The organism is Bradyrhizobium ferriligni, from assembly GCF_056837965.1.
In genome coordinates this window covers 1-55,035 of sequence record NZ_JBXEJO010000036.1, presented here as the reverse complement: position 1 = coordinate 55,035, position 55,035 = coordinate 1, and the positions used below count along the sequence as shown (strand labels likewise).

General features: G+C 64.4%; 54 protein-coding genes, 1 tRNA gene, 2 pseudogenes and 2 riboswitches (1 of these 59 only partly in view). Of the genes and pseudogenes, 24 read left to right on the top strand and 33 right to left on the bottom strand.

Going from position 1 to position 55,035, the window contains the following annotated elements:
* The 4 genes from AC1VNY_RS21960 to AC1VNY_RS21945 form a co-directional block, all read right to left on the bottom strand.
* Window positions 1-440: the start of an ABC transporter permease gene (locus AC1VNY_RS21960; RefSeq protein WP_229190462.1), read on the bottom strand. 448 nt of this gene lie to the left of the window's left edge; 440 of the gene's 888 nt are visible here — the first part of the coding sequence; it begins with the start codon at window positions 438-440; its stop codon lies beyond the left edge, outside the window.
* 3 nt (window positions 441-443) lie between these two features.
* The gene (locus AC1VNY_RS21955) at window positions 444-1,385 is read right to left on the bottom strand and encodes an ABC transporter permease (RefSeq protein WP_482406732.1); all 942 of its coding nucleotides are present in this window, start codon (window positions 1,383-1,385) and stop codon (window positions 444-446) included.
* A gap of 160 nt (window positions 1,386-1,545) precedes the next feature.
* On the bottom strand, window positions 1,546-2,904 hold the full coding sequence (locus AC1VNY_RS21950) for a D-amino acid dehydrogenase (protein WP_482406731.1): 1,359 nt from the start codon (window positions 2,902-2,904) through the stop codon (window positions 1,546-1,548).
* A 66-nt stretch (window positions 2,905-2,970) separates the two neighbouring features.
* Window positions 2,971-3,085: riboswitch (glycine riboswitch) on the bottom strand.
* Between the two features lie 3 nt (window positions 3,086-3,088).
* A riboswitch (glycine riboswitch) is annotated at window positions 3,089-3,195 on the bottom strand.
* 91 nt (window positions 3,196-3,286) lie between these two features.
* The gene (locus tag AC1VNY_RS21945) at window positions 3,287-4,417 is read right to left on the bottom strand and encodes a M20/M25/M40 family metallo-hydrolase (protein ID WP_026192961.1); all 1,131 of its coding nucleotides are present in this window, start codon (window positions 4,415-4,417) and stop codon (window positions 3,287-3,289) included.
* 265 nt (window positions 4,418-4,682) lie between these two features.
* Here AC1VNY_RS21945 and AC1VNY_RS21940 point away from each other — a divergent pair, with 265 nt between their 5' ends.
* Window positions 4,683-6,302 (top strand): ABC transporter substrate-binding protein, encoded by a 1,620-nt coding sequence (locus tag AC1VNY_RS21940; protein WP_482406730.1) that lies wholly within the window; start codon window positions 4,683-4,685, stop codon window positions 6,300-6,302.
* A gap of 277 nt (window positions 6,303-6,579) precedes the next feature.
* Here the strand turns inward: AC1VNY_RS21940 and AC1VNY_RS21935 are convergent, their stop codons facing one another.
* Window positions 6,580-6,900: a hypothetical protein gene (locus AC1VNY_RS21935; RefSeq protein WP_482406729.1), complete on the bottom strand. Its 321-nt coding sequence runs from the start codon at window positions 6,898-6,900 to the stop codon at window positions 6,580-6,582.
* A gap of 167 nt (window positions 6,901-7,067) precedes the next feature.
* Window positions 7,068-7,154: transfer RNA gene (locus AC1VNY_RS21930), tRNA-Leu, on the bottom strand.
* A gap of 224 nt (window positions 7,155-7,378) precedes the next feature.
* Here AC1VNY_RS21930 and AC1VNY_RS21925 point away from each other — a divergent pair.
* On the top strand, window positions 7,379-7,813 hold the full coding sequence (locus AC1VNY_RS21925; protein WP_438072455.1) for a twin-arginine translocation pathway signal: 435 nt from the start codon (window positions 7,379-7,381) through the stop codon (window positions 7,811-7,813).
* A 39-nt stretch (window positions 7,814-7,852) separates the two neighbouring features.
* On the opposite strand, the gene AC1VNY_RS21920 is transcribed toward AC1VNY_RS21925, so the two are convergent.
* Both AC1VNY_RS21920 and AC1VNY_RS21915 read right to left on the bottom strand, forming a co-directional pair.
* Entirely contained in the window at window positions 7,853-9,055 is a 1,203-nt protein-coding gene (locus AC1VNY_RS21920) for an FAD-dependent monooxygenase (protein ID WP_482406728.1), read from the bottom strand.
* A 7-nt stretch (window positions 9,056-9,062) separates the two neighbouring features.
* A complete protein-coding gene (locus AC1VNY_RS21915; RefSeq protein WP_018272338.1) occupies window positions 9,063-9,308 on the bottom strand; it encodes a zinc-finger domain-containing protein in 246 nt (81 codons plus the stop codon).
* 235 nt (window positions 9,309-9,543) lie between these two features.
* Here AC1VNY_RS21915 and AC1VNY_RS21910 point away from each other — a divergent pair, with 235 nt between their 5' ends.
* On the top strand, window positions 9,544-10,677 hold the full coding sequence (locus AC1VNY_RS21910) for a hypothetical protein (RefSeq protein ID WP_482406727.1): 1,134 nt from the start codon (window positions 9,544-9,546) through the stop codon (window positions 10,675-10,677).
* A 57-nt stretch (window positions 10,678-10,734) separates the two neighbouring features.
* The gene (locus AC1VNY_RS21905; protein WP_482406759.1) at window positions 10,735-11,487 is read left to right on the top strand and encodes an alpha/beta fold hydrolase; all 753 of its coding nucleotides are present in this window, start codon (window positions 10,735-10,737) and stop codon (window positions 11,485-11,487) included.
* A gap of 3 nt (window positions 11,488-11,490) precedes the next feature.
* Here the strand turns inward: AC1VNY_RS21905 and AC1VNY_RS21900 are convergent.
* Window positions 11,491-12,882, bottom strand: a pseudogene (locus tag AC1VNY_RS21900) (hypothetical protein); the annotation flags it as partial.
* A 182-nt stretch (window positions 12,883-13,064) separates the two neighbouring features.
* Here AC1VNY_RS21900 and cysE point away from each other — a divergent pair.
* Window positions 13,065-13,892, top strand: coding sequence for a serine O-acetyltransferase (cysE, locus tag AC1VNY_RS21895; protein WP_028342930.1), 828 nt, complete (start codon window positions 13,065-13,067; stop codon window positions 13,890-13,892).
* 150 nt (window positions 13,893-14,042) lie between these two features.
* Entirely contained in the window at window positions 14,043-14,255 is a 213-nt protein-coding gene (locus AC1VNY_RS21890; RefSeq protein ID WP_021077729.1) for a DUF3126 family protein, read from the top strand.
* A gap of 127 nt (window positions 14,256-14,382) precedes the next feature.
* Here the strand turns inward: AC1VNY_RS21890 and AC1VNY_RS21885 are convergent, their stop codons facing one another.
* From AC1VNY_RS21885 to AC1VNY_RS21875, 3 genes are all read right to left on the bottom strand, one after another.
* Window positions 14,383-15,117 (bottom strand): TSUP family transporter, encoded by a 735-nt coding sequence (locus AC1VNY_RS21885; RefSeq protein WP_482406726.1) that lies wholly within the window; start codon window positions 15,115-15,117, stop codon window positions 14,383-14,385.
* 116 nt (window positions 15,118-15,233) lie between these two features.
* On the bottom strand, window positions 15,234-15,896 hold the full coding sequence (locus AC1VNY_RS21880; RefSeq protein WP_482406725.1) for a 3-keto-alpha-glucoside-1,2-lyase-like domain-containing protein: 663 nt from the start codon (window positions 15,894-15,896) through the stop codon (window positions 15,234-15,236).
* A 559-nt stretch (window positions 15,897-16,455) separates the two neighbouring features.
* The gene (locus AC1VNY_RS21875) at window positions 16,456-17,166 is read right to left on the bottom strand and encodes a hypothetical protein (protein WP_482406758.1); all 711 of its coding nucleotides are present in this window, start codon (window positions 17,164-17,166) and stop codon (window positions 16,456-16,458) included.
* Between the two features lie 219 nt (window positions 17,167-17,385).
* Between AC1VNY_RS21875 and AC1VNY_RS21870 the strand changes: the two genes are divergently transcribed.
* Both AC1VNY_RS21870 and AC1VNY_RS21865 read left to right on the top strand, forming a co-directional pair.
* On the top strand, window positions 17,386-17,715 hold the full coding sequence (locus tag AC1VNY_RS21870) for a DUF6949 family protein (protein ID WP_482406724.1): 330 nt from the start codon (window positions 17,386-17,388) through the stop codon (window positions 17,713-17,715).
* Window positions 17,716-17,907: 192 nt separating this feature from the next.
* Entirely contained in the window at window positions 17,908-18,438 is a 531-nt protein-coding gene (locus AC1VNY_RS21865; RefSeq protein ID WP_028336118.1) for a gamma carbonic anhydrase family protein, read from the top strand.
* Window positions 18,439-18,442: 4 nt separating this feature from the next.
* On the opposite strand, the gene AC1VNY_RS21860 is transcribed toward AC1VNY_RS21865, so the two are convergent.
* Window positions 18,443-18,697: a hypothetical protein gene (locus tag AC1VNY_RS21860; protein WP_482406723.1), complete on the bottom strand. Its 255-nt coding sequence runs from the start codon at window positions 18,695-18,697 to the stop codon at window positions 18,443-18,445.
* 87 nt (window positions 18,698-18,784) lie between these two features.
* Between AC1VNY_RS21860 and AC1VNY_RS21855 the strand changes: the two genes are divergently transcribed.
* The 3 genes from AC1VNY_RS21855 to AC1VNY_RS21845 all read left to right on the top strand — a co-directional run bounded on the left by AC1VNY_RS21855 (window position 18,785) and on the right by AC1VNY_RS21845 (window position 20,150).
* Complete coding sequence (locus AC1VNY_RS21855; RefSeq protein ID WP_482406722.1) at window positions 18,785-19,099, top strand: hypothetical protein; 315 nt, start codon at window positions 18,785-18,787, stop codon at window positions 19,097-19,099.
* A 156-nt stretch (window positions 19,100-19,255) separates the two neighbouring features.
* Window positions 19,256-19,792 carry a hypothetical protein gene (locus tag AC1VNY_RS21850; RefSeq protein WP_482406721.1) on the top strand — a complete coding sequence of 179 codons (537 nt, stop codon included), beginning with the start codon at window positions 19,256-19,258 and terminating at the stop codon, window positions 19,790-19,792.
* Window positions 19,793-20,000: 208 nt separating this feature from the next.
* Complete coding sequence (locus AC1VNY_RS21845) at window positions 20,001-20,150, top strand: hypothetical protein (protein WP_167350419.1); 150 nt, start codon at window positions 20,001-20,003, stop codon at window positions 20,148-20,150.
* Between the two features lie 457 nt (window positions 20,151-20,607).
* On the opposite strand, the gene AC1VNY_RS21840 is transcribed toward AC1VNY_RS21845, so the two are convergent.
* The 3 genes from AC1VNY_RS21840 to AC1VNY_RS21830 all read right to left on the bottom strand — a co-directional run bounded on the left by AC1VNY_RS21840 (window position 20,608) and on the right by AC1VNY_RS21830 (window position 22,459).
* The gene (locus tag AC1VNY_RS21840) at window positions 20,608-21,099 is read right to left on the bottom strand and encodes a hypothetical protein (RefSeq protein WP_028342937.1); all 492 of its coding nucleotides are present in this window, start codon (window positions 21,097-21,099) and stop codon (window positions 20,608-20,610) included.
* A 166-nt stretch (window positions 21,100-21,265) separates the two neighbouring features.
* Window positions 21,266-21,796 carry a bifunctional 3-hydroxydecanoyl-ACP dehydratase/trans-2-decenoyl-ACP isomerase gene (gene fabA / locus AC1VNY_RS21835; RefSeq protein WP_482406757.1) on the bottom strand — a complete coding sequence of 177 codons (531 nt, stop codon included), beginning with the start codon at window positions 21,794-21,796 and terminating at the stop codon, window positions 21,266-21,268.
* Window positions 21,797-21,829: 33 nt separating this feature from the next.
* Window positions 21,830-22,459: a TetR/AcrR family transcriptional regulator gene (locus AC1VNY_RS21830; RefSeq protein ID WP_482406720.1), complete on the bottom strand. Its 630-nt coding sequence runs from the start codon at window positions 22,457-22,459 to the stop codon at window positions 21,830-21,832.
* A gap of 99 nt (window positions 22,460-22,558) precedes the next feature.
* Here AC1VNY_RS21830 and AC1VNY_RS21825 point away from each other — a divergent pair, with 99 nt between their 5' ends.
* Complete coding sequence (locus tag AC1VNY_RS21825; RefSeq protein WP_482406719.1) at window positions 22,559-22,969, top strand: hypothetical protein; 411 nt, start codon at window positions 22,559-22,561, stop codon at window positions 22,967-22,969.
* A 130-nt stretch (window positions 22,970-23,099) separates the two neighbouring features.
* Here the strand turns inward: AC1VNY_RS21825 and AC1VNY_RS21820 are convergent, their stop codons facing one another.
* From AC1VNY_RS21820 to AC1VNY_RS21800, 5 genes are all read right to left on the bottom strand, one after another.
* Complete coding sequence (locus AC1VNY_RS21820) at window positions 23,100-23,714, bottom strand: transglutaminase-like cysteine peptidase (protein ID WP_482406718.1); 615 nt, start codon at window positions 23,712-23,714, stop codon at window positions 23,100-23,102.
* A gap of 333 nt (window positions 23,715-24,047) precedes the next feature.
* Window positions 24,048-24,665: a PilZ domain-containing protein gene (locus AC1VNY_RS21815; RefSeq protein ID WP_028342942.1), complete on the bottom strand. Its 618-nt coding sequence runs from the start codon at window positions 24,663-24,665 to the stop codon at window positions 24,048-24,050.
* Between the two features lie 140 nt (window positions 24,666-24,805).
* Window positions 24,806-26,356, bottom strand: coding sequence for an FAD-dependent monooxygenase (locus tag AC1VNY_RS21810; protein ID WP_482406756.1), 1,551 nt, complete (start codon window positions 26,354-26,356; stop codon window positions 24,806-24,808).
* 273 nt (window positions 26,357-26,629) lie between these two features.
* Window positions 26,630-27,589: an acyl-CoA desaturase gene (locus AC1VNY_RS21805; RefSeq protein ID WP_482406717.1), complete on the bottom strand. Its 960-nt coding sequence runs from the start codon at window positions 27,587-27,589 to the stop codon at window positions 26,630-26,632.
* 161 nt (window positions 27,590-27,750) lie between these two features.
* Window positions 27,751-28,347 (bottom strand): hypothetical protein, encoded by a 597-nt coding sequence (locus tag AC1VNY_RS21800; RefSeq protein ID WP_482406716.1) that lies wholly within the window; start codon window positions 28,345-28,347, stop codon window positions 27,751-27,753.
* A gap of 169 nt (window positions 28,348-28,516) precedes the next feature.
* Between AC1VNY_RS21800 and AC1VNY_RS21795 the strand changes: the two genes are divergently transcribed.
* The 4 genes from AC1VNY_RS21795 to plsY all read left to right on the top strand — a co-directional run bounded on the left by AC1VNY_RS21795 (window position 28,517) and on the right by plsY (window position 33,635).
* Window positions 28,517-29,668: a zinc-binding dehydrogenase gene (locus AC1VNY_RS21795; RefSeq protein WP_482406715.1), complete on the top strand. Its 1,152-nt coding sequence runs from the start codon at window positions 28,517-28,519 to the stop codon at window positions 29,666-29,668.
* 119 nt (window positions 29,669-29,787) lie between these two features.
* Window positions 29,788-31,743 (top strand): patatin-like phospholipase family protein, encoded by a 1,956-nt coding sequence (locus AC1VNY_RS21790; protein WP_482406714.1) that lies wholly within the window; start codon window positions 29,788-29,790, stop codon window positions 31,741-31,743.
* A gap of 58 nt (window positions 31,744-31,801) precedes the next feature.
* A complete protein-coding gene (locus tag AC1VNY_RS21785) occupies window positions 31,802-32,947 on the top strand; it encodes an amidohydrolase/deacetylase family metallohydrolase (protein ID WP_482406713.1) in 1,146 nt (381 codons plus the stop codon).
* A gap of 34 nt (window positions 32,948-32,981) precedes the next feature.
* Window positions 32,982-33,635, top strand: a complete 654-nt coding sequence (gene plsY / locus AC1VNY_RS21780; protein ID WP_482406712.1) for a glycerol-3-phosphate 1-O-acyltransferase PlsY — start codon at window positions 32,982-32,984, stop codon at window positions 33,633-33,635.
* Here the strand turns inward: plsY and AC1VNY_RS21775 are convergent.
* The 6 genes and pseudogenes from AC1VNY_RS21775 to AC1VNY_RS21750 all read right to left on the bottom strand — a co-directional run.
* A pseudogene (locus tag AC1VNY_RS21775) lies at window positions 33,616-33,864 on the bottom strand (ABC transporter substrate-binding protein); the annotation flags it as partial. The gene plsY and the pseudogene AC1VNY_RS21775 sit on opposite strands and share 20 nt — an antisense overlap.
* 39 nt (window positions 33,865-33,903) lie before the next feature.
* Window positions 33,904-35,097, bottom strand: coding sequence for an aspartate kinase (locus tag AC1VNY_RS21770; protein ID WP_482406711.1), 1,194 nt, complete (start codon window positions 35,095-35,097; stop codon window positions 33,904-33,906).
* A gap of 39 nt (window positions 35,098-35,136) precedes the next feature.
* Window positions 35,137-36,564, bottom strand: coding sequence for a peptidase M15 (locus AC1VNY_RS21765; protein ID WP_482406710.1), 1,428 nt, complete (start codon window positions 36,562-36,564; stop codon window positions 35,137-35,139).
* A gap of 152 nt (window positions 36,565-36,716) precedes the next feature.
* Window positions 36,717-37,478, bottom strand: a complete 762-nt coding sequence (locus AC1VNY_RS21760; protein WP_028342957.1) for a bestrophin-like domain — start codon at window positions 37,476-37,478, stop codon at window positions 36,717-36,719.
* 225 nt (window positions 37,479-37,703) lie between these two features.
* Window positions 37,704-38,084 carry a hypothetical protein gene (locus tag AC1VNY_RS21755; protein ID WP_482406709.1) on the bottom strand — a complete coding sequence of 127 codons (381 nt, stop codon included), beginning with the start codon at window positions 38,082-38,084 and terminating at the stop codon, window positions 37,704-37,706.
* A gap of 601 nt (window positions 38,085-38,685) precedes the next feature.
* Entirely contained in the window at window positions 38,686-40,296 is a 1,611-nt protein-coding gene (locus AC1VNY_RS21750) for an ABC transporter substrate-binding protein (RefSeq protein ID WP_482406708.1), read from the bottom strand.
* Window positions 40,297-40,611: 315 nt separating this feature from the next.
* Here AC1VNY_RS21750 and AC1VNY_RS21745 point away from each other — a divergent pair, with 315 nt between their 5' ends.
* From AC1VNY_RS21745 to coaA, 5 genes are all read left to right on the top strand, one after another.
* Entirely contained in the window at window positions 40,612-41,070 is a 459-nt protein-coding gene (locus tag AC1VNY_RS21745; RefSeq protein ID WP_482406707.1) for a hypothetical protein, read from the top strand.
* A 254-nt stretch (window positions 41,071-41,324) separates the two neighbouring features.
* The gene (locus AC1VNY_RS21740; RefSeq protein WP_482406755.1) at window positions 41,325-42,185 is read left to right on the top strand and encodes an FAD binding domain-containing protein; all 861 of its coding nucleotides are present in this window, start codon (window positions 41,325-41,327) and stop codon (window positions 42,183-42,185) included.
* 4 nt (window positions 42,186-42,189) lie between these two features.
* Complete coding sequence (locus AC1VNY_RS21735; protein ID WP_018272305.1) at window positions 42,190-42,672, top strand: (2Fe-2S)-binding protein; 483 nt, start codon at window positions 42,190-42,192, stop codon at window positions 42,670-42,672.
* Window positions 42,669-44,927 carry a xanthine dehydrogenase family protein molybdopterin-binding subunit gene (locus AC1VNY_RS21730; protein WP_482406706.1) on the top strand — a complete coding sequence of 753 codons (2,259 nt, stop codon included), beginning with the start codon at window positions 42,669-42,671 and terminating at the stop codon, window positions 44,925-44,927. Before AC1VNY_RS21735 ends, AC1VNY_RS21730 begins: the two co-directional genes overlap by 4 nt.
* Before the next feature lie 190 nt (window positions 44,928-45,117).
* Complete coding sequence (coaA, locus tag AC1VNY_RS21725) at window positions 45,118-46,056, top strand: type I pantothenate kinase (protein ID WP_482406705.1); 939 nt, start codon at window positions 45,118-45,120, stop codon at window positions 46,054-46,056.
* A gap of 102 nt (window positions 46,057-46,158) precedes the next feature.
* On the opposite strand, the gene AC1VNY_RS21720 is transcribed toward coaA, so the two are convergent.
* Complete coding sequence (locus tag AC1VNY_RS21720; RefSeq protein ID WP_482406704.1) at window positions 46,159-47,103, bottom strand: ornithine cyclodeaminase family protein; 945 nt, start codon at window positions 47,101-47,103, stop codon at window positions 46,159-46,161.
* 160 nt (window positions 47,104-47,263) lie between these two features.
* Here AC1VNY_RS21720 and AC1VNY_RS21715 point away from each other — a divergent pair, with 160 nt between their 5' ends.
* Together AC1VNY_RS21715 and AC1VNY_RS21710 are read left to right on the top strand one after the other, a co-directional pair.
* Window positions 47,264-48,004 carry a bestrophin-like domain gene (locus AC1VNY_RS21715; RefSeq protein WP_482406703.1) on the top strand — a complete coding sequence of 247 codons (741 nt, stop codon included), beginning with the start codon at window positions 47,264-47,266 and terminating at the stop codon, window positions 48,002-48,004.
* Between the two features lie 259 nt (window positions 48,005-48,263).
* Entirely contained in the window at window positions 48,264-48,650 is a 387-nt protein-coding gene (locus AC1VNY_RS21710) for a COG4315 family predicted lipoprotein (protein ID WP_411784813.1), read from the top strand.
* A 165-nt stretch (window positions 48,651-48,815) separates the two neighbouring features.
* Here AC1VNY_RS21710 and AC1VNY_RS21705 read toward each other — a convergent pair whose 3' ends face one another.
* A complete protein-coding gene (locus AC1VNY_RS21705) occupies window positions 48,816-49,397 on the bottom strand; it encodes an HdeD family acid-resistance protein (protein ID WP_057017581.1) in 582 nt (193 codons plus the stop codon).
* A 245-nt stretch (window positions 49,398-49,642) separates the two neighbouring features.
* On the opposite strand from AC1VNY_RS21705, the gene AC1VNY_RS21700 reads away from it, so the two are divergent.
* Window positions 49,643-49,864 (top strand): dodecin, encoded by a 222-nt coding sequence (locus AC1VNY_RS21700; protein WP_026192947.1) that lies wholly within the window; start codon window positions 49,643-49,645, stop codon window positions 49,862-49,864.
* Between the two features lie 265 nt (window positions 49,865-50,129).
* On the opposite strand, the gene AC1VNY_RS21695 is transcribed toward AC1VNY_RS21700, so the two are convergent.
* The 4 genes from AC1VNY_RS21695 to AC1VNY_RS21680 all read right to left on the bottom strand — a co-directional run.
* A complete protein-coding gene (locus AC1VNY_RS21695; protein ID WP_028342702.1) occupies window positions 50,130-50,690 on the bottom strand; it encodes a GNAT family N-acetyltransferase in 561 nt (186 codons plus the stop codon).
* 18 nt (window positions 50,691-50,708) lie between these two features.
* Entirely contained in the window at window positions 50,709-53,066 is a 2,358-nt protein-coding gene (locus tag AC1VNY_RS21690; RefSeq protein ID WP_482406702.1) for an Orn/Lys/Arg family decarboxylase, read from the bottom strand.
* Between the two features lie 106 nt (window positions 53,067-53,172).
* Window positions 53,173-54,324, bottom strand: a complete 1,152-nt coding sequence (locus AC1VNY_RS21685; RefSeq protein ID WP_482406701.1) for a DJ-1/PfpI family protein — start codon at window positions 54,322-54,324, stop codon at window positions 53,173-53,175.
* A 201-nt stretch (window positions 54,325-54,525) separates the two neighbouring features.
* The coding region (locus AC1VNY_RS21680; protein WP_482406700.1) for a tetratricopeptide repeat protein at window positions 54,526-55,035 on the bottom strand (510 nt) is incomplete at its 5' end.

Below are 55,035 nucleotides of genomic sequence, written 5' to 3'. Positions count from 1 at the left end.
AGCGACACCACGGCGATCGCGAGCAGGATGGCGGGGATCGCCATCAAGCCGTCCATCACGCGCATCAGCACCGCATCGACCCAGCGGAAGAAGCCGGCGACGAGGCCGATCAGAAGGCCGATGGCGATCGAGCAGACGGCGGCGCCGAGCCCGATCACCAGCGAGATCCGTGCGCCGTAGATGATGCGCGACAACAGGTCGCGGCCATAGGCGTCGGTGCCGAGCAGATATTGCGCGCTCGACGGCTTCAGCCGCTGCGACGGCGTCAGCAGCAGAGGATCATGCGGCGCAAGCAGCGGCGCGAAGATCGCCATCAGGATGATGAGGGCGAGGCTGATCGTCGCAATCGCGATGATCGGCGTCGACGTCAGGAAGCCGAACTTGACGCGGAACGGCCGGGTGACGGGAAGCGAGGATTCGGGAAGGGTTTCGATCGCCATTGCTCAGTACCGGATACGAGGATCGAGCAGGGTGTAGGCGAGGTCGATCAACAGATTGACCGCGACGTAGATACCCGACGTCAACAGGATCATCGCCTGGATCACCGGATAGTCGCGCGCCAGCACAGCATCGACGGTGAGGCGGCCGATGCCGGGCAGGTTGAACACGCTTTCGGTGACGACGACCCCGGAGATCAACAGCGCGAAGCCGGAACCGATCACCGTGATGACCGGCACGGCCGCGTTGCGCAGCGCATGGCGCAGCAGCACGCCGGTCTCGCCGATGCCCTTGGCGCGCGCGGTGCGCACGTAATCCTCACCGAGCACGTCGAGCATCGAGGCCCGCGTCATGCGCGCGATGAGGGCGACGTAGATGAAGGAGAGGGTGCAGGTCGGCAGGATGATGCGCTGGAAGAACGGACCGAAGCCGGCCGAGATGCTCTTGAAGCCCTGCACCGGCACCCAGCGCAGATCGATCGCAAAGATCTGGATCAGCACATAGCCGATCACGAACACCGGCACCGAGAAGCCGAGCACCGACAGTCCCATCACGAAGCGGTCGATCCAGGTGCCGTGTTTCCACGCCGCGATCACGCCGAGCGGCACCGCGACCAGGATCGAGAGGATGATGGTGGCCAGCGCGACCGAGATCGACGGCTCGAGGCGCGGGCCGATCATTTCGAGGATCGGCTTGTTCGAGATCAGGGAAACACCGAGGTCGCCGTGCAACAGCTTGGCGACCCAGGTGTAGAACTGGATGTAGATCGGCTCGTTCAGACCAAGCGAAGTCCGGATGCGTTCGAGCTGTTCGGGCGTCGCGTTGTCGCCGGCGAGGATGGCGGCCGGGTCGCCCGGCGTCAGCCGCAGCAACAGGAACACGAACAGAGCCACCACGCCCATCACGGGAATGGCGGCGAGGATGCGGCGAAGCAGATATCCGAGCAAATTTGATCCGTTGGGTTGTGGTCGATGAAGTCCCCAGCGGGACCGTTGCACACCAGACCGTAGCACAGATGGTAGCAGACTCACGGTAGAACTTGAGCAAGTCCCATGCCATCGGTGCTGCGGATTTTGCGGTGCAGCTAATCAGTCCTGTTGGCCGCGATTATTCCTCCGGTGAAGTTCGAAGCAGTCCACTGGAAGGTGGATTGATTTCAGCTTTGCGCGCGTTGGCAGGCACATCGAGCCCGGCACCGAACGTCGGCGCCATCGGCGGCGTGTCGAGGTCGCGCCAATCGTCGATCGCCTGGGCCACCATCTGCGCCGTCGCCGCCGAGAGCGTCCAGCCGAGATGACCGTGGCCCGTGTTGTAGAACACGCCCGGAATCCGTCCGGCGCGAACCACCGGCATCATGTTCGGCATCATCGGACGCAGGCCCGCCCAGGGCACGACTTTCGACGTATCGATGTTTGGGAAATGATGCCGCACCCAATCCACCAGCGGTTGAATGCGGTCGGCGCGAATGTCGCGGTTGAAACCGTTGAACTCGGCGGTACCGGCGACGCGGAAGCGGTCGGCGCCGAGCCGGCTGGTGACGATCTTCGCAGCTTCATCGAGCAGGCTGACGGTCGGGGCCGCATTCCGGCTTTGCGGCGCATCGAGCTGCACCGTGATCGAATAACCCTTCACCGGATAGACGTTGACGCGGTCGTTGAGCAGGCTGGCGAAGTGGCGGCTCGCCACGCCGGCGCAAATCACGATCCCGTCCGCTTGCAATTGATGGCGCGTCGCGACCGCAGCATCATCTGAAGCAACTTCGTTCCAGCCGATGCGGAAGCCGTCTCCGCCGCGTGCGATCGTGTCGACGTCGGCTTCATGGACAAAGCTCGCGCCACGACGGATGCAGGCGTCGGCAAGCCCACGCGTGAATTTGTGGATATCGCCGGTCGCGTCCGACGGCGTGAAGAAGCCGCCATAGCAGCTTGTCTGCAGCGCGGGTTCGATGACGCGGATTTCGTCTGATGTCACCGGCCGGCGGTCGAGCCCGCCCTGCTGCAGCAGCGTGTTGACCTTGAGGCCGGCTTCGAAGCCGGCCCTGTCGTGATAGACGTGCAGGATGCCGCGGCGTTCGAGATCGAAGGCGATGTTCTCGCGCTGTGCGATCGAGAACAGGTGCTTGCGCGCTTCGATTGCGAGCCGCGTGGTCTCGATGGTGTTGCTGCGATAGCGGCCGATGCTGCCGACGAACTCGCCGATCCAGGAATATTTGTGCCAGCTCGGCTTTGGGTTCATCAGCAGCGGCGCGTCGCTTCTGAGCATCCAGCGCAGACCCTTGAGGATGGTCGCAGCACTGTTCCAGACTTCGGCGTTGCTGGCGGAAAGCTGTCCGCCATTGGCGAACGAGGTTTCCATCGCGGCGTAGCGATGTCTGTCGAGGACACTCACCTTGTAGCCGCGTTCAAGCAGGGCATAGGCCGTCGTTACGCCAGTGATGCCGGCGCCGATAATCGCGATATGTGGCATGATGGTCTTCAGGCTCCCGTGGGTTAGAGTCGCCGAACCACCGGTGAAACCGGCATTCGGCGCCCCATCTGTCACGGTACCTGAGAGCTTGATCCGCATCGGGCCGGGGCCAGAAGCGAACTATCCCCTTCGGTGGACGTCATGGCCCTTGATGTGCGGCCATGTTCGTCTCTCTCCAGATCGTCCTGACGATACAGTCCTTTTGCCTGAGAGTTTCCGGGGCGGTTGCTCCGTCGGCGCCGAAGGCAACAACACGAATGTTGTCGCTTCGATCTCTCCCGCATCGTCGCGTTGGACGGCCGGACCGTAGGCGAAGCCTTAAAAATGGACAAGGCTAAATTTCGGTCCGGCAGTGCCAACGTGTTGTGCAGTGCAATCGATGTCAGTCCAGCGTCGCCAGCAGTGCTGCCATCAGGCGGCCGCGCTCGGCGAGGCTGTCGACCTCGATATGTTCGTTGAGCGTATGCGCATCGGCGCCGCGAACGCCGAGGCCGTCGAGCGTGGGGATGCCCATCGCGCCGGTGAAGTTGCCGTCCGAGCCGCCGCCGGCGCTGCCGTGCGGCAGATCGAGACCCATCGCCGCCGCAAGGCCTTTTGCCTTTTCATAGAGCGCCATGGTGCCAGCATCGGGCTCCCACACCGGGCGAGTGACGCCGCGCGTCACCTTGAAGGTGACGTCGTTGGCGGTGCCCGACAGTGCCAGCATGCGCTCGACCCCACGGTCGAGATCGGCCTGGCGCTTGGCCATGCTGAGCGCTTCGCCGGTACAGGTCGTTGCGACGCAATTGACCCACTGGCCGCCATGCACGATGCCGACCGAGAATGTGCAGTCCTCGGTGGTCATGCCGTCGATGGCGATGATCTGCCGCGCCATCTCGCGGATCGCGGAACGCCCGGAAGACAGCGTCGCGCCGGCATGGCTGGGCTTGCCGGTGGCTTCCAGATTGAAGCGCGCGATCGCATAGCGGCCGGTGACGACGCCGTTGTTCGGCCGACCGGGCTCCGGCACCAGCACGTATTTGTTGCGCGCGGCTTCCGCCTCGATGATGTCGCGCGTCGACGGCGTGCCGACCTCTTCATCGGGGGTGAACAGCACGGTGATCGGCAGCGGTGTCGTGAAGGAGGCGCGCGCCAACTGCCTGATCGCCTCGATCGACAGATAGTTGCCGCCCTTCATGTCGAAGATGCCCGGCCCGAAGCACTTGTTGCCTTCGCGCCGCCACTTCAGCTTCTCGATGGTGCCGACCGGGTGCACGGTGTCCAGATGGCCGGCGATCAGGATGCCGGGCTGGCCTTGTTTCGGATGGGGGAAACGGGCGCGGACGCAGCCCGCAAAGCCCTGGCGTCCGGCGATGCGCTCGATCGTCGCACCCATGATCGCCATCTCGCGGGCGGCGAGATCGAGCATGCGCTCGACCGCGGCCGCGTCCCAGGTCGGGCTTTCGCATTCCACCCAGCTGCGCAGGCCCTGCAGCATCGTTTCGGAATCAAAGGGGAGATTGGCTGGGTTCATCGTTTTTCTCTCTTGTTGTTCTGACGGCGCCGGCATCGCGCGCGCGTTACGAAAATCTCAGCCGACGATTTTGTAAAGCCAAAATCTGGCGTGCGGCCTCATTCGTTTGTGTACGTCCGATGCGGCCTGAAACCGATTGACGCGCTTGGCGCTTGGTGCAAGTCTCGATTTCACAAGCCATACAGCATGTTAGTTCGCCTAAATAACGAACCGCATGCATAACGAATAAGCCGGCTTTGACCAGTTACACGTCAGGAGAGATTGCATGTTCCCTATCTCGCGTTGGAAACACCGCACGCTAGCGGCCGCGTTGACGGCGCTCGCGCTGTCGTTCGCGCCGCAGGAATTGTCATTCGCACCGCAGGCGATGGCCGCGGGCAAGACCATCACCGCGGTGATGCATTCGGATCTGCGCGTCATCGACCCGATCATGACCACGGCCTACATCACCCGCGATCATGGCTACATGATCTATGACACGCTGCTGGCGACGGATTCCAATTTCAAGATCCAGCCGCAGATGGCGGACTGGAAGGTTTCCGACGACAAGCTGACCTACACGTTCACGCTGCGCGACGGCCTGAAGTGGCACGACGGCGCGCCGGTCACCGCGGAAGACTGCGTCGCCTCGCTGCAGCGTTGGGGCAAGGTCGACGGCATGGGCCAGAAGCTGATGGACTTCGTCGCGAGCCTGGAGGCGACCGACGCCAAGACCATCACGCTGAAGCTGAAGGAACCCTACGGCCTCGTGCTGGAATCAATCGGCAAGCCGTCGTCGCGCGTGCCGTTCATGATGCCGAAGCGTCTTGCCGAGACGCCGCCGGACAAGCCGATCCCGGAACAGATCGGCTCCGGACCGTTCAAATTCGTGCAGGCGGAATTCCAGCCGGGCGTGAAGGCGGTCTATGAGAAGAACAAGGACTACGTGCCGCGCAAGGAGCCGGCGAGCTGGACCGCCGGCGGCAAGGTGGTCAAGGTCGACCGCGTCGAGTGGGTCACGATGGCCGATGCGCAGACCGCGGTGAATGCGTTGCAATCCGGCGACATCGATTTCATGGAGAACCTTCCGTTCGACATGCTGCCGGTGCTCGAAGCCAATCCGGATCTCAAGATCGACGTCCTGAACAAGTTCGGCTTCCAGACCCTCGGACGCATGAACTTCCTCTATCCGCCGTTCGACAATCCGAAGGTGCGCCGGGCTGCGTTCCTGGCGATGAACCAGAAGGACGTGCTCGACGCGCTGGTCGGCAACGCCAAGTACCAGAAGATCTGCGGCGCCTTCTTCGTCTGCGGCACGCCGCTCGAGACCGACGTCGGGGCCGAAACGCTGGTGAAGGGCAACGGCCTGGCGGAAGCCAAGAAGGCGCTCGCCGCGTCCGGCTATGACGGCACCCCCGTGGTGATCATGGCGCCGGGCGACGTCACGACGTTGAAGGCCCAGCCTGTCGTGGCCGCGCAGCAGCTGCGCGAGGCCGGCTTCAAGGTCGACCTGCAGGCCACCGACTGGCAGACCGTGGTGACCCGCCGCGCCAGCCAGAAGCCGCCGAAGGAAGGCGGCTGGAACATGTTCTTCACCAACTGGGTCGCGGCCGACGTCTCCGATCCGATCGTCAACGCGTCGATCACCGGTCGCGGCAAGAATGGCGGCTGGTTCGGCTGGGCCGAAGACCCGAAGATCGAGGAGCTGCGTGACAAGTTCGCACGCGCCGGCTCGGCTGAGGAAAAGAAGAAGATCGCCGCGGAAATCCAGACCGAGGCCTACGATCAGGTGATCTACATTCCGCTCGGCCAGTACACCATTCCGAGCGCGTGGCGGAAGTCGCTCACCGGTGTGCTCGACGGTCCGGCGACGCCGATCTTCTGGAATATCGACAAGTCCGAGTAAGCTTGCGGCTTGACGCAAAACGAATGGCCGGGACTTGTCCCGGCCATTTTTCTTTTCGCGCTGTCGCTTGTCAGGTGTGGCTGTCGCGAAGCTGCTCCAGTCCGTCGCTAAGCGGTGGCCCGCCTGGTGGCGCGCTGTGCGGTGGGGAGGGGCGCTCCTTGCGCTGATCGCATTGGTCGGTTGCGCGCTTTGCGGATGGATCGTCGTTCGGCATCGTCATGCTCCAATTGCGGCACGACAACGTAGATGCAGTGCACGGGTTCCGAGCCGGCGGCCGCTAATCGCCGTGGTCTGGTCTCATGCTGCTCGGGCTCGACAGGCTCGTGAGCTGCGTCGGTCCAATACCGGTTCCGTTCATCCAGACCGCCGCTCCACCGGCCAACGCGAGCAGTCCGCATACCATGATCGCGCCGCGGATCCATCGCCGGTAGATTGCGCGGTCGTCGGGCGCAGCGCCGCGGAAATTCCGTGCATTGAGCCCGTTGCTGCAATGAGCCACATCGTCGCCGTGCTGGAGCGTAGAGGCACCGTGATCGCGCGCCTTGCCGCCAGCAATCCGATTGCTCTTCGCAATCCGATTGCGGTTTGCAATCTCCATCGCCGCCTCCGACCAAAATTGATCTCGAAATGCAACAGCCGCGAAAATGCGCGGCCGGAATTTCCAATGCGGGAAGACTACGACAGTCAGCGATCGCGGCGTGTGAACTGCGCCACAGCCGGAAAACACGACGCTGACCCGCTCGGGTGCGCGTGGCATGCGAAGGCTGGTGCGGGCGGTGGGACTCGAACCCACACGACGTTGCCATCGAGGGATTTTAAGTCCCTTGCGTCTACCAGTTCCGCCACGTCCGCGTTGCGCCAGGCGCGCCGATTTCTAGCGCGTTTGGGCGCGGAGTGGAATTGTCATTATCCGGTGCTAACAGGTGAGCTTTCAAAGGCTTAAACCGCGGCCCGCAATTCCATTTGCCTCGGCGGCCGAGCATTGGGATAAGCAGCGCGCCGCCGCGATTGAGCCTCAATCCGGACACCGGTGGCTGCTTTAGGCAATCTCAACACTGTCCGGTTAAGAAAGCTGAATGTCTGTTCGTTTCCCACGCCGCCTGATGCTGTCGCGCGCGGCGGCCGTCATTGCGCTGCTCGCTTCGGCCGCGGGCGTGTCCGGCTGCGCGCAGATCGGCGACACCGTGCCGTCGGCATTCGCCGATCCCGCCAAGTACGAGCTTTATGATTGCAAGCAGCTCGAGAACGAGCGCAGCAATCTCAAGACCCGCGCGGCGGATCAGGAAAAGTTGATGGCCAAGGCGGAGACCGGCGTCGGCGGTACTGTCGTCTCCGAGATGGTCTATCGTAACGAGCTGATCTCGATCCACTCCCAGCAGAAGCTGGCGGATGAGGCCTGGCGCAAAGGCAGGTGCCATGAAAGCACGCCGGACACGCCTGCGGCCGCTGCCCCCGCTGCTCCCACGCCGGCGGCGAAGGGCCCGCGCGCGCCACGGGGCCTCGTCCACTAAGCCTGCGTTTCCAGACGAGCCGGTCGTGATTGGCCGAGCTCAGGCGCGCCAATCGTAGATCCAGTCCTGCCGCGCCAACATGCGCTCCGGACCGATGGCGCGGATCGCTAGATCGCGCGCGATCGCCGCCGGCCCGCCCAAATGATAGATGCGGCCCTGCTGTCGCGCCAGGCGCTGCACTTTCAGCACGCGCCCGCGCCGCATCCGTGCGTAGCGCTTCAGCGCGGCGGGAATGCCTGCGGTGTTTTCCCCGGTGCTGTCGCTCAAGGCCTTGGCGAGCACGGCCGCGTCCTCGATCGCCATGCCGGCGCCTTGTGCGGCAAACGGCAACATCGCATGCGCGGCATCGCCGAGCAGCGTCACCGCGCCTTCGCTCCAGCGGCCGATGTCGGGCAGGGTGAACAGCGCCCATTTGCGCCAGCCGTCGACCGCGCCGATCAGCATCCGCGCCGTCGCCGGCCAGCGCGCGGTGGCGAATGCAGCCTTGATCTCGTTGATGTCGCCGGGCTCGCTCCAGCCCGGCCGGTTCCAGGTGCCCGATACGATCGCGACCACGTTGATCTGACGTCCGGCCGAGATGGGATAGGCGACGAGATGCGCGTCCCGTCCCATCCAGAGCTGCACGCGCGGTGCGGCGTATTCACGCGGCAGGGCGGTGGCGTCCAGCGTGCCGCGCCAGGCGATCAGGCCGGAGAATTGCGGCTGTACATCCGGAAACAAATGCCCGCGCACCGACGACCAGATGCCGTCGGCGCCGATCAGCGCGACGGCCAATTCCTCCTGCCGTGAATTGCCGCGGCGTTGGACGACGGTGAGGCCTCTCGCATGCTTGGTCACATCCTCGAACTGGCAGCCGAGCCGCAGATCGATATCGGGATGGTCGTTGACGGCCGCCTGCAGCGCGGCCTGCAGGTCGGCGCGGTGGATCACCCAATAGGGTGCGCCGGCGCGGAACTCGGCGGCCTGGCCAAGAGGCATCCGTGCGATCTCGCCACCGGCCCGCGCGCTCAGGATGTTGACGGATTCAGGCGTGACCGCGCGCCGCGCAAGCGGTTCCTTGAGCCCGAGCTCGACCAGGATGCGGCTGGCATTGGGAGAGAGCTGGATGCCGGCGCCGGCTTCCTCGAGCCGTTCGGCCTTCTCCAGCACGACGACGCGAAAGCCCTGTGCCGCCAGTGTCAGCGACGCCGTCAGTCCTCCGATCCCGGCGCCTGCAACGATGACGGTTCGCGTCAGCGCCACGGAGCGGTCAGGCGACCTTGTCTTTCAGCACGCATTCCGGCGGCCGCGCTTCGCCGGCCGCGAGGTCGGACGCGAAGCGATAGAGCGTCGAGCAGTACGGACAGATGATCTCGTTGTCGTTGCCGAGGTCGAGGAACACGTGCGGATGGTCGAACGGCGGGTTGGCGCCGACGCACATGAACTCCTGCGATCCGATTTCGATCACCGAGACACCGGCATCGTTATGGAAGTGCGGGACGACGTGGTCGGACATATTCTCACCTTGATGGCAACGATGGGCAGACGCAATCAACAGCATGCGGCATCGCGAAATGCCGCGCACCATACTGGCGGGAACAGTTGATTCCTAGAGCCCCCGATGGCTCATTTGCTCATGCAAATTCGACACAATCTTGTCGTCCCAGAGAAGCCCTCCTTTGGTCGGAGCCGTTGTGTCGCAAAAACGGCACACTATCTCCAAGGCGAATAAAACTAGAGGTTTTAGCGGGATGAATCGGGTGCGCGTCAGCTTGGCGGTGGTCGGCGTGGCGGCAAGTGCTGCCGTGGGCGCGGCTATTTGGCCGCACGCCCGTGACGCCGGCACCGTGCTGGCGGCGCGGGACGATCCCGCTGCGCTCGCCGACATCAGGCTCAATTCCGTGCTGCGCAACAACCCGGCGTTGATCTCGGACAATATCGAGGCGGCGCTGGCCTCCGGCGATGCCGACCTTGCGATGAGCTTTGTCGAACTCGCCGGCGAGCAGAACATCGCACTTGGTGATGATCTCACCAAGCGCGTCGATGACGCGCGCGCCGAGCAATCATCCACCATTCATTTCGCCAAAGGCTTCGCCACCGGCCTGGTCACCGGCAATGCCGACGATGTCGCAAGCCTGTCCGGCACGGTCGCCGGCGACCTGTTCGTGTTCGGCGATGTCAGGGACGTCGTGCGCGAGGGCAAGCACCTCGTGATGGGCGAAGACACCGACCAGCTGGTGCTCGGCCTTGCGGCCGCCGGGCTTGCGGTGACCGCGGCCACCTATGTGTCGGTCGGCGGCGCCGGGCCGCTGCGCGCCGGGCTGACGCTGGTCAAGGATACGCGCAAGGCCGGGCGGCTGAGCGAGGGGATGATCGAATGGGCCGGGCGTTCGACCCGCGAGGTCGTCGACCAGCCGGCGCTGCGCGAGGCGGTCGTCTCCGGCTCGGTGCTGCGGCCGGTGCAAACCGCAACCGCGATCCGCGCGGCATTCCGCGCCGAGAAGGCCGGCGCGCTGGTGCGCGTCGCCAAGGACGTCGGGCGCATCGGCGAGGCGGCCGGGGTTCGCGCTGCGCGGGATACGCTGAAGGTCGCCGAGAACCCGAAGGAGATCGCGCGGGCGGCGCGGATCGCCGAGGCGAAGGGCGGCCAGACCCGCGCGATCCTGAAGCTGCTCGGCCGCGGCGCGCTGCTGCTGGCGGCCGGCGCATTCAATCTCACCATGTGGCTGTTCGGCGCGCTGCTGGCGCTGTTCGGCTTCCTGTCGTCGATCAAGGCCACCACCGAACGGGCCACCGCCTGGTGGCTCAGACGAAGCAAGGCGCTGCGCCTGAAGCGGCAGATGGCCGCGCAGGCTACCTTGGCGAGTATGCCCGCCCAGGGTTAGGCTTGCGGTCGCCTGTCGATCGCCAATCGCAAATCCCAAGAAGAAACGGAATGGATGATGCCGAGTTTCCATCACGGCGATGTTGAAATTGCCTATATCGACGAAGGCGCGGGCGAACCGATCGTGCTGGTGCACGGCTTTGCCTCGAGCAAGAACGTCAACTGGATCTACCCGACCTGGGTGTCGGATCTGGTCAAGGCCGGCCGTCGCGTGATCGCGCTCGACAATCGCGGCCACGGCGAATCCGCCAAGCTCTACGATGCCGCGCAGTACGAGATCGCGACCATGGCCGGCGACGTGATCGCGCTGATGGACCATCTCGGAATCACGCGCGCCGACATCATGGGCTATTCGCTGGGCTCGCGGATGACGGCGATCCTGGCGCGAGAGAATCCCGATCGGGTGCGCTCGGCGATTCTTGGCGGGATCGGCATCGGACTGATCGAGGGCGGCGGTCCCGGCGAGACGGTCGCGCTGGCGCTGGAGGCGCCGTCGCTCGACGACGTCACCGACCCGGTCGGCCGTACCTTCCGCGCCTTTGCCGATCAGACCCGCTCCGACCGCCGCGCGCTCGCCGCCTGCCTGCGCGGTTCGCGCCGCCTGATGACGCGCGAGGAGGCGGCCGGCATCCGCGTGCCGGTCTTGATCGCGGTCGGCAGCAAGGACGAGATCGCGGGCTCGGCGTCAGCGCTCGGCCGGATCATTCCGGGCTCGGAGGTGCTCGACATTCCGAACCGCGATCACATGCGGGCGGTCGGCGACAAGGTCTACAAGACCGGGGTCATCGACTTCCTGTCGCGGCGAAAATAGATCGTCGGCTTCATCCCTGGCGAAGGCGCGCGCGGCCGCGATCAGCACCACGAAGGTCGCGACCCACACCATGCGCGCGCCGTAGCGGTCGTGCGGTCCCGAGATCACGCCGCAGACAAACGCATTGCCGAGCAAGGCGAGCGTGACCGTGCCCGCCAGCAGCGTCAGATCGTCGAGCCGCCGCTGCCACAGGCCGCGGCCGAACAGGATCACGAGCAGGAGCATCGAGCCCAGCGCGACCGGCACGTGGATGCGGTTGATCGCGGTGAAGTCGAGGTGCCAGCGTTGCTGCCGCGCCGCGCGCATCGGCGCGACCTGTTTGGGAATGTAGCGCTCGATGATGCCGTAGGTATGCGGGATCCAGCCATTGGTGCCTTCTCCGGTCGCGACATGCATGAGCTGGTCTGCGGTTGCCGTCAGCGCTGCCTTGGCCTGCCATTCCGGATATTCGGCGAGCGAGCGCAGCACGATGTAGCCCATCTCGTCATTCAGTCCCTTGAAGCGGCCGAGCGTGTTGAACATGCTGTGGCCCCACAGGAAGTCGTCGGCGGTCGGCGGCAAGTCGTCGCGATAGGGGCAGAGCTTCAGCTTCTCCGTCGCGCAATGATCGCGCAGATATTGCGCGACGATGCCATCCTGCAGCATGCGGCCGAAGGCGACGCCATAGCCGCCGGGCGTCCAGGCCAGCTGTCCGGACAGCGCAAAGTTCGCCGCCAGCAGCATCGCCGCGCCGGCGACGGTGGTCAGGCTGCCTTGTACGAGGCCCGCGACCGGGATGCGCCGCCCGAGCCACGGACGCAGCATCCAGCCGACGCAGCACAGGCCGAGCAGCACCGCCAGCGTCGCGCTGTGCGTGCCGGCCGAAAACGCGATGAAGGCGAACAGCACCGCCTTCTCCAGCGTCGAGATCCGTTCGCCGTGCAAGATGAGGATGAAGAGCGCGAGCACCGAAAGGCCGGCGAAGATGTCGGTCAGCAGCATGCTGTCCAGCCAGGGCAAAGCGGTGGTTGCGATCAGCGCGAGGCTGATCGCAATCAACCGGACCGGCCGGGCGAGGCCGAGCACGCGCAGCGTCAGCTGCAGGATCCATAGCGTCGCCAGGGTCTGGATGCCGAGGTTGAGCCAGAAATCCGATGTCTCGCCGACATGGAGGTAGATGCCGAACACCGTGGACCGGCTCGGCACCAGGTAGCCCTCATACCAGCGCGCCAGATAGCCGCCGGTATCCCATTGGAGCAGCGGATAGCCGTTCCAGAAGGCAGGGGCGAGCAGGAGGAGGGGGATGGCAATGGTCGCGATCCAGACCGACCGTGCATCGGTCAGGCGGGCACCTAAACTCCGGGTATTGATGATGTTTCCCCCTTTTATTGGGGCCGACCATGCCCAAAACCACACTGGGGACGAAATCCGCCAATAGTTGCAGAAGCACGGCTTGATTTCGGCAAAATCCCGACCAATTCCCCTAGACGCCGGCCCGGGGGTGTTCGGCTGGGGTTTACCGTACTGAGCCATCCCGGGACGCGCTGGGTCCATCGTGCTATAACGCACATCAGAACAACCGAATTGCGAGAGCAGCTATGGCAGTTCATCAGGTCAATCCGCAGGGGAGCAAGCTGGCGGCGCTCGATCCGATCTGGGATCGAATCCGCGGCGAGGCGGAGGACATCCTGCGGCGCGAGCCGGAGCTCGCATCCTTCATCTATGCGACCGTGCTGCATCACGAGCGGCTGGAAGATTCGGTGGTCCATCGCATTGCCGAGCGGCTCGATCACGCCGCGCTGTCGGGCGATTTGATCCGCCAGACCTATGGCGAGGCATTGCGCGACGAGCCCGATATCGGCAACGCGTTCCGCGCCGATCTCGTCGCCGTCTATGACCGCGATCCCGCGACCTCGCGCTTCATCGATCCCTTGCTCTACTTCAAGGGCTTTCACGCGCTGCAGACCCATCGTCTCGCGCACTGGCTCTATCAGAAGGGCCGCAAGGATTTTGCCTTCTACCTGCAGAGCCGCTCGTCGGCGGTGTTCCAGACCGACATCAACCCGGCCGCCAGGATCGGCCGCGGGATCTTCCTCGATCATGCCACCGGTTTCGTCTGCGGCGAGACCGCGGTCATCGAGGACGATGTCTCGATCCTGCATGGCGTCACGCTCGGCGGCACCGGCAAGGAGAACGAGGATCGCCATCCGAAGATCCGCCACGGCGTGCTGATCGGCGCCGGCGCCAAGATCCTCGGCAATATCGAGATCGGTCATTGCGCGCGCATCGCGGCCGGCTCGGTCGTGGTCAAGCCCGTGCCGCACAACGTCACGGTCGCGGGCGTGCCGGCGAAAATCGTCGGCGAGGCCGGCTGTGCCGAGCCGTCTCGCACCATGGACCAGATGCTCGGCGCGATCGGGCTTTGATTTCACTCGCTTTCTGATCGCGGCGAAAACGCGCCTAAACAAGAGTCGTGTGCGCAACATCACGTCGCCAAAGCCTGAAAAGGCTCTGGCGATCTTTGCCGTCTCGTCCTAAAACTCCCCCGAAAATCATCGACCCGATTGGAGACGGCCGTGGACGTTCAGGAAGTCAGGAAGCTCGACGCGTATCTCAAACGCGTGTTCAGCAATCCCAAGATCCGCGTGGTGCCGCGGCCCAAGAAGGACGACTCGGCCGAGGTCTATATCGGCGAGGAGTTCATCGGCGTGCTGTTCGTCGACGACGAGGACGATGATCGCTCGTTCCAGTTCCAGATGGCGATCCTGGAAGAGGATCTGGCCGAGTAGGGCTGAACAGCAGCGTTGCCGGCCGGCTCCGTCGCATGAGCGCCGGAGCCCGTTGGCGTGCGCGGCGCGGATCGACGGATCTGGCCGCACCGGTCGCCAGCTTCAAGAGCGTGAGTGAGGTACCGCGTCAAGCCAATGCGGGCACGATCAGCGACAGGCCGGCGAGCAGCAATAGTATCAACACCACGGTGCGGAACATCTCGTCGTCGATCTTTCCGTACAGCGTGAAGCCACTCCAGAGGCCGGCGAGAAGGAATGGCAGACCCAGCCCGTACAGTTTGACGGTTTCCGTCGTGAAGGCGCCGGTAACGCCCATCGAAATCGAGATCACCACAAAGGCGGCGAACAGGACCGGCTGGAACACCGCGCGCTGCGCGTCCTTCGTCCAGCCGCGCCATTGGCACGAGATGGTCGAGACAACGCCACCCAGCCCGGTAAGTCCGCCGACCAATCCGTTGACGAGACCGATCGCGATGTCCGGTGCGACCCCGATCTTCACCGGCCTGAACGCCGGCCGTGTCAGGCTGTAGATCGCGTAAAGTGCCAGCAATGCGCCGACACCGAATTGCAGATGGACCGCGCTGAGATAGGTGAGCAGCACCACACCGGCCGGGATGCCGATCGTCGTGCCAACTGACAACGGCCAGACCGCGTGCCAGTTGAACGCCTGACGCAATTTCAGGATGCCGTAGCCCTGCGTCAGCAGGCCGTAACCCGCGATCAGCGCCGCGGTTTGCACCGGCGTGACGATGTGCAGCCACACACCCGACACGACGAGCCCCATCGCAAATCCCGAAAGGCCGCTGACGAACCCGCCGGCAAAAGCGGCAATAACAAAAAGAACAAGACTCGTTCCATCCACCGGTCGCTCCCCAAAAATGAGGTGACGCACACTTGGATGGATGGTCCCATCTGATGGGGAGGGTGCGAATCCCCGAGCTTGCTGATTGGGCGGTTACCCACTGAACGCCAGCTTACCTATTTGGCTTCCCCGTAGGTGATTTGATCAAATAGCGTCACACTGTCGGCCTTGGTCCAAAGCCCCACCTTGCCTGCATCGCCAAATGTGGAATCCTCCACCTCGAACAATTGTTTGCCGTTGAAAGATACAATGAAGTGCGAAGCTTTGAAGTCGACACGCAGAGTGTGCCAGTCGTTGGACGGCACCTTGGTGTTGATTCCGTAGCCTCCCTTTCGGCCAACGATGTCGAGCGGGCTTCGGACGCCGTTCACTGTCTTGTACAAAACGACATTATCCTCGAGTGCATTGGCGCGGGTCACGTAGTAGTTGTTCGCGTCCTTCGCTCGCCAAACAATGCCGGCGGCGCGGTCCTGCGAGCCCGCGACAGCCTTGAACTTGACCTCGACAAAGCCGTCCTTGATGTTGGTGTCGTCCTTCAACAGCAGCGGGTCGGTCGCTCGGCCGGATTGTTTGAGCACCTTCGACTTCGACGGCGCCGTCGCATCGGTTTCGACCGTCCATCTTGCATCGCCAGACCCTGTGACGGTGGCGGTCCAGCCCTCTGGCGCAACGCCGATCTGGGTATTCTCAAATCCGATTGCGTGGCTCGGCATGTCATTCACTCCCAGGAGAAGCAGCGTAACCGCGGCGATGGCCCTGCGTTGTTGGGGATGAGGCATTTCTAGGCTCCCGTCGGATCGAAAATTCCACTGTGCGGATGTCGTGAAATGCGACCTTGCCAGGCGTCGATCATTCGAAAAGCCCGGCCGCTTGAACGGGAGGCTCGACCGGACGGGGAAACTTGGTCGAATCCCGCGATCCTCCTTGCGCGTAGCGCGATGAGGACTCCATCCCGGATTTTCGTTCCGTTCCGGTAGCAGACGGCGATCAGAGATTGATCGGCGCGGTCGTCGCGGCCAAGCCGAGTTGACCCGGACCAATGTTGCGGGGTTGGCCGGCGACGAGTTCGTCTGAGCATGCGGAGGTAGGGATCGACGTCTTCCGAAGCCCGCGCAAATGCAGACCGCAAGGCAAATTGGCTGGAAGGAACTGGAGGCTTGCTTTCGCCCATGTGCACATGCCCTCGACAAGTCGAGCGTTGCACAGTCTTGGACCGAAGCCTCAAGGGGAGACCGTATTTCCCCTAGACAACTCTTAGTCCAGCGAGCCGACAAAGGCAATACGGATCGACCGGCGCCGCCATCGAATGCTCCGGGGCGCGCGGTGACGGGGAGGTGGTCATCCCCTCGCGCTGTGCATCTGCGCGGAGAGACGGATCATCGCAGTGGCGATGTCGCGCCACTGCGCAAGCCAGCTGCGCGGAAAGCGGAAGGTCAGGTCGGCGCCGTCGATGCGCCGCTCACTGAGGCACATGCCGGGCGTCGAGGTATCGCGCGTGCAGCGCGCGGTCAGCTGCGGCTCGCTCGCCGTGAACAGCTCCTCGCCGCCATAGGGCGTGCCGTCGCGGAACGCGCGCGCGGTCAGGCCGTCGTCGGTGTTTGCGCGCTCGTCGAGATAGCGCGGATAGATCGTGCGCAGGCGCATGTCCGGCGCGAGTGAATCGTGGTGCGCCGCGATCGACACGAAGATCCTGTCGATCGGCTGCACCTTGTCCTCGACCGTATCGGCGCTGTAGTGCTTCGGCGCGGCAGGCGCCTCAAGCGACGGATAGAGGAAGCTCAAATCGACGCGCTCCTGCGGTCCGGAGTGGCGCTGGATTTTCATGCGCACGGCCATGGTCGGCACGTTGAACAGCGTGCCGCCGACGCTCACCGGCAGCCGCGACGGATCGCTCGGCGGAATGGTCGTGTAGGTCGGCCACAGCAGATAGGCGACGAGCGCGACAGCGCCGGCCGCGATCACCGCCGAGGCGATGATCGGAACGAGATGCGCGCGCGGGTTACGGCGGGTGTCGCGGGCGAGATGCTGGGCGGTCGAGAGAAGCGTCATGAGCAGGGCATAGATCAGGTCGGGAGGGGCCGAATCATCTGCCGAATATGCCACGTGGCGGGGAATTTCCGTACGATTCCAATGGAATCCGGGACCAAATGGCCATGCGCAAACGCTACGCCTGAGGTGTCCGGTTAACCTTTCCTTAAGGATGATGTGGCGGCCGGTTGCCAATTCTGCGAAGCAGGGCGGGTGGCCTGTTGCGTAGCGGAAGTTCCGATGTCGCCCGATACCTTGAATTCCCTGTTCTCGCTCCTGATCGGTTTCGCGCTCGCGGGCGCATTGGCCAGCGGTTACCAGGCGATGGCGGCGCGCCCGGCCGGTTTCGGCCTGCTGCAGGAGGGCGTGGCGCCGAAGACCTTCGCCGCGGTCCCGTTCCTCGTCTTCGCCGCACCGTTCATCATCATGCGCAACACGCTGCGCGGGGCACGCATCGAACGCCGTCGCTTCGAATTCGTGATGATGGCAACCGTCATCTCCGGCTTCTGGAGCCTGATGTCGGGCACCTTCTTCATGATGACGCTGCGCGCTGCGGGCGTGCTGGCCTGATCCCATCATGATCGGCGGCCGATCACGGTCGCGCTTGCTTGAAACCATGTCGGCCGTCGTGCCAAGGTCTCCTGCGATCAGAGCTTCGGTTCTGATTGAATCAGAAACCGAAGCTCTGGATTTTCGTTTCGACGCGTTTTCTTCACGCGAACCGGTGTCCACTTCGCTCGAAAACGCTCCAGGGAGACCTCAATGGCGATCTACGAACTCGATGGGCAGGCGCCCGATCTTCCCGCCGACGGCAGCTACTTCATCGCCGACAATGCCGTTGTGATTGGCAAGGTCCGCCTCAAGTCCGCCGCGAGCGTCTGGTTCGGCGCCGTGCTGCGCGGCGACAATGAGTGGATCGAGATCGGCGAGGGCTCCAACGTCCAGGACAATTCCACCCTGCACGTCGATCCCGGCTTTCCCCTCAGCATCGGCAACAACGTCACCATCGGCCACAATGCGATCGTGCATGGCTGCACGCTGGAAGACGGCGTGCTGATCGGGATGGGATCGATCGTGATGAACGGCGCGCGGATCCGGCGCGGCAGCGTGGTCGGTGCCGGCTCCGTCATCACCGAGGGCAAGGAGTTTCCGGAAAATTCCCTGATCATCGGTGCGCCCGCGCGTGTGGTGCGTACGCTTGACGCGGCGCAGGCCGAAGCGCTGTCGCGGCCGGCGAAGTCCTACGCCATCAGGGGTCCGCAATACAAAGCGGGACTGAAAAAGATCGGCTGAAGCCTCAGCGCTTGCGGCCGCGCTTGCGCGCGGCGTTCGCTGCCGTGGTGCGAGGCTTCGCTGCGTCCTGCGGTCTTGTTGTTTCCTGAAGTCTTGCGCTCTTGCGCAGCGCATCCTTCAGGTCGATCGGAATGCCGTGCTTCTTGAGCAGGTCGGCGAAAGCTTCGTCGGCGAGCTCCTGCAAGGTCGCCATCCGGTCGCGCCCGAGCTGCTTCAGCTTGTCGAAAGTGTCGTCGTCAAACTCGATCAGCTTGCGCAAATTGCATTGCTCCCAAACTGTATTGCTCCAACGCCTGCGGGAACCGGCGCTTTGCGGACCCGTTGACGTCCGCAAGGGAGAATTGCCATGCGCAAATTATCTGTCACCGCCGCGCTCGCGACAATCGCGATTGCGCTGGCGCCCGCGGTTACCGTCGCCCAAGGTACCGGGAGCGGCGCCGGGACCGGCAGCCCCTCGTCAGCCAGCCCGACATCGCCGCAAGCCACGTCACCGCCGGCCGGGACCAATAGCGCCGGGACCGCGCAATCCTCCGGCGGCCCCAACACCGGCAGGGGCGTTACCACCGGCTCGGCAACGACGACCGAGAGCGTCGACAAGGCCATCGCCGACGAGAACGAAAAAGTCGACCGCCGTACGCGAGGCATCTGCCGCGGCTGTTAACCTCTGACGGCCGCGCTTCGATGAACGGGGGTCGCGCAGATGTGAGCGCGACATAGCCGCGCGGTGGAAGCCGCGGTCCTAGATTGGGTTAGCATGCGCAGGACGCGGCGGAGGAGGCTTGAAGAAGAAAGCCTTTCAAAGAAGGAGTAACGGGTGATGTTGCGTAAAACGATGATTGCCTTGCTGGCGACGGCCTCGGTCGGTCTGTTCACCGTCGATGCTGCGTCGGCACGCGGTGGCTTCGGTGGCGGCGGCTTTCATGGTGGTGGCGGCTTCCGCGGCGGCGGCGGTTTTGGCGGCTTCCACGGCGGCGGCGCCGCATTCCGGGCCATGGGCGGGGGCGGTGGCTTCCGCTCGGCTGCGATCGGCGGTGGCTTCCGGTCGGCTGCGATCGGCGGCGGTTGGGCCGGCCGCGGCTGGCACGGCGGAGGCTGGCGTGGTGGCGGCTGGAACGGCGGCTTCTATCGGCGCGGCTGGGGCGGCTGGGGCTATCCGCTCGCGGCTGCTGCGGTCGGCGTCGGGCTGGGCTACGGCGCTTACGATTACTATGACGGCTATTACGGCAATCCATACTACGCCGGCTACGGCTATGACGATGGCTACGGCTACGGTTACGGCGGCTGTTACGTCGTGCGCCGCGGCGTGATGACACCGTATGGCTGGCGCGTTCGGCCGGTGCAGGTTTGCAATTGAGCCATTCGCTCACGCATGGCCGGTCCATTCGGTCGCCATGCTGATGGTCTTGCAATGATCGGCGCGGCCGGCGTTTCGACGCCCGGCCGCCGCGTTGGGTCGCGCACTGGTATGCAGCTTGCACCGCCTTGCAGCAGTCCGTGCGTGACCGCGTCGCAAAAACAAATGGCCCGGCTGCGATTGAAGCCGGGCCCAGAGGACATCAGAGATGCTGACCATTCCTGACCTGACATTGCTGCTCATGGTGGTTGTTGCGAGCCTTGCCGTTGCGCTGATCTACATGCTCCGCGAGCTCGAGCCGAAGCTTGCGCGGCTGCGATTGCGAGGCGGTCGCGCCTTGCGCGATCGCACCGAATAGGCGGCAATGCCGTTCGCCGCGGCTTTGGCCGCGGTGATGCTGCGCATCCGGAGTCGTTAGCCGAGCACGCCGTGTTTCTTCAGCCGGTCTGCATGTTTCGCGCGGCGAGGGCCGCCTTCGGGATCTCGAGCCGGAGCTTTCCTGATGAGCGGTCCCGAATGGGATTCAAGGGCCCAAAAAACAAGGCCGTCGACGTAGTATACCGTCAACGACCTTGCCAGCCCCGGATATTGAAATCGGCTCACGCCATCCGGTCATTCGAAGATGACTCGGATTCGAAGGCCGATATGTGAACCAGTTCACAAAGTCCGGATTAATTCACGGTAACGGGCACTCATGATCGGCCGCTGCCGGCGGTCCGCGAGCCCGAACGTTCCCCGTTAGATGATGATCTTGCTCGGGATTTGGCGCATTTTTGTGGCTGGCCACCTCGCCGGGCGCCGGCCTTTCGGAGGCGTCAACCGCGCGACCTGTGGCGCTTCCGGTTGGCGCTACGGGTAGCCTTTGAGCGCTTGCGCGGCGCGGGCTCGGCGGCCGGTTCGTTGGCCTGTGCGCTCGCCAGCGACTGGCGCAAACCCTCGACCTGTTCAGTCAGCGCGGCGACCTGGTCGGAGAGCCTCTTCGCATCGGCCGCCTGCAACGCGAACTGCTTGCGCATGGTCTGCAGCTGGTCCTGCACCTCCTGCAGCTGGTCGATGGATTCCTGCTGGGTCACCTCCATCCCCTTGGTCTTTTCCACCAGGGCCTCGGAGACCTGCGCGGTCCGCGCCTGCAACTGACGCGCGGCGACCATCCGGTCGGTCTCCGGCACGTTGCCGGTGAAGGCGCGCCACAGCGCAATCGAGCCGATCCCGAACAGCACAAGCACCAGCACCACGGCGCCGATCGCGATCGGCTGCACGCCAATCAGGCTGCTGGCTTGTGAATTCCGGGGGGCAAGTTCGACCATGCGACCAACAACCGGACGTCAATTGAAAGGTTCGAAATAGCACAAACCTCGGCGCGGGCAAAACCGGGGGGTGTGTAGACCACTGCGGCAGCAGCGAAATTTGTATCACATGTTAATCTTCGGCCGCGCTCCACGGCCTGCTCGGCGCGAATTCAAGCTCCCGAATTCAGCCTCCGGGCGCGATCAGGCCGACCCTCATGTCCTTTGCCAGATAGACGCAAGCGCCGTCGGCGAGCACCCGGCCGTCGGCGATGCCCAGCACCAGCCGGCCGCGCCTGGCCTGGCGTATGTCGACCTCATAGCGCACCAGCCTGACATCCGGCGTGATGTGCCCCCTGAACTTGACCTCGCCGACCCCGAGCGCGCGGCCCTTGCCGGGCGAGCCCGACCAGCCGAGCCAGAAGCCGATGATCTGCCACATGGCGTCGAGGCCAAGGCATCCGGGCATCACGGGGTCGGCGGCAAAGTGACAGGCGAAGAACCAGTGATCCGGCGCAATCTCGAGTTCGCCGGCGACATGGCCCTTGCCGAATGCGCCGCCGTCCAGGCTGATCTCGGTGATGCGGTCCATCATCAGCATCGGCGGTGCCGGCAGCTGCGCATTGCCCGGGCCGAAATAGCCGCCTTCGCTTGAGCGCAGCAAATCCGGCTTGCTGTAGGACGATTGCGGAGCGTGAAAATCGTGCGGATTGAACAAGATGGCCATCGATGTTCGGGTTCTGGCTGAGGCTTAGCTGCGGCTGCGCCGCGTGGCTCTTGGCCGCGCGGACAGGGGTTTGGCAGGCAAGCCCAACGCGGCGGCCATGAAGGCCCAGATGTCGCCGGTCAGCCTTGCCGGATCAGGCCGTCTTTCGCTCATGAGCGCGCCGATCAGCGCCTGGCGGATGCCGCCGATCATCAGCGCGATGGTGAGGTGAGGGTCGATGCCAGCGGACACGATCCCGTCGCGCTGGGCCGCTTCGAGCATGCGGGCGCCGGCTGCAAGCTGCCGGCCGGTGAAGGCGGTCTCGACATCGAGCACCTCGGGCGCTCGGCTGAGCGGTCCGATCACGAGGGGCGCAAACGGGTGGTCATAGTGAAAAGCGACATAGGCGCCGATCCGCTCCTTCTCGTGGTCCGCCCAGTCCGTGGCGGACAGCTTGGCACCGCCGAATGCCGCCGCATCAAGTTGTTCATAGAAGCCTTCGACCACGGCGGCGATCAGGCCGGCCTTCGATCCGAAGTGGTGGTAGGCGAGCCCGACCGAGACCTGCGCCCGCCTTGCGACGGCCTGCATCTCGAGGTGCCCGTGGCCCTCGATGAGCTCGGCCTGCGCTGCCGAGAGCAGCCGTTCCCGTGTCCCCAGGCTCGTCGCGTCCATCGTGGGTCCATTCGCTGAATTGAATTCAATTCAATATCGCCGATGCTAGGATGTCAAGCCGCCGACGCGGATGGCAAAGCGAGCCGGTGAAGGAATGCGATGGCGTTTGCGATCAAGACCGAGATCCGAAATCCACGGGCGAAGGCGTTCACCTTCACCGCGCAGAAGACCATGTATGGCGGCAAGCACATCGCGGCCGCCGACGTCGTGTTCGTGTTCGCGAGCGAGAACGAGGGCGGCAGCGGCCTGATCGCCCGCGCGATCGTCGCGTCGGCCGAAGCGACACCGCGCAAGATCGGCATCATCAGGCAAACGCCGCGCGTCAGCATCACGGCCAGACGCACCGCATCCGCAGCGCGGCCGCTCGGGCGCGATCAACTCAAGCGCTTCAAGGATTGGGACGACGGCCGGCCCGAGACCGAGCTGAATTTCAAATTCTATCGCCAGGCCACCAACAAGATCGTCGGCATCTCGGACGAGACCGCGGCGTTTCTCGAGCGGTTCTTCTAGGCGTCGATCGACGCCGCTCAAAAAGGTTGCGGCCAGCCTTTGGGGGAAGGCTGGCCGCGCGCGAACCGGTCTGGGACGGGGAGGGGTGGGGATGTGACCGGGTCGCGAACTCGAAAATCCTCAGGTCTGCTCAGCGCGAGCTTGCCGTTGCAACTGCGGGGCGGTTGTCACCGAGCGACACCCACACATTGGGATCGCCCTGCGACTGCCGCTTGACGAAGCGGTAGCCAGTGTCGGTCCAGGCGACGATGCTCTCGTTCTGGTTATCGAGCACGAACTCGCCCTTGTCGGTCTTCACCGTCAGCACCGCGTGGCCTTCGCCCTTCTTGTCGCGGACCACCGTGATCAACAGCGCCTCGCGGGGCCAGCCGGCGTCCATCAGCATCTTGCGCTTCAGGAGCACGTAGTCCTCGCAGTCGCCGTAACCGTCTGATGGCAACGACCATTTCTCGATCACGCCCCAATGATCCATGTCGGTCATCGGCTTGATGGATTCGTTGACCCACTTGTTGACCCGTACGAGGTCCCGCCAAGCGGTCTGCGACAACACGATGTCGCGTGGTTGCGTCGCGCCGCCGCGGCATTCGCCCGGATTGTCGGCACAGAATTCGACCCAGCCGATCGGCGAACGCGCAACGTCACCCAGGCTGGCGTAGACCACGTCGCCGGCCTTGGCCGACACGCACGTCGCAAACAGAATGGCGGTAACCGCCAAACCTTTCCCCTGTCCCCTGAACCCAAACATCGTGGCCCCCGTTCTTCTTGTTGGGACCACGTTTCGCACAAAGCTTTTGCGCCGCCGCTAAGTACGCAAAGTAGATTTGACGCGAATACTGGTAAAAGCTGCGGCGAATTCGAACTGTACTTGAATCGAATTCGCGTAAAATTTGAAACAACTGCAATTGATTCAAATTTTATGCATTAACGCGGCAAGCGCTGCGCCAGCGCGGTTTGTTGCGCCAAACGCTGCGGCCGTTAACCGCCGATTTTCACCGGGCCAAACGCACCGAAGGCGGCCACCGGTGCACCGGTGGCCGCCTTCGCGGGCCAAAAACAGGGTCTTGAGCGCTTTTTCGCTTTACCTCGCGGTAACGCTCTCTTCGAGGGTTTCCGCCGATTGCTCGTGAACGAACTCGAGCGCGAAGCCTTCCTCGAGATTTCGCACCACACGGGACTGCACTCGCCCGAGCATTACGAGCGATTTCAGCGGCGGGCGGTTCTCGGCAGCAATCGCAGCACCAGACAAGGAAAGATCGATGATGCGGCAGGTCATCCGCGTGCCGTCTTCCTGGGTCAGCAGGGCGATCGGGTTGCGCGGCACGATACGGTCGTGGCGCCGATCCTCCGGCAGATTGAGGATGTCGCGGTTGGCGAGCCAGGTCAGCTGCGCGGCGAGCTTGTCGCGCTTGCGCGCGGTGGCGCCGATCGTCATCGCAAAGCCGTTGTCGATGATGCGGGTGATGCGTCCTTCGACCCGGCCGATATGGTCGAGATAGGCGATCACGCGGTCGCCGACATTGCCGATGCCCGGCGCCAGCAAGGCGAGGCCGCCCGGCGACATGTTGATAATCTGGCAGGGAAACTCGCGCCGGTCGGGCAGCATGTAGCGGCCGAGCAGGTGCACCTTGACGCGCTGGAAGCGCCGCCGCTCCTCGGCTACGGGGACGACGGTAGTTTTCTTCTGTGCAAACGACATCACGACAAACCCGGCCACCGTCCATTCGGAGCCCCGACGACCCTACGGCTGATAGGGTTAACGGGGCGTTACGGTTGAGGCGGGGAACCCGCACACGGTGCAAGAGAAACGTGAGTGGAGCCCGCGTGGCCCCCAAGGGGTCAGGGCTGCGCATCGGGTTCGCCGAACCACCGCGACATGGCCTGAGCGGCTTCATCGAGGTGAGGGGCGGTGTCAGCGGCCCATGCGACGAAGCCGTCGGGGCGCACGAGTACGGCACTCAAGCCCAGCCGATCCCGCGCGTCGCTTGCGACATAGCCGATCCGGCCACGCCAGCGATCGGCAAGCGCTTGCAGGGGAGAGCGCGGATCGAAGTCCAGCAGCAGGCCGCGCCCGCTCCTCAGCAGTTCGCCGAGTTTCGTGCCACAGGCGAGCTCGAAGTCGGGAGCGCTGCGGCCCACCAGTGGATGGTTGCCGCCAAGTTCGTAGCGCAGCGAAACGCCCCACACGCGCTCGGCGAAGTAGCTCGCGCCGTCTGACGTCGCGATCAGGTCGCGGATGATGGCTTCGAGCGCGCGCGAACTTCGGCTTGGCCGCATCAGCGCGACCTGGGCGCGCGACCAGTCCAGCACCTGCGCGCCCACCGGATGCCGCTCACGCGAATAGCTGTCGAGCAGATCCGCCGGTGTGTCGCCGCGGATCGTGGCCGCGAGCTTCCAGCCGAGGTTCATTGCGTCGCCAAGCCCGAGATTGAGCCCTTGGCCGCCGAGCGGAGAATGAATGTGCGCGGCATCGCCCGCGAGCAGCACGCGCCCCTTGCGGTAATCCGTCGCCTGACACGCGCGATCCGTCCATGTCGTGGCGAGCCGGAGCGCCGTCAACGTGATGTCCGTGCCGGAGACGCGGCGCAGCACCGCCTGCACATGCTCGCGCGTGATCGGCCGGGTCCGGTGGAAGGCACCGCCGTCGAACTCCACCATCGCGATCGTGCCGGGCCGCGCGTAGGTATACATGCCCGTCGGCGTGTAGTGACGGCCCGTGCGGAGCTGGTCCGGATCCGATATCTCGACCTCGACCGAATAGCCGGTGAACTCGGGATCGGTGCCGACAAATTCAAAGCCGCCGGCCTTGCGCACCGTGCTGCGGCCGCCGTCACAGCCGACCAGCCAGCGTCCGTGGAAAGTCGCGCCCCCGGCGCGAACGGTGACGTCGTCGTCCGACTGATCCAGCGCCTCGACGCCGAGGCCGCGCCTGATCTCGATCCCCATCGCGGTTGCGCGCGCGGCGAGGGCGGTTTCGAGCGCCTCCATATCGACCGCCATGCTGGTGCCTGCCGGGCTCGGCAGGCGAAACGGCCACTTCGACGTGTCGATATCGTCGTGAAAGAACTGGATGCCGGCAAAATGGCCGGCCGGGCGGCGCGGTTGCGTCCAATGCGCGCCATTCGATGCGCTGCTGCCCGAACCATCTCTTGCGTGCTGCCGTGCCGCGATGTCATCCAGCATCCCGCGACGATAGAACGCCTCGATGCTGGGCGCCGAAAGGCCGCGCATGCCGAAGGGCAACCGCTTCAATGGCGAGCATGGCTCCGCGGCCTGCTCCAGCACCAGGACCGAGAGGTTTGCGCGCCGCAGCTCGCAGGCAAGCAGCAGGCCGACCGGGCCGGCACCGGCAATCACGGCATCATGGGGAAGGGGGCGGCTGGTGTGCATGAACTGCTCCTTTGTCGGTGTTCGACCGGAGCGGTTCGTCGGGTTGAGAACCACACGGACGAACATTGGGCGCCTGGATGGCGTCCGGTGTTCGTCGTGGGGATCTCATGCGCGAGGCAGGAGACCAGAGCTTTCGTTTTCGAAAGGAGTTCGTTTCCGAAAGGACTTTCTTTTCGAAAGGACTTGGGCTTACCAAACCAAGTCTGCCTTTTCCGACGCGGCGTATATAGCTGCGTGGCGTTCGATCCGCAACGGAAGATGCGCGGCTGCGGATTACTGGAACAATGCGCTGCCGCGGTGTCGTGGCGCGACCGCGTCGGCGTTGCCCGGTTCGTCGACGCGACGCGAGCCCGGGCGCGGCGCAAGATTGTCCGGCGTCTTGATGTCGCTCGCGAGCCCCGCGGCTTCGAATGCCTTGATCAACCACCAGCCGAGGTCGATCTGACCCGGCAGCAGCCCGAGCTTCGCGGAGCCGGGATAGGCGTGGTGATTGTTGTGCCAGCTCTCGCCCATGCTGATCAGGCCCGCGATGCCGACATTGTAGCCCTGGGCCGCGACGCCTTCGATGATCCAGGTCTGTCCGCCCTTGCGATGCGAGTAATGACCGATCAGCCAGTGACCGGTGACGCAGACGGCGACGCGGACGCAGATGCCCCAGACCAGCCAGCTCCACGAGCCGATCGCGAGGAACAGGATCGCCCAGGGCAATTGCTGCCACATCCAGGTTCGCTCGACGAAGGCGTAGAAGCGGTCATCGGCGAGCCGCCGCTCGAGCCGGAATTCGGGCGGGTGTTTCAGCACCAGCGTGCAGTGCAGCCGCCACCACGCATCGCTCCAGAAGCCGGCGCGGTGGCAGGAGTAGTCGTGGCATGCGGTCTGGCGCTGCGCCCAGTCGCGGAAATCGTGCAGCCGCACCATGCCGTAAGGGCCGGCCATCCCGACCAGCGTGCCGAGATAGACGCAGAGCCGTTCCAGCCACAGCGGACAGTCGAAGCTCGCATGAATCAGGCGGCGGTGCATGCCGACCGAATGCCCGAAGCACAGCGTGATCGCGCTGGTGACGATGAATAACGCGAACGCGCTCCTCGTGAACAGCAACGGCCCAAGGATGATCGCGACCGCGGTCATGCCGCCAAGCCACAGCGACTTCGCCGGCGCCCATCGTACGCGTCCGTCCAGCGGATCGGTGCTGGCGTCCACGAAGATTCGCTCCGAGCCGGGCTGCGGCTTCATTCCGTCACCTGAGGTTGCATCGCAGGTTGCGGTGAAGCCATGGTCGCTGTCAATCGGCCGCCCACGTCCGTCATGTCGCAGCCCGTATCGGCGTCTGCGGCGGCTTCAGCCAGGCGGCGGCGCCGGGCGGATCCAGGGCGTGTGAAAGCGACGCGGTGAGGTTATTCGGCCTCGGCGTCCATTTCCGGTTCGACAGCCGTTTCCGGTTCGACAGCCGCCGCTGGTGGCTCAACAGTCACGGCTTTCAGCACCTTTCGCTTCGCCGCGCGAACCTCGATCTGCAGCGGCGGCTGATAGGACCCGCTTGGCGGCACGAAGACGAAGGCATGATGTCCATCGCCCTTGTTTAGCTTGAGAAGATCGTTGCGGAACTCATCGGCGACGACATCGCCAACGAGATTGCCGTTGAAGTAGATATCGATCGCAACCCTCTTGTCGGGGTGCTGGTTGTACAGGGCCCAGCCGGCAATCCTTTTCTCGTTGACCACGTCGACATGACCGGTGATCTCGCCATACAGACTCTCGATGCCCGCCTCGATCACCTCGAGGTCGCTCTTGTAGATCGATCTCGTCACATCGAAGCTGAAATTCGCCGTATCGACGCATTGGTCGAGCAGGCTCTGCCGATGCTCCTTCATTCGTTGCAGCGTGTCCAGTTCGCCCAACTTGACGTACATGCCGACGATACCTTCGATACCAGGATTCATGGTGTCGTTCCCCGCAATGCTACCAGCCAATTCGCCCTCGGCTGCTTTCACAATCGATGCCTCCTTGCGGAAAATACTCCGCCAGGACTAGAAGCGCCTCGTTCCGCCAAGGTCTGTCATGAAGACCTTCATGACAGGCCTTCATGACATCCCAATCGTCCTGACCTAAAGTCGGCTCGGCCGAACCCGGCCCAACGACAAGGACAGGGAGAGCGAACCGATGGAGCAGATCCGCGTCTGCACGCATGATGGACCTGGAGCCAAGCCGGTAATCCGGACAGTGCCATGGCCGGAAATCGGCAAAAAGGCGGCCTTGATCAAGGTGGGCGCTTGTGGCGTTTGCGGAACCGATCTGCATATCCTGAAGGGACATTGGCCGAAGCCGTTGCCGTGGCCGTTCACGCTCGGCCATGAGCTCGGCGGCGTGATCGTGGAATGCGGCGCGGAGTTCACCGAGGATTTCATGAGCAAGCCGCTGCAGGTGGGATCGAAGGTGATGATCCCGCCCTTGATGCCCTGCGGCCGCTGCTATTACTGCATCCATTATCCCGAGAGCGCCAACAAATGCCTGACGCCGGTCTATTACGGCCGCTATCTCGGCTTCGACAAGGCGCCGCACATGTGGGGCGGCTGGGCTGAATATGTCTATGTCGATCTCGACATGCTGCCCGGCACCAAGATCTACAAATTGCCCGACGACATGTCGCTGCGGCTCGGCGCGCTCTCCGAGCCTCTGACCTCCTGCATCCGCGCCTTCAACCGCGCCACCCGCGCCGGCGGCTTCAGCTGGGGCGACACGGTGGTGATCCAGGGCTCGGGGCCGATCGGTATCCTCGCGGTCGCCGCCGCGCAGGAAATGGGCGCAGGGCGCGTGATCTGCGTCGGCGCGCCGGAGACGCCGCGCCTTGCGCTGGCGCGCAAGTTCGGCGCCGAGGCGACCGTCGATATCGAGCAGCTCAAGACGCCGGAGCAGCGCATCAAGGCGGTGCGCGACATCGTCGGCGGTTTCGGCGCCGACCTCGTCATGGACTGCTCGGGCCATCCGACCGCCGGCCCCGAGGGCATCGAGATGCTGCGCGACGGCGGCACCTATGTCGAGATGGGGCAGTTCACCGATGCCGGCTCGATCAACACCTCGTGGCACCGCATCTGCACCAAGGATCTCAACGTGCTCGGGTCCTGGGGCTTTACCGGCAACGACCTGCCGCTCGGCGTCGACATGCTCTACCGCACGTGGAACAAATATCCCTGGCTCGACATGCAGACGATCTATCCGTTCACCGAAGACGGCGTCGCCCGCGCGGTTGCCGACGCAATGGCGATGAAGACGGTGAAGTCGACTATCGTGCCGTGGCCGGAACTGGTCGGGTGAAGCTGATGGCGGATGCTGCAAATCCTGCTGCAGTGCTCCCAAGGATTTGTAGCCAGGGTGCGGCCGATTGAGCCGTTATATCGCTCGCCGGGACGACGGCCCGGCGCTAACATCGGATCATGCATTCGAACCGTGTGCCGCCGAGCGCGACGTTTGCGTGGGGAAACGTGTCCGAGGACTTCGCGCTGTTCAGAACCCTCAGCGCGGAGCAGCGGCTGATTGCCTTTGGCGCAATGACCCGGCGCGACCTCGTGCGCGGCGAACTGCTGGTCGAGCAGGGCGGTGCCTCAGACGCGCTGTTTCTGGTGCTGCACGGCGCGCTCGCGGTGTACCGGACCAGTCATCCCGAACCGATCGCGGAGCTTCGCGCCGGCGAACTGGTCGGCGAGATCGGCTTCTTTGCCAATATCCCGCGCACGGCCAATGTGATTGCGATCCGCGATACCAGCGTGCTGGTGTTGACGCGCGCCGCCTATACCACGCTGGCGCGAGAAACGCCCGAGATCGTCGAGGCGCTGCTGGCTGCGCTCGCGCGGCGGTTTGCCACCGAGACCGCGCGTCTGTTGCCGCTCCGGGCGTCACCGAAGGCGCGCACCGTCGCGCTGATCTCAGGCGGACGCGAACCGGTGCCTGCCGCCTTTGAGCACAGGTTGCGCGAAGGCCTTGCCGCTGCGGGTGCCGAGATCGTCGACCTCGCGCGGGTCCAGGCGATGTTTCCCGGCCGCGCGCTGGACGCATCCGAAGTCGCCGACTGGCTCAACAGGATCGAGTACGACGCGCCGCTGGTGGCCTATTTCGGTGGTCCTGACGCATCGGATTGGGCGCGGAAAACCATCCGCCAGGCCGACCTTGTCGTGTTCGCCTGCCGTGGCCATGCGCCCACGCCCGATCTGACGGAGATCGAACGCTTCGCCTGCGGAGTGCATCCGGCGTCGACACGGCGCCTCGTCCGGGTTCATGACGTCAGGCGCCACGAGGTCAGCGGCACCGCGGCGTGGCTGGCGCGGCTGCCCTGCTTCATGCATCATCACGTCGCGCTCGAGGACCAGCTCGACATCGACAGCCTGGTTCGCTTCCTGTGCGGTCGCGCCGTCGGATTCGTCGCCGGCGGCGGCGGCAGCCTCGGCACCGCGCATGTCGGCGTCTACAAGGCGTTTCGCGAGCGCGGCGCGACGTTCGACATCTTTGTCGGAACCAGCGTCGGCTCGGCGATGGCGGCGGGCTTTGCCAAGAACTACGACGCCGAGCATCTCGAGCGCGGCACGCATGAGATCTTCGTCTCCAGCCGCAGCTTCCGCCGCCCGACCTGGCCGCGCTACGCCTTGCTGGACCACAAGGCGTTCGATGCCGCGCTCGCCGATCAGTACGGCCACAATTGCCGGATCGAGGACTGCTGGCGGCCGTTCGCGGCGATCGCGACCAATCTGTCGACGCACAGCCTCGAATTGATCCGCACCGGTCTGCTTTGGCAGGCGGTGCGGGCGTCGAGCGCCATCCCCGGTCTGCTGCCGCCGTTCTACACAAGGGACGGCTCGATGCTGGTCGACGGATGCCTCGTCGACAACGTTCCGCTGGCGCAGATGCACCAGATGAAGAGTGGACCGAATCTGGTGGTCCATTTCGGCGACCCGGCCACCGAGATGTTCGACGTCGACTATGCCGCGCTGCCGGGGCGGCTTGAGCTGCTTGCATCGCTGCTGACGCCGTTCCGCAAGAAATTGCTTCCGGCCGCGCCGAGCGCCGTCAACGTGCTGTGGCGAAGCCTCGTTGCGCATCAGCGCTACGATACGCTGCCGACCACGCCGCTCGACATGGTGATGCGTCCGCCGACGCCCGACGGCATCGACGTCACCGATTTCGACCGCCATCAGGAAATTTTCGAATCCTCGTACCGCTGGGCCCGCGAGACCATTGCTGCCTCGGAGGCGGCGCATCACCCGGCCATTGCGGCCATCGTCGCGTCGGCCAATGGAGCGGACAAGGGAGCGGACAAGGCAGCGGACATGGTTGCTGACAAGGGCGCGGATCGCGCGACAGCGACCGCGCCGGTTTCCCAACAGGCCCGTGTCGGTTGAGCGGCTTGCAGGCGCCGGCGAAGTCGACCATCGTGCCGGACCGAATCCGGAGAACACGATGCCTTTCGATCTGATCCTGCGCGGCGGACGGGTGATCGACCCGTCGCAAAAACTCGATGCCGTGACCGATGTCGGCTTTGCCGCGGGCAAGGTCGCTGCGCTCGGCCGCGAGTTGCAAGCCGATCCCGCCACCGAGGTCCGCGACGTCTCGGGGCTGATCGTCTCACCGGGGATCATCGACCTGCACACCCATGTCTATTGGGGCGGCACCTCGCTCGGCATCGACGCCGAGGAATTTTGCCGCAACTCCGGCGTCACCACCTCGGTCGACACCGGCAGCGCCGGCCCCGGCAATTTTGCCGGCTTCCGCAAGCATGTGATCGAGCCGAGCCAGGTCCGTATCCTCGCCTATCTGCACGTTTCGCACGCCGGCATCTTCGGCTTCTCGGATCGCGTGATGGTCGGCGAGAGCGAGGAACTGCGGCTGATGAATCCTATCGACGCGGCGCGGGTCGCCGACGAGAACCGCGACCTGATCGTCGGCATCAAGGTGCGGGTCGGCCTGTTCGCCTCGGGCACCTCGGGGCTGGTGCCGCTCGAGATCGCGCTCGAGGTTGCAGAGCAGGTCGGCATGCCCCTGATGGCGCATATCGACCATCCGCCGCCGAGCTATGAGGAGGTGCTCGCGCGCCTGCGTCCGGGCGACGTGCTGACCCATGCGTTCCGTCCGTTCCCCAACACGCCCGCGACCGCGCAGGGCACGGTGAAGAAGGTGGTGCTGGAGGCGCGCGAGCGCGGCGTGCTGTTCGATATCGGCCACGGCAAGGGCTCGTTCGCCTTCAAGACCGCGCGCGCCATGCTCGCCAACGGCTTCTACCCCGACACCATCTCCTCCGACATCCATCAGCTCTGCATCGACGGCCCGGCATTCGACCAGGTGACGACGATGTCGAAATTCCTCTGCATGGGGATGCCGCTGCCGGACGTGATCGCGGCGTCCACCGTCAATGCCGCGATGGCGTTGCGGCGGCCGGAGCTCGGCAGCCTGAAGCCTGGCAGCGTCGGCGACGCCACGCTGATCTCGGTCAGGGAAGGGCAGTTCGATTATGTCGATGTGGTCGGCGAGCATCTGACGGGCGATCGTAAGATCGCATCCGAAGGCGTCGTGATCGGCGGACGCTGGTGGCATCCGCGTCAGGATTGATGGACGCGCCGCCGAGGGCATCGAGGTGACTGACATGGTCTTCTGGATCGCGGGTGTGGCTGGACTGGCGATTGCCTATCTGCTCGGTTCGACGCCGACGGGGTATCTGGCGGGGAAGCTGCTGAGGGGCATCGATATCCGCCAGCATGGCTCCAAATCCACCGGGGCAACGAACGTGTTGCGAACCCTCGGGAAGTGGCCCGCATTGGCGGTGCTCGTGGTCGACGTGCTGAAAGGCATGGCGGCCATCCTGTTCGCCCGCTGGTTTTATCCCTGGTTGTACACCTTGCCATCCGTCACGCCGCCGGCAGCGCTTGATCTGCAAACGCGCGTGTCGTGGGCTGTTTGTCTGGCCGGACTTGCTGCGTTGTTGGGGCACGGCCGTTCGGTCTGGCTGAATTTCACCGGCGGCAAATCCGCTGCGACCGGGCTCGGCGTGTTGCTGGCGATGTCCTGGCCGGTAGGCCTCGGCGCTGCGGCGGCCTTCGGCGCTGTGGTGGCTGTCTCTCGGATTGTCTCCCTCGGCTCGATGCTGGCGGCATTGACCGCGATCGTCCTCGTCTGCGGCCTGGAGCAACCGATGCCCTATCGCTTGCTGGTGATCGCAGGCGGCATCTACGTGATCGTGCGCCATCGTGCCAACATTCAGCGGCTGCTGGCCGGCACGGAGGCACGGCTCGGGCATTGATAAAAGAAGACGCGTTTGAACCACGGATATGGAATCCCGTTTCAATTCCATCGGAACGGCGCTCTAGTCGGAAGAGGACTTCGTCACTTTCGACGAGCTTGCGGACCTGCTCGACCGTCTTCGCCGGCGTCGCGGCATCGTCGTGGGATATCAGATTGATCCGGCGGCCGTTGATGCCGCCCCGCTTGTTGATCATCCGGAAGTAGGCGGCCTGCACCTTGCCGATGCCAAGGGCCGACGGGCGACGTCGTCCCTTGCCAAATTTCAACTAGATCAGCGAATGCAAAGCCAAGACCGCGGCCTCGCGGCTCTCCACCGGAACAAAGAAGCTTACCGAATGCGATGACAAGACATACTTGTCGGCGATGATTCCGTGACGTTGCAGAATCTGAACCGCCTTGTATGGCAGGTCCGAGGAAATGCCGCCGAAGCAAGTGAGGCTCACCGAACTCAGGGTCTCGCGCTGTTTGCGCAGGTCTTTGCTCCGTTCCAGTGTGCGCAGCAACGCGTCGAGTGTCTCCGAATCGCAGGTCATCATGATGCGGGTTTTTTCGGCGGTGAAAGCCGAGGCGAGGAGTTGCGGCCAAGGCAAGCCATTTTGCTCGAGATGCTGCGCGAACTTCTCAAAGCCTTGATTGAGGTCCGCCGAATCGATCTCCACATGCTCAATGCGTGCCATCGAGTTGACGGCCAGGACTTTTCCGTTCTCCATGTCTGCGACCTCCTTCATCACTTGCGTGCTGTGTCGAGCGCCGCCCCACTTTCTCAGGATCAAAGGCACGTTTTGGCTGTGGGCCAGCTCCACGCTGCGAAAGTGCAGGACTTTGGCGCCCCAGAAGCACATTTCGGATAGCGATGCGAAATCCAGCTGACGCAAGGGTTTTGCGTCCGCGACGATGCGCGGGTCAGCCGAGCAAACTCCGTCGACCTCCTTGATGATCTCGCAGCACTCCGCCTTGAGCGCCGCAGCCATGGCGACCGCGGTGGTATCGCTGCCACCCCGGCCAAGCGTCGTGATTTCCTTGGTCAGCGGGTTCACGCCCTGAAAGCCCGCCAAAACCACGATGCGTCCACGATCGAGTTCTTCGCGCACGCGAATGGGCCGCACGTCCAGAATGCGTGCGGAGGAATGGGACCCGTCGGTCATGACACCGGCCTGACTGCCGGTAAAGCTGATCGCCGGCACGCCGAGATCGGACAGCGCCATGCTCATCAAGGACATGCTGATGCGCTCGCCGGTGGTCAATAGCATATCGAGTTCGCGGCGATTGGGATGCGGGCTGACCTGATAGGCCATCCTGACGAGTTCATCGGTGGTCTTGCCCATCGCTGAAACGATCGCCACGACACGATGACCACGGCCATGCAAATCGGCGACACTGCTCGCGGCCGCGCGGATTTTTGCCGGTGTTTCGAGACAGACGCCGCCGTATTTTTGCACGATGATGGGATTGCTAGGCATTGTTGCCCGCGTCGTGTTGGAAGGCGCAGCTGAACCCGATCAGATCGTTCTCCCCTTCGACGCTTTTGCGGTCTTTGATCGTTTTGCCACGACCCGCACAGCGCCCCGGTCGCGCTTCTTGCGATCCGCTTCCGCGTGCCGAGCTTTCGTCCCGCCGCGGTGAGCGGCGTATTCCTTGCCGTCTATCGGCGCGACATGCGGTGGATCTCGATCGAGATACGGTCGCCCGATTCCAAAATCCGGTCCACGCGCGTCGATCCATTTCCAAAGGGCCTCGGTGGTGACCCAACGCTCCGCCCGCGTCGCGCCTTTGACGCTCACGACATCGACGGCAAGCCCGTGGCCATAGCCGCCACGGAAGCTCCCTCCATGGTATGACTTGTCGGACGCCGCCTTCAGGCCGCTCGCGATCGATTGACGGTAGTCATCGCGGAACGCGCTGGTGATGCCGGGCGCCAACCCGGCCTGCTCCGCCGCGTAAAGCGCGTGAAACAGCTTGAGCTTGAAGCTGCGATCCACCCCTCCAATCACGTAGTCGATCATCGGCATGCCCATTCGCTCCGCCGCCTTCGGATCCTTCCACGTGAAATCGTTGTCGACGCGCCTGGTGAACGTCCTGGTGACAGTCACCGTCTTGCGCTTCTTCTTGACGGTCACTTTCCGCTGCTCTTGTACGCTGATGGTGTCTTGCTTCGGCGTCCGTTCGTAGAGCGCCCACAGGTACCGGTCGATGCAGACATCGACGACGAGGCACTCCTCGAAAATATCCAGGGGTTTCGCAGCCTCCTCGGTGTCGCTCGACACGGGAGGCGGGCTCGCTATCGCCGCCTGCACCGGCGATGTTTCGGCCGGCAGCGTCTGCGACGAATCCGGCAACGCAGCCACGACGATTGGCTTCGGCTCGCTCGAGGTCGCCGTCGCATCAGGGGCCGTCGCTGGCACCGATTCAACCGCCATCGCCGCATCGGCGTTGGCGACAGCGTTAACCATGACGCCTGCCTGCGGGGTGGCCATCGTGTCGGACGCCGGCCCCGTTACGGGTTCCGCAGCCATCGCCGCTTCAGCATTCACTTTGGCGGCGTTGCCGATTGCGGTCTGTCGCGTATCAGCCGGTTCGGCGTTGGCGGCGAGAGATGGTGCGAGGTCCTCGATGGACACTGCGCCGCTGTTCCCGGTGCCGGCAGAGCCGGCAAGCCAGGCAAGGAGCCAACCTGCGAGAATGACAGTCCCGCACAACTCCGGAGTCGCAATTCGCCGCGGGTTCATCACCCCGTAGCCTCCAAAGGCTCGATCCGAGCCCTGTTGCACCGCCCAGCACGCGACGGCATCGATCATTCGGATCAAAATGGAAATGCGCAATGGGCGGAAGCCGTTGGCGCTACGCTTTTCCAGAAAGTGTTGCCCGACCGCAACGCGCGGCCGCGAGCAACCGGCACGGCGCGTGCTGCTGCGTTCGGTGATTTTCACCAGCGATCGAGCTCTGATTTCCGCTCTCGGTCAAAAGCCGCCCATGGCGACCGGACCGGGTGACTTCCGGTTCACCTCGAAGAGCCGACGTTCGCGATCGTCATGCAGACCGCCAGCTATGGGCCAGGTCCGGACATCTTGCCGGGGTTCGGCTACGATCCGAGCGGCGCAAGGGCGTTGCGCAGCGGTGTGCTAGAAATCTGCATCAGTCCGACAAATGGCTGGCTCAACTCCAGGATTAAGAAAAGCGCTGCGGACGCGGAAGTGGCAAACACCAACATTGCAACGATGTTTATCGGGGTAAGGCGCGAGAATAAACTGAAACTCATGAAGATGATTGCCAGCCAGAAAACCAGTATCGCCAGAAAAGGCATGGGAATCGAGGTGTCAGCGTGTTCAAACAGGAGCAGGCGCGTTTGCACCAAGTCAGTGGCTAGCTGTATTGCCCGTTCCTTGAACGAGCGCTGCGCGTCCGTTTTTGGCGAGAGGTTCTGAATCTTTCCATAAGCATCCACCGACAAGGCGGTCCCGCGAAAGGGCGTTCCCTTCGCGGACTCCAAGCTGTCCTCTCGCCAAATCCTCTTAATCAAGGGCTCGACAGCGCCGCGCAGAGTGTCGCGGGCATCGCGGGACTCGGGCCCATATTGCTCAAGGAGATTGTCGAGCAGTATGATGTTGGCGGTCAAATGCCGAACTTGAGTGTTCTGAGCGTCATACGAGCTATTCGCCGAGCCAACCAGCAGACCAAGCACAAGCGCGGCGAGCGTCGTGATGAGCCCGATCCCTAACCGTATGTAATCTTTTGAATCGTCTGCCAGATAATGGCCCGGCAGGGTGTTGCGGAGCAAAGTGCCGAAGAGCGCGGCAGCTATGATGATCGCTAACGCAATCAAGGACACTGCAATTGGGCTCATTGTAGCTAAGCTCCTGGCGCAGCCGCCTCCCGCTTAGTTGACGATGAGCGAGGACCGGCTGTCTTTCCCGATGTTGCAGCCACGGGAACCCTTTAATTGATCCTCTCCACTGGCGGTGGCTCCCAAGACCCATCTAGGATGGAAGGGGCTTTCTCGTCTGGCCAGTACAGTCGCATAAAGAGCAGGAAGTTATCCTCAGCGAATAGCTGGTGTGGATGTAGTCGATCAGGTCACGCAACGGCCGGGCTGCAGGAGCCTTGCGACTTCCGTGAGCGTGCTGACCATGGGCTCGCAGGCCACTGTCGGCTTACGGCTCTGATTCCACAGCGGCGTCTTGGTGATGCGCGCTTGCGCAGATGGAATACGGATCAGGACCGATGTATCGGCTTGATCGTTCAAGCGCAGAGAAACCGTTTTCGTCTGGACTGCGAACGGCTTGGGGGCAGCAAGATGATCTGCCTTGCCGGCGCGATTGACGATGTGACTTGGTTGTTCAGAGCTCGCCTGCCAGCGGTCTCCGAGGTCGTGACCTGAAGCGAATTGCACGGCACCGATCGTCAGTGCGGTCGCGAGAGCGCCTAAAAAAGCTTTGCGAATCTGTGACATGGCCTCGCTCCCCGCCCCACGGCGATCGTTGTTCTTTATGCAGTTCCCCTTTGCCCATCGCTTCCAATGCCATTTTTAACCGTCCGACTGTTTCACCATGCCTTCGTGAAGGCCGGAAAATGGTTTCATCCCGGCGGATTGTGTTTCGTCACCCCCCGAACCGCACTCGGCGGCGGCTATTCCAGAGGTAGCGGCGATCGTCGGCTGAGGTCCGCAACAGGTCAAAAGCAGTCGACGACGATCCGGCACGGCAATTACTGCGTCGCCGTCAGAAGCGGACCTTTATGAGTCCACGCCCTCGTTATCGGCAAGGCTGGGGTGGGGTGCCGCGAATGATGCGCAATCGCAGCCATTGGTTCGCGCCGGAGGGGGAGGCGGATTTCGGAATATTGGAAATGTATTCCTGATTTGCCCGACTTGTCAAGTTGCCCGGTCGAACGCCGGCGGCCGTCGGCTCCTTTGCATGGGGTTGTTTTCGATATTTTGCAGCGCCCGCATGCGGGAGCGGTGAAGCGCCTCGGCGACTGAGACGATGAACCTTCCGACGTGCCTCAGCTGTCCCAACGTTGATCAGCGGCGCGCGTCGCTTGCGCCGCCGATCCTATTCGGTCTTGTCGACGTTCCAGAACACCGGCGGCGCCGGGCCTTCCAGCACGCCGGTGAGCGATTTGCGCCAGGCGCTCGGCAAGCGGAACTGGCCGAGCGGGATATAGATCACCTGCTCGTAAGCTTGCTTTTGAATCTCGACCGCGACCTTCTTCTGCTCCTCGGGCGAGGTGGCGCGCGCATAGGCGTCGCGCATCTGCTCGAGCTTGGCGTCTTCGGGCCAGCCGAACCACGCCCGCTTGCCGTTCGCGGCGATCTGGTTGTTGACGATCGGGTTCATCACCTCGGTCGCGCCGGTGAAGGTGAAGAACAGGTTCCAGCCGCCTTCCTTGGGCGGCTTCTGGCTGGCGCGGCGGCTCACCACGGTCTGCCAGTCCGTCACCTGCGCGTCGACATTGAAGCCGGCCGCGCGCAACAGCTGCGCCGCGACCGTCGGCGGTCCCTTCAGCGTCTGCACGTCGCCGGGGATCATGATCACCACGGGCGTGCCGTCATAGCCCGAGGCGGCGAGCGCCTTCTTCGCCTCGGCCATGCCGTTGCCCTTGATCAGCGTCTCCGCGCCGGCGTCGCTGGCGAGCGGCGTGTCGCAGGCGAAATAGGAGCCGCAGATCTCGTAGTATTTCGCGTTGCCGACGGTGGCGTCGAGCACGTCCTTCTGGTTCATCGCCAGGAATGCGGCGCGGCGGATTTTGGCGTTGTCGAATGGCGGGTGCAGGAAATTCATCCGGCCCTCGATCTGGAAGCCGAACTTGTTCAGCACGGCCACGGTGAGATCGGAATTGGCCTCGAGCACCGGCAGCAGGTCGACCGACGGCTGTTCCAGGAAATCGATCTCGCCGGATTGCAGCGCGTTGATCGCGGTCTGCGCGTCGGGCATCGTGACCCATTCGACGCGATCGACCTTCGCGACCTTGCCGCCCGACAGCCAATCCGGCTTGTCCTTGCGCGGCACGTAGTCGGCGTTGCGCTCATAGACGGCCTTCACGCCCGGCTGGAATTCGGCGCTCACGAACTTGAACGGCCCGCACCCGATCTGCTCGGCGATCTGCTTGCCCGGCGGCGTCTCGGCGAGCCGCTTCGGCATCATGAAGGCGACGTAGGAGGAGGGCTTTGCCAGCGACTCCAGCACGAGGCCATACGGCTCCTTGAGCTTGAGCACGATCATCTTCGGCCCGCTCGCCTCGAGGGAAGCGGTGAATTCGGCCAGCTTCTGCGCCATGCCGTCGACGGCGGTCCAGCGCTTCAGCGAGGCGATGCAGTCCTCCGCGGTGACGGGCGCGCCGTCATGCCATTTCAGGCCGTCGCGCAGCGTGAAGGTGTAGGTGAGCTTGTCGTCCGAGATCGTCCAGTCCGCCATTTGCGGGCGGACCTTGAAGCTTGAATCGATGCCGAGCAGCGTGTCGTAGACCATGTAGCCATGGTCGCGGGTGATGTAGGCGGTGGTGAAACCGGGATCGATGATGCGCAGGTCCGAATGCATCACTGCGGTGATGGTCTTGCCCTTGCCCGCGGCGACGGCGCGCGATGACAGGACGGCCGGCGCCGCAATCGCCGGCGGCACGCCGGCCGCAAGCTTGAGGAGCGTTCTGCGCGAAACTTCGACCATTCGCCGTTTCCCGATCTGTCATTGCGCCGGCATGCTTCACCAATCCGTTGTTGAAAGCAAGCAAGAGCCGCGCCATCGCGCTAGGTCCCGTTGCGAGGTTGCGCAGCCGTGTCCGCTCACTGCTTGAGCACGTCGCCGAGCAGGCGTTGGTTCCGGGCTTCGCCGCTCGGCACGTCCCGACGAGGTTGAGGAGGACTTAACCGGCTGCCGACACTTGTATTGCCTGGGTTAGCCGGGGTTGGACATCTTTCCGGTAGCTTGCTTGACGAGTGTGCGGCGGTCGAACCGCCGCGTCCCTTTGAGAGGCAAGACGCCATGCGCCGCGGTCTGCTCGTTCTTCTCGTGTTCGTCGGCCTGGCGGTGTCCGGTCATGACGTCCGCGCCGCGGAGTTCGGCACGCGATACAGCTACCAGCAGCTGCAGGACCTGACCGAGAAGGGTCCCAAGGGCGAAGCCCTCGCGCTGGGCTATGTGAGCCTCACGCACTCCTTCATCCTGCCCTACAAGATGACGGGCTACTACGCCCTCATGGTCAAGGGCTCCGGCAAAGACCTCAACGGCCGCCCGCTCAACGTTTACCACGAGCTCTCGCAGGAGAAGATCGAGCAGATGCAGCGTGCCGGCACGCTGCCCAATCCGCTTCCCCCTTACCGGCGCACGATCTTCGAATACATGTTCGGCTATGTGTTGTGGTGGTGCATTCCGGCGGCGCTTCTCATCATCGGGATGTTCTCGATGCTTGGGATCGGCTCCGGCAAACGCGGTCAGGCCTGACCGATCTGGTTGGCGGCCTCGTCGCGGCGGGTCGCGAGCGCGCCCCAAGGCACAGGCCGCGCGCCGCCGCCGGCACTGCACAAGTCCGCATCCTGCATAGGAGCCTGCGCTTCCTGCCGCACCTCGCAGGCTGTTCGGACCCCAATCCGCCGTGTAGGCTCGCGATCTGCCGGCCAGCAATCAATAAGGCCACATCCCGCAAATCTTAAGGGAACAAGCAGTCGAGGGAGACCGAAAGAACCGTCATGACCGATATCCGATACGTAGCACCGCGCACGCTTGACGAAGCGATTGGCGCATTTGCTGCCGCCGGGAGTGCCGCCCGCATTATGGCAGGGGGCACCGACTTATTGGTGCAAATGCGCTCCGGCCTGGTGCGGCCGGGACTGATCGTCGACATCAAGAAGATCGGCGAGATGACCGAAATCAGCGAAACCGCCGATGGCGGTTTCCGCGTGGGTGCCGCCGTCTCCGGCATGGAGCTCGCCGAGCATGCGCGCTTCGGCAAGGTGTGGCCCGGCGTGCTCGAGGCCGTGAACCTGATCGGCTCCAAGCAGGTGCAGGGCCGCGCCTCCGCCGGCGGCAATCTCTGCAACGGCTCACCGGCCGGCGACAGCGTGCCGGCGATGATCGCGGCGGGTGCCGTCGTCACCGTGCAGGGTCCGAACGGCCGGCGGGACATGAAGGTTGAAGATGTGCCGGCCGGACCTGGCCGCACCAACCTCAAGCCGGGCGAGATCCTGGTCAGCTTCACATTGCCGCCGCGGCCGAAAGGCTCGAGCGATGCGTATCTGCGGATGATCCCGCGCACCGAGATGGACATCGCGGTGGTCGGCATCGGCGTCAGCCTGACCTTGAAGGACGGCGTCTGTACCGCGGCCCGTGTCGGCCTCGGCGCGGTGGCGCCGACCGCGCTGCTGGTCGCGCCGGCGGCGAAGGCGCTGATCGGCTCGAAGCTCGACGATGCCGCGCTCGAAGCCGCCGCTGCCGCGTGCCGCGCCGCCTGCCGTCCGATCGACGACAAGCGCGGCACCATCGCCTACAGGACCAAAACCGCCGGCGTGCTGCTCAAGCGCACCGCCGCGATCGCCGCCCAGCGCGCGGGAGGACACTAGCACCATGGCGAAACTGCACGTCACCACCTCAGTCAACGGCGAGCCGGTCGAATTCCTGTGCGAGCCGTACGAGACCATGCTCGACGCGCTGCGCGGGCAATTGGGGCTCACCGGCTCCAAGGAAGGCTGCGCGTCCGGCGATTGCGGCGCCTGCTCGATCACGCTCGACGGCCGCCTGGTCTGCTCCTGCCTGATGCTCGCGGCCGAGGCCGAGGGCCACGAGATCAGGACCATCGAGGGCATGGCCAGGGGCGAGAAGCTGCATCCGTTGCAGCAGAAGTTCCTCGAGCATGCCGCGCTTCAGTGCGGCATCTGCACCTCGGGCATGCTGGTCGCCTCCGAGGCGCTGCTCGCCAAAAACTCCAATCCGACCGAAGAGGAAGTCCGCTTCTGGCTCGCCGGCAATCTCTGCCGGTGCACGGGTTACGACAAGATCGTCCGCGCGGTGATGGAGACTGCGGCTGAAATGCGGGAGATGCGCCCATGAACGTCGTCAACAACAAATGGATCGGCCAGCGCACCATCAGGCCCGATGGCGTCGACAAGGTGACCGGCCGCGCGGCGTTTGCCGCCGACACCACCATGCCCGGCATGATCTGGGGCAAGGTGCTGCGCAGCCCGCATCCACACGCCCGCATCAAGTCGATCAACACCGCCAAGGCCGAGGCGCTGCCCGGCGTCAAGGCGGTGGTCACCGCGCGCGACATCGTCGACTTCACGATCGAGAAGGGTGCCGTGATGCTCGGCATCCAGGACATGCGCTGGATGTGCCGCAACGTGATGGCGCGCGACAAGGCGCTGTTCCCCGGCCATCCCGTCGCCGCCGTGGCCGCGACCACGGAGGCGATCGCGGCTGAGGCCTGCAAGCTGATCGAGGTCGACTACGAGGTGCTGCCCTGGGCGATCGAGATCGACGACGCGCTGAAGCTTGATGCGCCGATCCTGCACGAGTTCAACAGATTCGACGGCAAGCCCTCGAACATCATGGGCCGCATCGAATCCAAGAAGGGCGACATCGCGCAGGGCTTCAAGGAGGCCGAAGTCGTCATCGAGCGCTCCTTCACCACGCGCCCGGTGCACCAGGGCTATATCGAGCCGCATGCCTGCCTGATCTCGGTCGCCGCCGACGGCAAGACCACGATCTGGTCGTCGAGCCAGGGCCAGTTCATGGTGCGCGCGATGACCTCGATGCTGACCGGCATCCCGCAGAGCGACATCCGCGCCATCCCCGCCGAGATCGGTGGCGGTTTTGGCGGCAAGACCATCGTCTATCTCGAGCCGCTGGCGACCTTGCTCGCCAGGAAGTCCGGCCGCCCGGTCAAGATGGTGATGACCCGCGAGGAGGTGATGCGCGCGACTGGGCCGACCTCCGGCTCGAAGAGCACGGTGAAGATCGGCGCGAAGAAGGACGGCACCATCGTCGCTGCCCATGGCAGCTTCTATCTGCAGGCCGGCGCCTTCCCGGGCTCGCCGATCCGCGGCGCGGTCGGGTGCAGCTTCGCGCCCTACGACATTCCGCATGTGCTGTCGGAGGGGTTCGACGTCTGCTCCAACCGCTCCAAGGTCGCGGCCTATCGCGCGCCGGGCGCGCCGATCGGCGCCTATGCCGTGGAATGCGTGCTCGATGAGCTCGCCGAAAGCCTCAAGATGGATCCGCTGGCGCTGCGGCTGAAGAACGCGGCGAAGGAAGGCACTAAGGCCGCCCACGGCCCGGTGTTCCCGCGCATCGGCTATATCGAGACGCTGGAAGCCGCCAGGAACCATCCGCATTATGCGGCGCCGCTCGGCAAGCTGCAGGGCAGGGGCGTCGCTAGCGGCTTCTGGTTCAATGCCGGCGGTGAATCCTCCGCGCAGGTCAACATCACCGAGGACGGCAACGTCGTCGTCACGACGGGGCATCCCGATATCGGCGGTTCGCGCGCCGGCATTGCCAATATCTGCGCCGAGCTGCTCGGCATCGATTACAAGCGCGTCTCCGTCATCATCGGCGACACCCAGACCGTCGGCTTCTCCAACCTGACCGGCGGCAGCCGCGTGCTGTTCGCCTCCTCGATGGTGGTGACGCAGGCGGCCGACAAGGTGATCGCCACCTTGCGCGAGCGTGCGGCGAAGATCTGGGAGATCGACCCTGAGGCCGTGAAGTGGGAGAACGGCGCCGCGCATCCGGTGAGCCCGAACGCCGGCCAGTTCGAGCCGTTGACGCTCGCCGATCTCGCCGAGAAGGCGCCGTCGCAGGGCGGCCCGATCGGCGCCAGCGTGCAGCTCAACACCCAGGGCGCCGAGGGCGGCTTCGGCACCCATATCTGCGACGTCGAGGTCGATGTCGATCTCGGCATCGTCCGCGTCATTCGCTACACCGCCGTGCAGGATGTCGGCCGCGCCATCCATCCGAGCTATGTCGAGGGCCAGCTGCAAGGCGGCGTCGCGCAGGGCATCGGCTGGGCGCTGAACGAGGAGTACATCTACAACAAGGACGGCAAGGTCGATAATCCGGGCTTCCTCGATTATCGCATGCCGGTTTGTTCCGACCTGCCGATGCTCGATTGCGCGCTGGTCGAGGTGCCGAACCCGAAGCATCCGCAGGGCGTCAAGGGCGTCGGCGAGGTGCCGCTGGTCCCTGTCATGGCCGCGGTCGCCAACGCCGTTCACAACGCGCTCGGCAAACGCTTCTACAGCTTGCCGATGTCGCCGCCGAAAGTGTCGGAGGTGCTGGACGCACCGACGCAGCAGGCAGCTGAGTAGGGAGCGTAGGGCGGGTTGCGGTTCGCAAGCCGCCCTGCGGTTCTCCAGCGGTTGCCGCGTAGCCCGGATGAGCGAAGCGATATCCGGGGAGCGAGCTTCCCGCATGTCGCGGCGCCCGTCATCGGGCGCACGTTCGTGCGACCCGTTGGCTCATGTGGGCTACACGCCGCATCAGGCTCACCGTGAACGAATGAGGATGACCCACCCCGACGAGCTGTCCGCCTACATGATCTTCGGCCGCAGCGATTGGGCGGCCTTGCGCGCCAGCACGTCGCTGACGCTCTCGGACGCGGATCTCGCGACGTTGCGCGGATTGAACGAGCCGATCAATTCTGCCGAAGTCAGCGACGTGTATCTACCGCTGACGCGCTTGTTGAACCTGCATTTCGCGGCGGCGCGCAACCTCGCACACGTCAAGGCGGAGTTTCTCGGTCGTCCGGCACGCCGTTCGCCCTACATCGTCGCGTTGGCCGGCAGTGTCGGCGTCGGCAAGAGCACCTTTGCCCGCGTGCTGTGTGCGCTGCTGGCCCGCTGGGCCGATCATCCGCGGGTCGAGCTGGTGACGACCGACGGCTTCCTGCATGCCAACGGCGTTCTCGAAGAGCGCGGTCTGATGCGGCGCAAGGGTTTTCCCGAGAGCTATGATCTGCCGCGCATGTTGCGATTTCTGGCGGCGGCGAAGGCGGGCGAACGCGAGCTCGAGCTGCCGGTCTATTCGCACCTGATCGGGGATATCGTGCCGTCGGAACGCCAGGTCATCCAGCAGCCGGACATCCTCGTCTTCGAGGGCCTCAACGTGCTGCTGGCGCGCGGCACGGCGCCGGTGGTGGTGTCGGATTTCTTCGACTTCTCGATCTATCTCGATGCCGACGAGGCCGACATCCAATCCTGGTATGTCGAACGCTTCCTCAGATTGCAGCCGACGGCGTTCCGGAATCCCGCCTCCTATTTCCACCACTACAGGGACCTGCCGCCCGACGATGCGCGTGAGGTCGCGGAGCGGCTGTGGCGTGAGCATCATCGCGCCAATCTCAGGGAGAACATCTTGCCGACGCGGACGCGGGCCGACGTCGTGCTGCGCAAGCGCTCCGATCATTCGATCGGTGAAGTCTGGCTGCGGGAGACGTAGTGCAAAGACGTAGCCCGGATGAGCGAAGCGATATCCGGGGAGCTGGTCCCGCATGTCGCTTCGCTCATGCGGGCTACTGAAAAACCGCGCAGGCAGCAGCGCTCACCTTAGCTCCTTCCCCAACTGCGCAAGCACCGTCTCGCAGGTCATCAAATCCAGATGCCCGCCGCCGGCGTTCTTGAAGAAGGTGATGTCGTCTGCTGACAGCCGACCGGCGACCTTGCCGCCGGCAAGATCGTAGTGATCGCCGAGCACATCACTCTCGGTGATCGCGCCGCTCGCGATCGGCTGCAAAATGTCGCCGACGCCGTCGAAGGCGGATTCGCGGCGGTCGACGAAGATGCGCGAACGCCGCGCCGCCTCGTCGTCGGACTCGCGGGTGTCCGGGGTGAAACCGCCGACCAGATCGAGATGGGTGCCCGGCCTTAAATTGGCGCCCTTGACCAGCGGCTCGCGCGAGCGGGTGCAGGTGGTGATGATGTCGGCCTCGCGTGTCGCGGCGTCGAGATCGGTGACGGCTTCAGCGGCGATGCCGTCGCCTTCCAGCAACGCGGCGAGTTCCTGGGCGCGCTCGACCGTCCGGTTCCAGACCCGCACCCGCTTCAGCTGCGGCCGCACGGTGCGGTGGCCGCGCACCAGCCAGCGCGCCATCTCGCCGGCGCCGACCACCAGTAGCGTCTCGGCATCCGGCCGCGCCAGGTGTTTGGCGCCGAGCGCGGAATCCGCGGCGGTCTTCCAATGGGTGATTTCGGCGGCGTCCATCACCGCGAGCGGACGCCCGTCATTGCCGTCGAACAGCACGCAGACCGCCTGCACCGCCGGCAGCTTGCCGTGGGCGAGGTTGCCCGGAAAGCTGGTGTAGAGCTTGGTCATCATGAAGCGGCCGGCGTCGACGGCGCTGCGCGTCACCAGCTGCTGGCCTTCGTCGTCGCCGAGATAGCTGTCGTGCACCGCGATCTTCGGCCGCCGGTGCGCGGCCTCGATCGCCTCGATCAGGACCGGAAAGCTCAGGACGCGGTTGACCTCGCTGTCGTCGACGATATGCACGTGCTATCTCCTTTGGAGCGCCCCTCGCGCTCTCGCCGGACGTTCCCCAAAACTTGTGCGGACTGGATAGCGCGTGGGGACGGCTAGTCAACCGGACATGCACCATTGGGCGTCCCTTGCTATCCTGCGGACCTGATTCTCTCGCAGGTTTTCGCAAGCCGTGGTTGCATTCATCGTCGCCGTCCTGATCTTCGTCCTGCTCGGCGGCGCCGCGCTTGCGACCATGGCGATCCATGCCCGGCTCGCCGATCATCACCGCAGCGACGAGACCAACACCTCGGTACGCCTGGTCGCGACGCTGTTCGTCACCATGCCGTCGCTGCTGCTGGGACTGATGATGAACAGTGCCGCCAACACCTATGTGGCGGTTGACCGCAATTTGCACGTCTTCGCCACCGACCTCATCCTGCTCGATCGCGGCCTGCGGCCGCTCGGTCCGAGCGCCGACGAGCCGCGCAAGCGGCTGCTCGCCTATGTCGAGCAGGTGCTCAAGGATGTGCCGATCTCACGAGCGAACGAGGTGTCCGAGCGCCTGCTCGACGAGGTCGGCACCAGCCTGCGCGAGCTACGGTTCGACGACGAGCAGAAGGTCGCGCTGTGGAACGACGCCCGCTCGGTCTACCGGCAGGCGGTGCAGCAGCGCTGGACCTTTGTCGAGCAGTCCGACGGCTCGTTTCCGTCGCCGCTGATCTGCATCCTGGTCGGGTGGCTGACGCTGATGTTCGCGACGCTAGGGTTTCGCGCGCCGCGCAACGCGGTGGTGATCTCGACCACTATCGCCGCCGCGGCGCTGATCTCGGCCGCGATCTACCTGATCCTCGAAATGAGCACACCGTTCTCCGGCCCGATCCAGCTCTCCGACCGCCCGCTGGTCCGCGCCGTCGAGGAAATCAAACGGTAGCACATTCGGTGTTGTAGCCCGGATGAGCCAACGGGTCGCGCGAACGCGCGCCCGATGACAGGCTCCGCGATATCCGGGGCGGCTCCCGCATGTCGCTCCGCTCATGCGGGCTACGGGACGGTATCGGCACGCGCCTGCGGCTTTATTCCCCTCGGATTGATCGCCGTCCCGAAAATTCTTCGCGCGCGATCAGCGGAATAGCGCGCGCCCTCCGGCGTCCTTACGCATGCAAGCCATTTGCATTCGAAAAGGAGACATCATGAAGACATCGATCTCGCTCGCGCTCGCCACCGCCATGTCGCTTGCGCTCGCCTCGACCGCCTTTGCCGCGCCGCCGACCAAGACCGGAACCACCGCGAAGGGTTCCGTCCTCACCGACACCAAGGGGATGACGCTCTACACCTTCGACAAGGATTCAGAAGGCAAGTCGGCCTGCAACGGCCCGTGTGCGACGAACTGGCCGGTCTTGAAGGCGGATGCCAGCGACAAGGCCGAAGGCGGCTACACCATCATCTCGCGTGACGACGGCTCCAAGCAGTGGGCCTACAAGGGCAAGCCGCTCTATACCTTCGCCAAGGACCAGAAGGCCGGCGACATCACCGGCGACGGTTTCCTCAACGGCGCCTGGCACCTCGCGCAGCCCTGAGGCTTGCAGGCGGATTGAGCGCAGGGCGGGTTAGCCCAAGCACAACCCGCCGTCTCTCCGCACGCATACATGCGGCGGGTTACGCGGAGCCTGCCATCGGTCCGCCCTCGGGCGGACCCGTTGGCTAACCCGCCATGCGATCCTGCCTGAAGCGACGATCGCGCCTCACGCCCTGCGCTTCAGCGCCATGCCCATGCTGATCCAGCTCACGCCGGCGCAGATCAGATCGACGCTGAGGAAGATGCCGAGCACGTAGAGGCTCGACACCGGCCAGCGCGCCAGGATCATGGCCCCGAGCACGAGCGTGATCAGGCCGGAGATCGCGACCATTCCCCACGGCGCTTCCGAGTTCATGCCGAAGGCGAGGAAGATGCGGACGATGCCCGACACCACCAGCGCGATGCCGAGGAACAGCGTCAGCGTCGCCGCCGCGAGCAGCGGGTTCTCGAAGGTGATGAAGCCCGCCACGACATAGAGCGCGCCGAGCAGCAGCCAGAACAGGAACTTGCCCCAGGTCTTGAACTGGAACGCGTTGATGATCTCGGCGACGCCGGCGACGATCATCATGGCGCCGACGAACAGCACGCTGACGACGGTGGCGAAGAAGACGCTGCCGAAGGCGAGCACGCCGGCGATCAGGTAGATCACGCCGAGGGCGACGATCCAGCCCCACTTGGCGCGGAGGTTGGAAAGCCCGGATCCGAGGCTGTGAGGAGGTGTGGCGGGTGAGCTGGACGCAGTGGACATCGTATCGCTCCCGAATACTTGATGAAACCATGCTACCATAGGTCAAGGCCCGGACAAGGGCGGGTGCGCAGCTGGCACGAAATGCATGCTGGCACCAAAGGCGCCGCGACACGTTGATTCAATTCGTCCGGCGTGTTGCCGCGCAGCATTCGTCGGTTTTGACGATGGCCGGCCCGCATCGGACGATGGACTGTCCGAACCGCAGCGCAAGCGGTCCGGATCGCGCATCCACAGAGGAGGTCGACATGCCCGCCACGCACGACAAGGATCACGTCTACAAAATCCTGGAACTGGTCGGATCATCGGACAAGAGCATCGAGGCGGCGATCGAGAACGCCGTCAGCCGCGCGTCAAAGACGATCCGGGAAATGAAGTGGTTCGAGGTGGTGCAGACGCGGGGCCATATCGAAGACGGCAAGATCCGGCACTACCAGGTGGCGCTGCGGGTCGGCTTTACGCTGGAGTAGGGCGGCCTTAGTTCGTCATTCACCGGTGCGCAATTCGAACGCGAACCTGCGCCCCACTGTGCTGTCATCGCCCGGCTTGACCGGGCGATCCAGTACGCCGCGGCCTCTCGGTTCAAGCACAGCCGTCTCTGGAATACTGGATCACCCGCTTTCGCGGGTGATGACACCGCGCTGTTTGACGTCCTGAATTGCGACGCATCCTCATCGTCGTCCCGGCCGTCGCCGGGACGACGAATGTGGAAAAAGCGGGCAGCCAGCTCCCCGATCACCGTCGCGACAGCGGCGCGGGCGGCGGCGGGGCGGTGGCGCCGGCGGCGAGCGAGCGCTGAACCATCACGGTGTCGGACCAACGGCCATAGCGGTAGGCGACACCGGGCAAATGCCCGACGCGGGCGAAGCCGAAGCGGTCGTGCAGCGCGAGCGAGGCGGCGTTGTCGCTGTCGATGTAGCCGATCATCTGGCGGAAGCCGGCGGCGGCGCAGGTGTCGATCAACTCCTGCAGCAGCCGGCCGCCGACGCGCTGGCCGGTGAAGCGGTGATGCACATAGATCGAATGCTTCACGGTGTAGCGGTACGCCGGACGCTTGCGAAACAGCACGACATAGGCGTAGCCGACCACCTCGCCGTCACAGATCGCGACGAGATGGGGCAGGCGGGTGTTGCGCAGATTCTTGCGGCGGTCGCGCAGATCGTCGGGCTCCGGCGTGCCGCTGTCGTCGACGCTTTCCTCGACGCCGCGGCGGATGTGGTGGCGGTAGATCGACAGCATGGCGTCGACGTCGCTGTCGCGGGAAGGACGGACGGTGATCTTGTGATCATTCTCCATTGTGTTGCGTCCGTTCGCCTATTCGGACACGACATAGGTGTAGAAGCGGACGCGGCCGGAGTCGTCGATCTCCTTGTAGATGCCCTGGACTTCGACCTCGAAGCCCGGGAACGCATTGAAGCTCGCCTCGAACATCTTCAGATAATCGATCATCGGCTTGCTGCGTTCCGACAGCCGCTCGCCGGGCACGATGGTGGCGATGCCGGGCGGGTAGACCACGAAGGGCGTCGCGGCGACGCGGCCGAAGATCTGGTCGATCGGCAGATAGTCGACATCGTTGCGGATGAGATATTGTGCGGCCTGGCGCGGCGACATCGCGATCTCGGGCAGGTGCTCGGGCAGGAATTGCCTGGCCTGCAGCGTGCTGACGCTACCGTCGCGGAAGAAGCGATGCATGTCGCCGCAGAGGTCGCGCAGCCGCACCCCGCTATAGCGCTGCGGGCGGCGGCGGAAGAATTCGGGGATGACGTCCTCGATCAGCGCGTTGTCGTCGTGCAGCTTCTTGAAGGCGACGAGCCCCGACACCAGCGTGCCGGCCTTGCTTGCCTCGACGCCGGGCGTCAGCAGGAACAGCAGGGAGTTGAGGTCGTTCTTCTCGGCGACGATCTGGTTCTCGCGCAGATATTGCGCCACCACCGGCGCGGGGATGCCGTGATCGGCGTAGGCGCCGGTGGCGTGATCGAAGCCCGGCGTCAGCAATGTGAGCTTGTTCGGGTCGGTCATGGCGAAGCCCGCGGTCAGCTCGGGGAAGCCGTGCCAGGTTTCGCCCGGACTGAGCTGCCAGTAGGACGGATTGGTCGCGAGCTGATCGGTCGAGATGGTCTCCCAGGCGACATTGTGCACGCCGTTCTCGCGCGCGACGTCGGGGATCTTCACGCGGTCCGGCACGAACGGCTCGAAGAACCAGCGCCGCTCGGGGCGCGTCTCCTTCTCCTCGAACTCGCGCTTCACGGCGCGGATCTTCTTGCGCAATTCGATGCCGAGCCGGATCGTGTCATCCCACAAGACTTCGCCGGAGCGGCCCTTCATCATCTGCGCGCCGACATCGAGCGAGGCGAAGATCGGATAGAACGGCGAGGTCGAGGCGTGCTGCATGAAGCTTTCGTTGAAGCGGCGGTGCTCGACCCGGCGCTTCTGGCCCTTGATGTGGCGGTCGCGGATGTGGATCTGCGAGGCCTGCGAGAAGCTCGCGAGCTGCTTGTGAGTCGATTGGGTCGCGATGATGCCGGGGGCCTCGGGGCCGAGATCGGACAGTCCCATCGCGAAGCGGCCGGCATAGATCGGGTGGAATTTCATGAAGCCGGCCCAGGCCTCGTCGAACAGGATGTAGTCGCAGAGATGGCCGATCCGCTTGAGGATCATCTCGGCCGAGTGGATGGTGCCGTCATAGGTGCACTGCTCGACCACGGCGACGCGGAACGGACGCTCCTTCTTCCAGGCGTTCTCGTCTTTGACCAGCGGATGCTTGCGGATGTGGTCGCGCAGCGGGCCCTCGTCGAGCAGGTCCCAGCGCATCGGGCCGATCAGGCCCCAGGCGTTGCGCACCGTCGGCACGTAGATCGGGATGCCGCCGCCGATCAAAAGCGCGCCGTGATGCGCGGCCTTGTGGTTGTTGCGGTCGAACAGCACGAGGTCGCCGTCGGTGACCAGCGAGCCGAGCGCGACCTTGTTGGAGGTCGAGGTGCCGTTGAGCACGAAATAGGTCTTTTCGGCGCCGAAGATCCTCGCCGCCTCCTTCTGCGCCCGCAGCGCCGGCCCCTCATGGGTGAGGAGGTCGCCGAGGTCGAGCACGGAATTGTCGAGGTCGTCGCGAAACACCGCCTCGCCGAGATGTTCGACGAACACCCGTCCGATCGGGCTGCGGCTGTAGAACACGCCGCCATTATGGCCCGGGCAGGTCCAGAGCTGGTTGCCTTCCTCGGCGTAGTCGACCAGCGCGCCGAAGAACGGCGTCTTCAAATTCTCGGCATATTGCTTCAGCCTGGAGATCAGGTTCTTGGCGATGAAGGGCGGGGTTTCCTCGGACAGGAACACGTAGCCGTCGATGAAATCGAGCACCTCGACCGGCAGGTCCTCGAACCGCTTGCGGCGGATCAGGAGGATGATCGGGAAGTCGAGGCCGCGCCGGCGCATCAGGTTGATCAGCGCCGCGGTCTTGCCCTCAAGCCCCTTCTTGCCCCAATCGACCACCATGCAGCCGATCGCGGCGTCGGTCTGCACCGCGATCTCGGCATCTTCCAGCTTGCGGGCGCGGACCACCTCGAAGCCGGAGCGCTCGATCTCGGCGATGATCTGGTTGAAGCGGATGCCCTCGAGGTCGTCGGCCTCGAACACCGGCGCAGCGAACAGGAAGTTGAAGCGTTTGAAATAGTCCATGCGTGTCCCCGAACTGGTCCGGCGCTGACGTGTCGGCACAATTCATGACAGGCAGATGACAATGGGGTGGATCGAGGATCGAATACGTTGTTGGGGACGCAATCCCTCACTGCACGGCGTCAGCCCTTGGATATTCCAGCTGCATGGCGACGAAATCCGCCGTGCCGCGGCCATAGCGTGTCTCGATCCCGGCGAGCGCCCGGTCGAGTGCCTGCGCGGGCGGCGCGGTGCCGACTGCGGGCAGCAGGCCATCTGCGGACCAGGCCGACGCCACAACCTGCGGATAGACGCGCAGGCCGTTGCGGGTGGTCACGACGCCGCCGGTCGCGGCGAAGGTCACGGCGTGCGCGCGGTAGGTGCGCGACCAGCTGTCGGCGACCAGCGCGAGCGAGACCTCGTCGACGCCGGGAGCAAGCGCGAGGCCGAGCTGTTCCCGGTTCCAGAACGCCAGCGTGTTCCGGATCGCGGTCAGCGCGAAAGGACGTGTGAACTTGAAGGCGTTGCTGTCATGCCGCGCGTCCCAGCCGGGCAGGCCGATCTCGCGCGCGACGGCCTCAGCCCTGGTGGGGCCGGCGATCGCCTCGATCAGGGTCAGCGACATCGGCATCGACGCCGAAATCCCGGTCGTCGTCGCGACGCCGTGGTCGACCACGATGCGGCGGTCGGCGACATACCGGATCTCGGGATGCTTGTTGCGCCAGTTCTTCAGGTAAAACCAATGCGTGGTGGCGCGCCTGCCGTCGAGCAGGCCGGTCGAGGCGAGCACCTTGGCGCCGGCGCAGACGGCGACGATCACGGCGCCTTTCTCCGCCTGCTGCCGGATCCATTGCATGACTGTGGGATCGTCGTCGCGGCTCATCGCCGGCACGATGACGTAGTCGGCGCCGTCGGGATGTGCGGCATCGAATGCGGCGATGGTCGCATCAGGCTCGACCTTCAGCACCGGGAACAGCGCGACCGGACCGGGGCCCGTCGCCAGCGTAATGACATCGGCAACATCGGCGCGCTTGAGGATGCCGTAGGGCATCAGATAGTCGGTGGTCTCGGTCATGTCGTTGATGCCGAGGATCGCGACCAGCGGTCGCGCCCGCTTCGGCGGCTTCAGCGCCGCGAGCGTTGCATCCTGCTCGGCCTTGGCGATCGGAGGCGGAACCCGGAACGCCGATGCGGCGGGCAGGGTGAAGAGCCAGATGCCGCCAATGATTGGAACCAGCGCGGCAACGGCGATGCCGCTCCACGCGAGAAGCCGCCAGGTCATGATGATCGATCTCAACGTATCCGCGTGGGTCGCCCGGCACGCAAGCTACTCGCCGGTCACGCCGACCAAAACGGCGAAATTCCCGCAAAAACGGACACGCCAACAACGCGGCTCAAACGCGTAGCCCGGATGAGCGACAGCGACATCCGGGGCCGGCCCTTCCCCGCATGTCGCTCCGCTCACGCGGGCTACGCGACGCGCTCAGTAGACGAGGTTCGTACCCGGCGGCTTTTCCAGTGCCGCCGCTAGCGTCCGATACTCCTCGCAGTCGGTGCCACAGATCTCGGCGATCCGCTGCAGATGATACTGCGCCTGGTCGCGGTTTCCCTGTTCGATCTGCCACAGGCCGTAGTAGTTCCACGTCAGCACGTGGTTCGGATCGGACTTGAGCGCACGTTCGTACCAGACCTGCGATTGCTTGTAGTCGCCGAGCTTGCGATAGGAATAGCCGATCAGGTTCGCGACGTTCGGATGATCATCGCGGCCGAGTGCGTGCAACTGATCGATCGCGGCGGCGTAGTCGTTGCGTTCGTAGATTGTCGCATAGGCCGCGCGATAGCCGTCGCGAAATGCCGGGTCTTCGAAGCCGGACTGCTTGACGGGTTTCTTGACCTTGTGCGTGGTCTTTCTGTCCTTCTGCTGGGGATAGGACGGTGCGGGAGTGCCGTAGCTCGATCTGTATGGGTCCTGTCTCTTATACCCATCTCCGAG

What these genes read in the sequence shown, in the direction of transcription:
- AC1VNY_RS21875 (WP_482406758.1), bottom strand. Translation starts at nt 17,166, where the DNA reads ATGACGCTTCTCTCGACCGCCCAGCATCTCGCCCGCGACACCCGCCGT.
- AC1VNY_RS21910 (WP_482406727.1), top strand. Translation starts at nt 9,544, where the DNA reads ATGAATCGGGTGCGCGTCAGCTTGGCGGTGGTCGGCGTGGCGGCAAGT.
- AC1VNY_RS21870 (WP_482406724.1), top strand. Translation starts at nt 17,386, where the DNA reads ATGTCGCCCGATACCTTGAATTCCCTGTTCTCGCTCCTGATCGGTTTC.
- AC1VNY_RS21695 (WP_028342702.1), bottom strand. Translation starts at nt 50,690, where the DNA reads ATGGAGAATGATCACAAGATCACCGTCCGTCCTTCCCGCGACAGCGAC.
- AC1VNY_RS21825 (WP_482406719.1), top strand. Translation starts at nt 22,559, where the DNA reads ATGGCGTTTGCGATCAAGACCGAGATCCGAAATCCACGGGCGAAGGCG.
- AC1VNY_RS21815 (WP_028342942.1), bottom strand. Translation starts at nt 24,665, where the DNA reads ATGTCGTTTGCACAGAAGAAAACTACCGTCGTCCCCGTAGCCGAGGAG.
- AC1VNY_RS21925 (WP_438072455.1), top strand. Translation starts at nt 7,379, where the DNA reads ATGTCTGTTCGTTTCCCACGCCGCCTGATGCTGTCGCGCGCGGCGGCC.
- AC1VNY_RS21940 (WP_482406730.1), top strand. Translation starts at nt 4,683, where the DNA reads ATGTTCCCTATCTCGCGTTGGAAACACCGCACGCTAGCGGCCGCGTTG.
- AC1VNY_RS21710 (WP_411784813.1), top strand. Translation starts at nt 48,264, where the DNA reads ATGAAGACATCGATCTCGCTCGCGCTCGCCACCGCCATGTCGCTTGCG.
- AC1VNY_RS21820 (WP_482406718.1), bottom strand. Translation starts at nt 23,714, where the DNA reads ATGTTTGGGTTCAGGGGACAGGGGAAAGGTTTGGCGGTTACCGCCATT.
- AC1VNY_RS21755 (WP_482406709.1), bottom strand. Translation starts at nt 38,084, where the DNA reads ATGTCACAGATTCGCAAAGCTTTTTTAGGCGCTCTCGCGACCGCACTG.
- plsY (WP_482406712.1), top strand. Translation starts at nt 32,982, where the DNA reads ATGGTCTTCTGGATCGCGGGTGTGGCTGGACTGGCGATTGCCTATCTG.
- AC1VNY_RS21685 (WP_482406701.1), bottom strand. Translation starts at nt 54,324, where the DNA reads ATGACCTGGCGGCTTCTCGCGTGGAGCGGCATCGCCGTTGCCGCGCTG.
- AC1VNY_RS21745 (WP_482406707.1), top strand. Translation starts at nt 40,612, where the DNA reads ATGCGCCGCGGTCTGCTCGTTCTTCTCGTGTTCGTCGGCCTGGCGGTG.
- AC1VNY_RS21810 (WP_482406756.1), bottom strand. Translation starts at nt 26,356, where the DNA reads ATGCACACCAGCCGCCCCCTTCCCCATGATGCCGTGATTGCCGGTGCC.
- AC1VNY_RS21865 (WP_028336118.1), top strand. Translation starts at nt 17,908, where the DNA reads ATGGCGATCTACGAACTCGATGGGCAGGCGCCCGATCTTCCCGCCGAC.
- AC1VNY_RS21730 (WP_482406706.1), top strand. Translation starts at nt 42,669, where the DNA reads ATGAACGTCGTCAACAACAAATGGATCGGCCAGCGCACCATCAGGCCC.
- AC1VNY_RS21830 (WP_482406720.1), bottom strand. Translation starts at nt 22,459, where the DNA reads ATGGACGCGACGAGCCTGGGGACACGGGAACGGCTGCTCTCGGCAGCG.
- AC1VNY_RS21790 (WP_482406714.1), top strand. Translation starts at nt 29,788, where the DNA reads ATGCATTCGAACCGTGTGCCGCCGAGCGCGACGTTTGCGTGGGGAAAC.
- AC1VNY_RS21770 (WP_482406711.1), bottom strand. Translation starts at nt 35,097, where the DNA reads ATGCCTAGCAATCCCATCATCGTGCAAAAATACGGCGGCGTCTGTCTC.
- AC1VNY_RS21750 (WP_482406708.1), bottom strand. Translation starts at nt 40,296, where the DNA reads ATGGTCGAAGTTTCGCGCAGAACGCTCCTCAAGCTTGCGGCCGGCGTG.
- AC1VNY_RS21845 (WP_167350419.1), top strand. Translation starts at nt 20,001, where the DNA reads ATGCTGACCATTCCTGACCTGACATTGCTGCTCATGGTGGTTGTTGCG.
- AC1VNY_RS21760 (WP_028342957.1), bottom strand. Translation starts at nt 37,478, where the DNA reads ATGAGCCCAATTGCAGTGTCCTTGATTGCGTTAGCGATCATCATAGCT.
- AC1VNY_RS21950 (WP_482406731.1), bottom strand. Translation starts at nt 2,904, where the DNA reads ATGCCACATATCGCGATTATCGGCGCCGGCATCACTGGCGTAACGACG.
- coaA (WP_482406705.1), top strand. Translation starts at nt 45,118, where the DNA reads ATGAGGATGACCCACCCCGACGAGCTGTCCGCCTACATGATCTTCGGC.
- AC1VNY_RS21855 (WP_482406722.1), top strand. Translation starts at nt 18,785, where the DNA reads ATGCGCAAATTATCTGTCACCGCCGCGCTCGCGACAATCGCGATTGCG.
- AC1VNY_RS21905 (WP_482406759.1), top strand. Translation starts at nt 10,735, where the DNA reads ATGCCGAGTTTCCATCACGGCGATGTTGAAATTGCCTATATCGACGAA.
- AC1VNY_RS21850 (WP_482406721.1), top strand. Translation starts at nt 19,256, where the DNA reads ATGTTGCGTAAAACGATGATTGCCTTGCTGGCGACGGCCTCGGTCGGT.
- cysE (WP_028342930.1), top strand. Translation starts at nt 13,065, where the DNA reads ATGGCAGTTCATCAGGTCAATCCGCAGGGGAGCAAGCTGGCGGCGCTC.
- AC1VNY_RS21690 (WP_482406702.1), bottom strand. Translation starts at nt 53,066, where the DNA reads ATGGACTATTTCAAACGCTTCAACTTCCTGTTCGCTGCGCCGGTGTTC.
- AC1VNY_RS21915 (WP_018272338.1), bottom strand. Translation starts at nt 9,308, where the DNA reads ATGTCCGACCACGTCGTCCCGCACTTCCATAACGATGCCGGTGTCTCG.
- AC1VNY_RS21945 (WP_026192961.1), bottom strand. Translation starts at nt 4,417, where the DNA reads ATGAACCCAGCCAATCTCCCCTTTGATTCCGAAACGATGCTGCAGGGC.
- AC1VNY_RS21805 (WP_482406717.1), bottom strand. Translation starts at nt 27,589, where the DNA reads ATGAAGCCGCAGCCCGGCTCGGAGCGAATCTTCGTGGACGCCAGCACC.
- AC1VNY_RS21935 (WP_482406729.1), bottom strand. Translation starts at nt 6,900, where the DNA reads ATGGAGATTGCAAACCGCAATCGGATTGCGAAGAGCAATCGGATTGCT.
- AC1VNY_RS21880 (WP_482406725.1), bottom strand. Translation starts at nt 15,896, where the DNA reads ATGCCTCATCCCCAACAACGCAGGGCCATCGCCGCGGTTACGCTGCTT.
- AC1VNY_RS21700 (WP_026192947.1), top strand. Translation starts at nt 49,643, where the DNA reads ATGCCCGCCACGCACGACAAGGATCACGTCTACAAAATCCTGGAACTG.
- AC1VNY_RS21795 (WP_482406715.1), top strand. Translation starts at nt 28,517, where the DNA reads ATGGAGCAGATCCGCGTCTGCACGCATGATGGACCTGGAGCCAAGCCG.
- AC1VNY_RS21735 (WP_018272305.1), top strand. Translation starts at nt 42,190, where the DNA reads ATGGCGAAACTGCACGTCACCACCTCAGTCAACGGCGAGCCGGTCGAA.
- AC1VNY_RS21785 (WP_482406713.1), top strand. Translation starts at nt 31,802, where the DNA reads ATGCCTTTCGATCTGATCCTGCGCGGCGGACGGGTGATCGACCCGTCG.
- AC1VNY_RS21705 (WP_057017581.1), bottom strand. Translation starts at nt 49,397, where the DNA reads ATGTCCACTGCGTCCAGCTCACCCGCCACACCTCCTCACAGCCTCGGA.
- AC1VNY_RS21840 (WP_028342937.1), bottom strand. Translation starts at nt 21,099, where the DNA reads ATGGTCGAACTTGCCCCCCGGAATTCACAAGCCAGCAGCCTGATTGGC.